The 55050-nt window shown below is 71.0% G+C and carries 57 protein-coding genes (1 of these 57 only partly in view); 23 read left to right on the plus strand and 34 right to left on the minus strand.

Going from position 1 to position 55050, the window contains the following annotated elements:
* Positions 1–28: 28 nt before the first annotated feature.
* On the minus strand, positions 29–454 hold the full coding sequence (locus ACFWBT_RS10320) for a hypothetical protein (RefSeq protein ID WP_385697953.1): 426 nt from the start codon (positions 452–454) through the stop codon (positions 29–31).
* A gap of 959 nt (positions 455–1413) precedes the next feature.
* Here ACFWBT_RS10320 and ACFWBT_RS10325 point away from each other — a divergent pair.
* Positions 1414–2082 (plus strand): class I SAM-dependent DNA methyltransferase, encoded by a 669-nt coding sequence (locus tag ACFWBT_RS10325; protein WP_385697954.1) that lies wholly within the window; start codon positions 1414–1416, stop codon positions 2080–2082.
* Between the two features lie 54 nt (positions 2083–2136).
* Here the strand turns inward: ACFWBT_RS10325 and ACFWBT_RS10330 are convergent, their stop codons facing one another.
* Positions 2137–2988, minus strand: coding sequence for an SDR family oxidoreductase (locus ACFWBT_RS10330; protein WP_385697955.1), 852 nt, complete (start codon positions 2986–2988; stop codon positions 2137–2139).
* 106 nt (positions 2989–3094) lie between these two features.
* Here ACFWBT_RS10330 and ACFWBT_RS10335 point away from each other — a divergent pair, with 106 nt between their 5' ends.
* From ACFWBT_RS10335 to ACFWBT_RS10345, 3 genes are all read left to right on the plus strand, one after another.
* Positions 3095–3982 (plus strand): sigma-70 family RNA polymerase sigma factor, encoded by an 888-nt coding sequence (locus ACFWBT_RS10335; protein ID WP_385697956.1) that lies wholly within the window; start codon positions 3095–3097, stop codon positions 3980–3982.
* A 424-nt stretch (positions 3983–4406) separates the two neighbouring features.
* Complete coding sequence (locus ACFWBT_RS10340; RefSeq protein ID WP_385697958.1) at positions 4407–5258, plus strand: nitroreductase/quinone reductase family protein; 852 nt, start codon at positions 4407–4409, stop codon at positions 5256–5258.
* Complete coding sequence (locus ACFWBT_RS10345) at positions 5255–5926, plus strand: SDR family NAD(P)-dependent oxidoreductase (RefSeq protein ID WP_385697960.1); 672 nt, start codon at positions 5255–5257, stop codon at positions 5924–5926. The genes ACFWBT_RS10340 and ACFWBT_RS10345 overlap by 4 nt, the downstream gene beginning before the upstream one ends.
* Before the next feature lie 116 nt (positions 5927–6042).
* On the opposite strand, the gene ACFWBT_RS10350 is transcribed toward ACFWBT_RS10345, so the two are convergent.
* From ACFWBT_RS10350 to ACFWBT_RS10365, 4 genes are all read right to left on the minus strand, one after another.
* Complete coding sequence (locus ACFWBT_RS10350) at positions 6043–8280, minus strand: HelD family protein (protein ID WP_385697962.1); 2238 nt, start codon at positions 8278–8280, stop codon at positions 6043–6045.
* A gap of 91 nt (positions 8281–8371) precedes the next feature.
* Complete coding sequence (locus ACFWBT_RS10355) at positions 8372–9001, minus strand: TetR/AcrR family transcriptional regulator (protein ID WP_385697963.1); 630 nt, start codon at positions 8999–9001, stop codon at positions 8372–8374.
* 112 nt (positions 9002–9113) lie between these two features.
* Positions 9114–11456: a phosphotransferase family protein gene (locus tag ACFWBT_RS10360; protein ID WP_385697964.1), complete on the minus strand. Its 2343-nt coding sequence runs from the start codon at positions 11454–11456 to the stop codon at positions 9114–9116.
* A 141-nt stretch (positions 11457–11597) separates the two neighbouring features.
* Complete coding sequence (locus ACFWBT_RS10365; protein WP_385697965.1) at positions 11598–12458, minus strand: winged helix-turn-helix domain-containing protein; 861 nt, start codon at positions 12456–12458, stop codon at positions 11598–11600.
* Positions 12459–12631: 173 nt separating this feature from the next.
* On the opposite strand from ACFWBT_RS10365, the gene ACFWBT_RS10370 reads away from it, so the two are divergent.
* A complete protein-coding gene (locus ACFWBT_RS10370) occupies positions 12632–12829 on the plus strand; it encodes a hypothetical protein (RefSeq protein WP_385697967.1) in 198 nt (65 codons plus the stop codon).
* On the opposite strand, the gene ACFWBT_RS10375 is transcribed toward ACFWBT_RS10370, so the two are convergent.
* Complete coding sequence (locus ACFWBT_RS10375) at positions 12813–13610, minus strand: HAD family hydrolase (protein WP_385697969.1); 798 nt, start codon at positions 13608–13610, stop codon at positions 12813–12815. The genes ACFWBT_RS10370 and ACFWBT_RS10375 overlap by 17 nt on opposite strands.
* Positions 13559–14440 carry a GntR family transcriptional regulator gene (locus ACFWBT_RS10380; protein WP_385697970.1) on the minus strand — a complete coding sequence of 294 codons (882 nt, stop codon included), beginning with the start codon at positions 14438–14440 and terminating at the stop codon, positions 13559–13561. The genes ACFWBT_RS10375 and ACFWBT_RS10380 overlap by 52 nt, the downstream gene beginning before the upstream one ends.
* 175 nt (positions 14441–14615) lie before the next feature.
* On the opposite strand from ACFWBT_RS10380, the gene ACFWBT_RS10385 reads away from it, so the two are divergent.
* The gene (locus ACFWBT_RS10385; protein WP_385697972.1) at positions 14616–14804 is read left to right on the plus strand and encodes a hypothetical protein; all 189 of its coding nucleotides are present in this window, start codon (positions 14616–14618) and stop codon (positions 14802–14804) included.
* 27 nt (positions 14805–14831) lie between these two features.
* Here ACFWBT_RS10385 and ACFWBT_RS10390 read toward each other — a convergent pair whose 3' ends face one another.
* Positions 14832–15755 (minus strand): winged helix-turn-helix domain-containing protein, encoded by a 924-nt coding sequence (locus tag ACFWBT_RS10390; protein WP_385698037.1) that lies wholly within the window; start codon positions 15753–15755, stop codon positions 14832–14834.
* A 214-nt stretch (positions 15756–15969) separates the two neighbouring features.
* Between ACFWBT_RS10390 and ACFWBT_RS10395 the strand changes: the two genes are divergently transcribed.
* Positions 15970–16155, plus strand: coding sequence for a hypothetical protein (locus tag ACFWBT_RS10395; RefSeq protein ID WP_385697973.1), 186 nt, complete (start codon positions 15970–15972; stop codon positions 16153–16155).
* A gap of 169 nt (positions 16156–16324) precedes the next feature.
* Here the strand turns inward: ACFWBT_RS10395 and ACFWBT_RS10400 are convergent, their stop codons facing one another.
* The 3 genes from ACFWBT_RS10400 to ACFWBT_RS10410 all read right to left on the minus strand — a co-directional run bounded on the left by ACFWBT_RS10400 (position 16325) and on the right by ACFWBT_RS10410 (position 19609).
* Positions 16325–17593, minus strand: coding sequence for a GNAT family N-acetyltransferase (locus tag ACFWBT_RS10400; protein WP_385697975.1), 1269 nt, complete (start codon positions 17591–17593; stop codon positions 16325–16327).
* A gap of 57 nt (positions 17594–17650) precedes the next feature.
* Positions 17651–18808 (minus strand): asparaginase, encoded by a 1158-nt coding sequence (locus tag ACFWBT_RS10405; RefSeq protein ID WP_385697977.1) that lies wholly within the window; start codon positions 18806–18808, stop codon positions 17651–17653.
* Between the two features lie 144 nt (positions 18809–18952).
* The gene (locus ACFWBT_RS10410; protein ID WP_385697979.1) at positions 18953–19609 is read right to left on the minus strand and encodes an AmfC protein; all 657 of its coding nucleotides are present in this window, start codon (positions 19607–19609) and stop codon (positions 18953–18955) included.
* 195 nt (positions 19610–19804) lie between these two features.
* Here ACFWBT_RS10410 and dtd point away from each other — a divergent pair, with 195 nt between their 5' ends.
* The gene (gene dtd / locus ACFWBT_RS10415; protein WP_355759840.1) at positions 19805–20230 is read left to right on the plus strand and encodes a D-aminoacyl-tRNA deacylase; all 426 of its coding nucleotides are present in this window, start codon (positions 19805–19807) and stop codon (positions 20228–20230) included.
* Positions 20231–20289: 59 nt separating this feature from the next.
* Here dtd and ACFWBT_RS10420 read toward each other — a convergent pair whose 3' ends face one another.
* The 6 genes from ACFWBT_RS10420 to ACFWBT_RS10445 form a co-directional block, all read right to left on the minus strand.
* Positions 20290–21255, minus strand: a complete 966-nt coding sequence (locus ACFWBT_RS10420) for a YgfZ/GcvT domain-containing protein (RefSeq protein WP_385697981.1) — start codon at positions 21253–21255, stop codon at positions 20290–20292.
* A 125-nt stretch (positions 21256–21380) separates the two neighbouring features.
* Positions 21381–21806, minus strand: a complete 426-nt coding sequence (locus ACFWBT_RS10425; RefSeq protein ID WP_266760165.1) for a Fur family transcriptional regulator — start codon at positions 21804–21806, stop codon at positions 21381–21383.
* Between the two features lie 55 nt (positions 21807–21861).
* The gene (locus tag ACFWBT_RS10430; RefSeq protein ID WP_266760167.1) at positions 21862–22437 is read right to left on the minus strand and encodes an FABP family protein; all 576 of its coding nucleotides are present in this window, start codon (positions 22435–22437) and stop codon (positions 21862–21864) included.
* A gap of 262 nt (positions 22438–22699) precedes the next feature.
* Positions 22700–23683, minus strand: coding sequence for a hypothetical protein (locus ACFWBT_RS10435; RefSeq protein WP_385697984.1), 984 nt, complete (start codon positions 23681–23683; stop codon positions 22700–22702).
* Positions 23680–24591, minus strand: a complete 912-nt coding sequence (locus tag ACFWBT_RS10440) for a hypothetical protein (RefSeq protein ID WP_385697986.1) — start codon at positions 24589–24591, stop codon at positions 23680–23682. Before ACFWBT_RS10440 ends, ACFWBT_RS10435 begins: the two co-directional genes overlap by 4 nt.
* The gene (locus ACFWBT_RS10445) at positions 24588–25322 is read right to left on the minus strand and encodes a hypothetical protein (RefSeq protein WP_385697987.1); all 735 of its coding nucleotides are present in this window, start codon (positions 25320–25322) and stop codon (positions 24588–24590) included. The genes ACFWBT_RS10440 and ACFWBT_RS10445 overlap by 4 nt, the downstream gene beginning before the upstream one ends.
* A gap of 315 nt (positions 25323–25637) precedes the next feature.
* On the opposite strand from ACFWBT_RS10445, the gene ACFWBT_RS10450 reads away from it, so the two are divergent.
* Positions 25638–26000: a DsrE family protein gene (locus ACFWBT_RS10450; RefSeq protein ID WP_385697989.1), complete on the plus strand. Its 363-nt coding sequence runs from the start codon at positions 25638–25640 to the stop codon at positions 25998–26000.
* An 87-nt stretch (positions 26001–26087) separates the two neighbouring features.
* Here ACFWBT_RS10450 and ACFWBT_RS10455 read toward each other — a convergent pair whose 3' ends face one another.
* The 9 genes from ACFWBT_RS10455 to ACFWBT_RS10495 all read right to left on the minus strand — a co-directional run bounded on the left by ACFWBT_RS10455 (position 26088) and on the right by ACFWBT_RS10495 (position 32129).
* On the minus strand, positions 26088–26483 hold the full coding sequence (locus ACFWBT_RS10455; protein ID WP_385697991.1) for a VOC family protein: 396 nt from the start codon (positions 26481–26483) through the stop codon (positions 26088–26090).
* An 84-nt stretch (positions 26484–26567) separates the two neighbouring features.
* Positions 26568–26831, minus strand: coding sequence for a DUF3099 domain-containing protein (locus ACFWBT_RS10460; protein ID WP_385697993.1), 264 nt, complete (start codon positions 26829–26831; stop codon positions 26568–26570).
* A gap of 180 nt (positions 26832–27011) precedes the next feature.
* A complete protein-coding gene (locus ACFWBT_RS10465; RefSeq protein WP_054232391.1) occupies positions 27012–27299 on the minus strand; it encodes a DUF1416 domain-containing protein in 288 nt (95 codons plus the stop codon).
* 30 nt (positions 27300–27329) lie between these two features.
* Positions 27330–28175 carry a sulfurtransferase gene (locus ACFWBT_RS10470; protein ID WP_385697996.1) on the minus strand — a complete coding sequence of 282 codons (846 nt, stop codon included), beginning with the start codon at positions 28173–28175 and terminating at the stop codon, positions 27330–27332.
* A 147-nt stretch (positions 28176–28322) separates the two neighbouring features.
* On the minus strand, positions 28323–28403 hold the full coding sequence (locus ACFWBT_RS10475; RefSeq protein ID WP_350310325.1) for a putative leader peptide: 81 nt from the start codon (positions 28401–28403) through the stop codon (positions 28323–28325).
* A gap of 343 nt (positions 28404–28746) precedes the next feature.
* On the minus strand, positions 28747–29490 hold the full coding sequence (locus tag ACFWBT_RS10480; RefSeq protein ID WP_385697998.1) for a DUF2993 domain-containing protein: 744 nt from the start codon (positions 29488–29490) through the stop codon (positions 28747–28749).
* Between the two features lie 170 nt (positions 29491–29660).
* Positions 29661–30917 carry a hypothetical protein gene (locus tag ACFWBT_RS10485; protein WP_385698000.1) on the minus strand — a complete coding sequence of 419 codons (1257 nt, stop codon included), beginning with the start codon at positions 30915–30917 and terminating at the stop codon, positions 29661–29663.
* Between the two features lie 8 nt (positions 30918–30925).
* Positions 30926–31180 (minus strand): MoaD/ThiS family protein, encoded by a 255-nt coding sequence (locus ACFWBT_RS10490; protein WP_081218128.1) that lies wholly within the window; start codon positions 31178–31180, stop codon positions 30926–30928.
* Positions 31181–31247: 67 nt separating this feature from the next.
* A complete protein-coding gene (locus tag ACFWBT_RS10495) occupies positions 31248–32129 on the minus strand; it encodes an alpha/beta hydrolase family protein (protein ID WP_385698001.1) in 882 nt (293 codons plus the stop codon).
* Between the two features lie 253 nt (positions 32130–32382).
* Between ACFWBT_RS10495 and ACFWBT_RS10500 the strand changes: the two genes are divergently transcribed.
* The 6 genes from ACFWBT_RS10500 to ACFWBT_RS10525 all read left to right on the plus strand — a co-directional run bounded on the left by ACFWBT_RS10500 (position 32383) and on the right by ACFWBT_RS10525 (position 38336).
* Entirely contained in the window at positions 32383–33201 is an 819-nt protein-coding gene (locus tag ACFWBT_RS10500; RefSeq protein WP_385698003.1) for a response regulator transcription factor, read from the plus strand.
* Positions 33202–33224: 23 nt separating this feature from the next.
* On the plus strand, positions 33225–34247 hold the full coding sequence (locus ACFWBT_RS10505) for a LacI family DNA-binding transcriptional regulator (protein WP_356756828.1): 1023 nt from the start codon (positions 33225–33227) through the stop codon (positions 34245–34247).
* 416 nt (positions 34248–34663) lie between these two features.
* Positions 34664–35866 (plus strand): S1C family serine protease, encoded by a 1203-nt coding sequence (locus ACFWBT_RS10510; RefSeq protein WP_385698005.1) that lies wholly within the window; start codon positions 34664–34666, stop codon positions 35864–35866.
* Positions 35867–35880: 14 nt separating this feature from the next.
* Entirely contained in the window at positions 35881–36066 is a 186-nt protein-coding gene (locus ACFWBT_RS10515) for a hypothetical protein (RefSeq protein WP_385698006.1), read from the plus strand.
* A gap of 78 nt (positions 36067–36144) precedes the next feature.
* Positions 36145–36876: a response regulator transcription factor gene (locus ACFWBT_RS10520; RefSeq protein ID WP_037622391.1), complete on the plus strand. Its 732-nt coding sequence runs from the start codon at positions 36145–36147 to the stop codon at positions 36874–36876.
* On the plus strand, positions 36876–38336 hold the full coding sequence (locus tag ACFWBT_RS10525) for an ATP-binding protein (protein WP_385698008.1): 1461 nt from the start codon (positions 36876–36878) through the stop codon (positions 38334–38336). The genes ACFWBT_RS10520 and ACFWBT_RS10525 overlap by 1 nt, the downstream gene beginning before the upstream one ends.
* A 176-nt stretch (positions 38337–38512) precedes the next feature.
* Here the strand turns inward: ACFWBT_RS10525 and ACFWBT_RS10530 are convergent, their stop codons facing one another.
* A complete protein-coding gene (locus ACFWBT_RS10530) occupies positions 38513–39736 on the minus strand; it encodes a DUF2993 domain-containing protein (protein ID WP_385698010.1) in 1224 nt (407 codons plus the stop codon).
* A 100-nt stretch (positions 39737–39836) separates the two neighbouring features.
* On the minus strand, positions 39837–41636 hold the full coding sequence (locus ACFWBT_RS10535) for a bifunctional metallophosphatase/5'-nucleotidase (RefSeq protein ID WP_385698011.1): 1800 nt from the start codon (positions 41634–41636) through the stop codon (positions 39837–39839).
* A gap of 470 nt (positions 41637–42106) precedes the next feature.
* On the opposite strand from ACFWBT_RS10535, the gene mshD reads away from it, so the two are divergent.
* Positions 42107–43033: a mycothiol synthase gene (gene mshD / locus ACFWBT_RS10540; RefSeq protein ID WP_385698013.1), complete on the plus strand. Its 927-nt coding sequence runs from the start codon at positions 42107–42109 to the stop codon at positions 43031–43033.
* A gap of 36 nt (positions 43034–43069) precedes the next feature.
* On the opposite strand, the gene ACFWBT_RS10545 is transcribed toward mshD, so the two are convergent.
* From ACFWBT_RS10545 to ACFWBT_RS10565, 5 genes are all read right to left on the minus strand, one after another.
* Positions 43070–43744 carry an ABC transporter gene (locus tag ACFWBT_RS10545; protein WP_385698014.1) on the minus strand — a complete coding sequence of 225 codons (675 nt, stop codon included), beginning with the start codon at positions 43742–43744 and terminating at the stop codon, positions 43070–43072.
* 233 nt (positions 43745–43977) lie between these two features.
* Positions 43978–45549, minus strand: a complete 1572-nt coding sequence (locus ACFWBT_RS10550; protein WP_385698015.1) for an ABC transporter permease — start codon at positions 45547–45549, stop codon at positions 43978–43980.
* Positions 45546–46406, minus strand: coding sequence for an ABC transporter ATP-binding protein (locus tag ACFWBT_RS10555; protein WP_385698017.1), 861 nt, complete (start codon positions 46404–46406; stop codon positions 45546–45548). Before ACFWBT_RS10555 ends, ACFWBT_RS10550 begins: the two co-directional genes overlap by 4 nt.
* The gene (locus ACFWBT_RS10560) at positions 46403–47278 is read right to left on the minus strand and encodes a zf-HC2 domain-containing protein (RefSeq protein WP_385698039.1); all 876 of its coding nucleotides are present in this window, start codon (positions 47276–47278) and stop codon (positions 46403–46405) included. Before ACFWBT_RS10560 ends, ACFWBT_RS10555 begins: the two co-directional genes overlap by 4 nt.
* Positions 47279–47310: 32 nt before the next feature.
* Entirely contained in the window at positions 47311–47853 is a 543-nt protein-coding gene (locus ACFWBT_RS10565) for an RNA polymerase sigma factor (protein WP_266760215.1), read from the minus strand.
* Positions 47854–48042: 189 nt separating this feature from the next.
* Here ACFWBT_RS10565 and ACFWBT_RS10570 point away from each other — a divergent pair, with 189 nt between their 5' ends.
* The 7 genes from ACFWBT_RS10570 to ACFWBT_RS10600 form a co-directional block, all read left to right on the plus strand.
* Positions 48043–48429: a GntR family transcriptional regulator gene (locus ACFWBT_RS10570; RefSeq protein WP_351536997.1), complete on the plus strand. Its 387-nt coding sequence runs from the start codon at positions 48043–48045 to the stop codon at positions 48427–48429.
* On the plus strand, positions 48426–49349 hold the full coding sequence (locus ACFWBT_RS10575; protein ID WP_385698019.1) for an ABC transporter ATP-binding protein: 924 nt from the start codon (positions 48426–48428) through the stop codon (positions 49347–49349). Before ACFWBT_RS10570 ends, ACFWBT_RS10575 begins: the two co-directional genes overlap by 4 nt.
* Positions 49346–50299 (plus strand): hypothetical protein, encoded by a 954-nt coding sequence (locus tag ACFWBT_RS10580; RefSeq protein WP_385698021.1) that lies wholly within the window; start codon positions 49346–49348, stop codon positions 50297–50299. The genes ACFWBT_RS10575 and ACFWBT_RS10580 overlap by 4 nt, the downstream gene beginning before the upstream one ends.
* Positions 50296–51270, plus strand: coding sequence for a hypothetical protein (locus ACFWBT_RS10585; RefSeq protein WP_385698023.1), 975 nt, complete (start codon positions 50296–50298; stop codon positions 51268–51270). Before ACFWBT_RS10580 ends, ACFWBT_RS10585 begins: the two co-directional genes overlap by 4 nt.
* Positions 51271–51585: 315 nt before the next feature.
* The gene (locus ACFWBT_RS10590; RefSeq protein WP_385698024.1) at positions 51586–53817 is read left to right on the plus strand and encodes an RNA degradosome polyphosphate kinase; all 2232 of its coding nucleotides are present in this window, start codon (positions 51586–51588) and stop codon (positions 53815–53817) included.
* Complete coding sequence (locus ACFWBT_RS10595; RefSeq protein WP_385698026.1) at positions 53798–54865, plus strand: CHAD domain-containing protein; 1068 nt, start codon at positions 53798–53800, stop codon at positions 54863–54865. Before ACFWBT_RS10590 ends, ACFWBT_RS10595 begins: the two co-directional genes overlap by 20 nt.
* Before the next feature lie 10 nt (positions 54866–54875).
* Positions 54876–55050 carry the start of an NUDIX hydrolase gene (locus tag ACFWBT_RS10600; protein WP_385698028.1) on the plus strand. Its footprint extends 239 nt past the window's final position, so only the first 175 of its 414 coding nucleotides appear in the window; the start codon lies at positions 54876–54878; the stop codon falls past the right edge of the window.

Raw genomic sequence — 55050 nt, forward strand, 5'->3', positions numbered from 1 at the left:
ACCCAGTCGTTCCGCCCGGCAGGCACACTCAATCCACCGTCCGTGAAGCGGCCGCTTCGATGCCTGATGCCCGCAACTTCCGCGCCAGGAGCTCCATCTCGGGCAGGGTCCCTGAGTACTGCCCGGTCAAGACCTGCTCCAGCACGGCCCGGACGCCGTCCAAGCCGATGCCGAGTTCCGCCCGCAGCACCCGCATGATGGCGGCGTTCCTCATCGGCGGGGCTACCCGCAACCTTGCCCGCCCGTGCTCGGAGAGCAGTCGGCCACGCAGTTCCTCCGGCAGGTCACCGCCACACACAGCCACGGCAAACCCGCAGGCCGGACACGTCGACTCAACATCCCACCGCAGTGCCTCGCCCACCAGCGCCTGAACACCGCACCACTCCGCCTCGGCACCGCACCCCTGGCACACAGCGGAGTACCTGATGGACTCAACCAAGATCGGCTTTCCCATAATCCCACCCCTCAAGAGGAGAGGCTAGACGGCAGGCGGGGAACGTCTTTCCGGGGCGCCAACATGTCCCCCTGACACCAGAGCCAGCGGTCCAGGCCGCGCTGGTCCATGCGCTGACACTATCTCTCGTGAACATTCCGAGGCCCAGTGATCACCAACTGACGCCCAAACCGGCAGCCAAACGCTGCTGCTGAACATGAACAAAGCCACCGGGGTGTGCTTGCGCCAACTGGCAGCGGTACGGAACTTCAGGCGCAACGGCTGCGAGAGAACTTCGGTCACATCGCCGGCGAAGTCCAGAGCCAGCAATAGCCCGGCCTCTTCCAGGCTTTCGAAACCGTGCAGACGCCCCGTACTGACCATGTACTCCAGCCCGGGACGATGGCGCTGATCCCTCCTCCACGTGAAGCCCCTCAGCGGCCCCAGCCTGGTGACCGGAGCCGCTGCCAGCTCGGCCACCGGACAGGTCACTTCGCCCCCGGCGTGACGCCAGGTCGCCGTCCACTGTCGCGTCCAGCCCTCGGACAGATCGAGCCCATCCCGCCCAGCATCGAGCGAGACAGGGACGAGCAGGTCTTCCCACCAGCACGAATGCGACCACAAGGGCCTGTACCCCGCACCGTCGGCCGCCTCGGCGTGTACGCTGCCGGATCCCTGAATCTCCGCCATTCCCTCAGACAAGCGAAGCCCTGCGTACGGCGTAGGCGATCTCCGGTACTGGTGACAACAAGACCGCAAACAATCTCAGGGTGACAAGAAAGATGCACATTCAGTGACAGCAATCCTGCTCACGCCGTCTCGGAGTGCAAGGCCGGGGCAGCTGCCAGGTGACAACTTCCATGCTCAGTCACAACCTCCCGTCGCGACCTCCCGTCGCGACCAGTGGTGCTGTGTCCGTCCGCTCGACCGAGTCGTTCGAATCCTCTGTCCCGGCGAACCCGTCGTCCTATGGTTGGCTGATGCGCGCACGCCCTGTTGACCGCCCGGCCGATCTCGACGTGGTCCGTGAGTCCTATGACCGGGTCGCCGACAACTACGCCCACATGGTGGTGACGACGGGGTTCGGCGACATCCGCAGGCATCCATGGCTCAAGGCGTCGATCGACGCTTTCGCTGACACGGTGAGCGAGCTCGGGCCCGTCCTCGACGTCGGCTGCGGGCCCGGAACGGTGACCGCCTACCTCGCCGAACGCGGACTCGACGTGTCCGGAGTCGACCTCTCACCCCGCATGATCGAAAACGCGCGCCGCCTTCATCCGCAATGCCGCTTCAGCGTCGCTTCCGCCACCGACCTCAGCCTCGGAGAAGCGTCCCTCGGCGGCGTACTCGGATGGTGGTCGCTGTTCAACCTCCCTCGCGACATCCTTCCTCAGGTCCTCGCCCTGTTCGCGCGTGCTCTGAAGCCGGGCGGACACTTCATCACCGCGACGCACGTCGGCGACGAGGACGCGGTACGCACCGAGGCCTACGGAGGCGTACCCGTTCGCTGGACGACGCACAAATGGCGGCCGGAACAGCTCGTGGACCTGATCGAGCGGGCCGGACTGCGCCCGATCGCCGAACTTCGGCTCCCCGCGGACGAGCAGAGCGGGCCGGGGCTGGTCGTCATGGCCCAGCGCCCCGCCTGAGAACCGGGCGCCGGAGCCGGCACGAGGTGTCGTGCCAGGACAGCGTGAGCGCCCCTACCCCGCGTCGCGGACCCCCGCCGACGCGAGCGGGGCCCCCTGGCCCACCCGCTCCGCCAGGAAGTCCTCCCACGTCCGCTTCCCTGTCCGCGCCCCTGCCCGCGCGAGGTTGTCGCCCGCCCGGTACGCGCGTCCCGCCTTGCCCGGGATCCGGACCGGCAGTGTCGGACGGCGCCGCTTGCCGCGGGCCCCGGCGTAGCCGTCGGCGAGTTCGGTGAGGGTGTAGACCTCGGGTCCGGCGAGGTCGGGGACCAGGCCGGACGGGCTGCCGAGCGTGAGTTCCGTGATGCGGGCCGCCACATCGCGCGCGTCGACCGGCTGAAGCCGCAGGCCGCCCGGCGCCGGGAACACCGGCAGCTTCGCCATCGCGGCCACCGTCTTCAGGACCAACTCGTTGAACTGGGCCGCCCGCAGCGTCGTCCACGGCAGCCCCGACCCGGCGATCGCGCGCTCGGCGTCCAGCTTGGACCTGAGCCAGGCCAGCGGGACACGGTCCGCGCCGATGACGGAGATGTAGACGAAGTGCCGTACGTCCGCGCCCTGGGCGGCCCGCACGAGGTTGCGGGTCGCGAGGTCATCGCCCTTGGGACCGCCCGCGAGATGCAGGACGGTTCCGACGCCGGTCAGAGCGGCCTCGATGCCCTCGCCATCGAGGAGGTCGACGGCCACGTGCGCGACACCGTCGACGGTCCCCCGGCCGTGCCGGCTCAGGACGCGCACGTCCTGACCGGCCTCGCGCAACAGCGGGACGACGAGGCTTCCGAGAGTGCCCGTACCGCCGGTGACCAGGATCGTCGACGGGGTGGACGGAGTGGACCGGTCGGACGGGTTCACCGAGTTGGTCGTCATGGCTGCTCCCAAGGTGGTGGGGGCCTGGGGTGCGAAAACCCCGACCCCGTCAGCGGGTTCCGATGTTCTACTTCACTGACACCACGGGTGAGGGGAATGTGACACGGTGACCGAGAGCGCGTGGCCGGCCGAGCTTTTCGAGGAGCAGCGGCCGCATCTGCGGGCGGTCGCCCACCGGATGCTCGGCTCGGTGAGCGAGGCCGATGAGGCCGTCCAGGAAGCGTGGCTGCGGGCCGCCCGGGCGGACATCGACGCCGTCGGCAACCTCGCCGGCTGGCTGACCACGATCGTGGCGCGGGTATGTCTGAACCTGCTCCGTACGCGGGAACGCCGGCGTGAGGAGCCGCTCGACCCACGGATCGCCGACCGGCCCGTCGGTCCCGGGAGCGGCGGTGACCCCGAAGAGGAGGCGGTGCTCGCCGACTCGGTCGGAGTGGCGCTGCTGGTCGTCCTCGACACCCTCACCCCGGCCGAGCGGCTCGCCTTCGTGCTGCACGACCTGTTCACCGTGCCGTTCGACGAGATCGGCCCGCTGCTCGAACGGTCTCCCGCGGCGGTACGACAGCTCGCGAGCCGCGCCCGTCGCCGCGTGAAGGGCGCCTCTCCCCTGCCGGAGGCCGATCTGGCCCGTCGGCGTCGAGTGGTCGACGCGTTCCTGGCCGCCACCCGCGGCGGAGACTTCGAGGCACTGGTCGCCCTCCTGCATCCCGATGTCGTCCTGCACGCCGACCGGTCCGTCATCCCGACCCCCGAACCGGTCGTGGTCGGCGGCGCGGCCACGGTCGCCGAGAGCGCGATGGCCGCCACCGGCCGTGCCCGCTTCACCGGCCCCGCTCTTCTGGACGGCACGGTCGGGCTCGTCATGGCACCCTTCGGCCGGCTCAGCCTCGTCCTCACCTTCGCCGTCACGGACGACGGCCTCATCACCGAGATCAAGGTCATCGCCGAACCGGACGACCTGCGCCGTATCGAAGTCGCGGCCATCGACGCCTGAAACACGGGAACACCGTCACCGTCGCGGATTCGGCCGTCCTCACGGAAATCGGTATTGCCTTGCGCAGCGGAGAGGCATTACGGTGACGTTCATGACTGCCGGGTCGGCCTTGTGCCGTGAGCGAATTGGGTACCCGGCCTCCGAGTGAGGCCGGGGCGGGCCAGAGCGCCGCCCCCCGTTCTCTTCCTTCGTACGAGTTCTCTTCTCGTACGCCTTTCCCTGTGCGCCTTCTGCGCGCGCTGCCGGTGTGCGCCCCCTGCGAGCCCGTACGGACCCCACGCCCGTAGGCGTTCTCCTCTGCGTACCCCTCGTACGGGACACGGGCCCGCGCACGCGCTCGCGCCATCCACCGAGCACCTGACACACCGCGGACAGCATTCACCCCGCGGTAATTCACCCTGCCCGAAAACAGAAAAGGAAGAGAATGCCCAACCCGTTCAATGAGCAGGTCATCGAGGAATTCCGCGCCAATGGCGGGCGCGTCGGCGGCTATTTCGAGGGAGCGCGGCTGATTCTGCTGACGACCCTCGGGGCACGGACGGGGACCCCGCACACGACCCCCGTCGGCTACTACCCCGACGGCGGCGAGAGGGTGCTCGTCATCGCGTCGGCCGGTGGCGCGCCCCGGCATCCCGACTGGTTCCGCAACCTCGTCGCGCATCCGCGGGTGACCGTCGAGGACGGCGTCTTCAGATACGAGGCGGAGGCCGTCGTGCTCGAACGCGCCGAGCGCGACCGCGTCTTCGCCCGTGCGGTGGAGGCCGACCCGGGGTGGGCGGAGTACCAGGCGAAGACCGACCGCGTCATCCCCGTCGTCGCCCTGCGCGCGCTCCCCAAGGACGGTCCGCCGAACATCAACGCCGGCTCCATGGCCGAGGCGCTGAAGGTCGTCCACGACGCCTTCCGGCGCGAACTCGCCCTGATCCGCAAGGAGGTGACGGAACAGGGCACGGCGTCCCTCGGCGCCCAGCTCCGCGTCAACTGCCTCACTCTCTGCCAGGGCCTGCACAACCACCACACCGGCGAGGAGCTGGGCATCTTCCCGATGCTCGCCGGCCACCGCCCCGAAGCGGCGCCCGTCCTCGACCGGCTGCGTCACGAGCACGAACGGATCGCCGAACTCCTCGACGAGCTGCGCCGGGTCGTCACCGAGGACGCGGACCCCGGCCGCGTACTCTCCGAGGTGGACCGCCTCACGAGCGACCTCGAAGCCCATCTGACGCATGAGGAAGAGCAGTTGATCCCACTCCTGGACCCCGCCGGCGCGACCCGGTGATCGCGCTCGTCACCGGCGCCAACCGCGGTATCGGCCACGAGGTCGCCCGCCTGCTGGCCGACGCGGGCCACACCGTGTATCTGACGGCCCGGTCCGCGGAGGCCGCCGCCGACGCGGCCGGGGCCATCGGACTGCCCGATGTCCGCCCGCTCCGCCTCGATGTCACCTCCGAGGCGGACATCGCCGCGGCGGCCCGGGCCATCGACGCCCTCGACGTACTGATCAACAACGCGGCGATCACGTACGACACCTGGCAGCGCGCCACGACCGCCGACCTGGACGTCGTACGCCAGGCGGCAGAGACCAATCTGTACGGGCCCTGGCGGCTGACCCAGGCGCTCCTCCCGCTGCTGCGCGCGAGCGAGCACCCGCGGATCGTGAACGTCTCCAGCGAGGCCGCGTCCCTCGCCGGCATGAGCGGCGGAACCCCGGCCTACTCGGCGTCGAAGGTCGCTCTCAACGCCCTGACCAGGATGTTCGCCGCCGAACTGCGTTCCGACGGGATTCTGGTGAACGCGGTCTGTCCGGGCTGGGTCGCGACCGACATGGGCGGGCCGGGCGGCCGACCCGTCGAGGAGGGGGCCGCGAGCGTCGTCTGGGCGGCCACCCTTCCGGACGACGGCCCCACCGGGGGCTTCTTCCGCGACGGCCGCCCCCTGTCCTGGTGAACCGCCGGGGTCACGAGGGCAGGGATCACCAGGGCCGGGGCACGGGGACGGCGGTCACCAGGACTGGGGGCCACGAGAGCGGCGGTCACCAGGGCGGGGAGCCACGAGAGCGGCGGTCACCAGGGCAGGGGTCGTGCGTGGATCACGTCCAGGCGTGACACCGCCCGGGTCAGCACCACGTAGAGCCGGTGCAGCCCGCGGGACTCCGCCTCCGCGATCGCGGCCGGTTCCACGGCCACGACATGGTCGTACTCCAGCCCCTTGGCGAGGCTCGCGGGCAACACCGCGATCCGGGCGCCCGGTTCATCGGCTCCGGCCGCGCCGATCCCCGCGGCGCCGAGCGCCTCCCGCACCCGTACGACATCCGTGTCGGCGGTGATGACGCCGATGGACCCCTCGTGTTCGAGCGCCTGCCGCACGGCCGCGACGGTCTCGGCCGAGGGGTCGGAGGTCGGCCGGATCGTCAACTCGCCGTCCCTGCGGAGGGATCGCGCCGGAGGAACGCCCACTCCGAGGCGCTCCAGCACCCGGTTGGCGAGTTCGACGATGACCTCGGGCACCCGGAATCCGGTCGTCAGGGGGACGACGTCGGCGTCCGGTTTACCGAGATGGACCAGGACTTCGTCCCATTCCCGGGCCGCCCAGGGAGTCGTGCCCTGCGCCAGGTCGCCGAGCACGGTCAGCGAACCGAAAGAGGCCCGCCGCGCGATCGCCCGGCACTCCATCGGCGACAGATCCTGCGCTTCGTCGATCACCAAGTGGCCGTATCCCTCGGGGTGTTCGATGAGCCCGGCGATCTCGTCGAGGAGGACGAGATCGGCGGCCGACCAGCGCGCCGACTTCCACGAACGCGGCGGCTTCGCCCACAGGACCGCCTTCCGCTCGTCGGCGTCGAGAATCCCCTCGGCCGTGCGCTCCAGCGCGTCCGCGTCGGCCAGGAGCCGGGTGAGCAGTTCCTCGGGACGCACCCGGGGCCACACCGCGTCGACGTACGCGCCGACCGGCCTGGCCCGCGAGATCCGCTGCGCCCAGGCGTTCGTCTGCGGCCCGGCCCGCAGCTCGGCCCGCTCCCGCACGTACCGCACGACCCGGGTCCGTACCCGCTCCCGTCCGACGGCGTACGGCGGTTCCTCCGCGCGTACGTCGTCCACGATGCGGCGCAGCACGCCGACGGGGACGCGCCAGCGGTACGTCCCGTCCGGCACGGCGACGGGTTCGGCCGGTGCGCCGATGTGCCCGTACAGCGCCCGGCGCAGCACCTCCGCCATCCGGGCGTCGTGCTTGACGACCATGGCACGCTCGTCGTCCTCGCCGGTCACCGGGTGGCCGGCGATCTCCTCCGCGATCGTCGACTGCCGTACCCCCGTCTCCCCGAGAGCGGGCAGCACCTCCGCGATGTACGACAGGAACGTCCGGTTGGGGCCGAGGATCAGCAGGCCACCGCGGCGGATGCGCTGCGGGTGCGTGTAGAGGAGGTAGGCGGCCCGGTGCAGGCCGACGGCCGTCTTGCCGGTGCCCGGGGCGCCCTGCACACAGACCGAGGCCGCGAGATCACCTCGTACCAGATCGTCCTGCTCGGGCTGGATGGTGGCGGCGATGTCACGCATCGGTCCGACACGGGGGCGCTCGATCTCCCCGGCGAGGATCGAACCACTGTAGGCAGCCGAACCACCGTAGGCATCCGAACCGCCGTAGCCGACCGAACCCCCGGAAGCCCCGCCGCCGCGCCCACACTCCTCGCCGTCGCCCCAGCTCCCACCCTCGCCGTCGATGCTCCGCCCCTCGGCGCCGGGGGGCCCGGTCTGCTCCGCCCCCGTCCGGTCCGTCCGGTCCACCCCCGTCCGCTCCGCCCCGATGTGCTCGTCCTCCAGGCCCGTGAGGTCGCCAGAGTCACCCCGGCTGCCGGGGGCCCAGCCGAAGCGGCGGCGGACGGCCACGCCCTGGGGGTCGCGGACGCTCGCCTGGTAGAAGGCGCGCGAGACGGGGGCGCGCCAGTCGACGACGAGGGGCGGGGCGGCGGGGTGCTCCCTGATCCGCAGCCGCCCGATGTGATAGCTCTGCCCGGCATGGTCGCCGGCCGCCGCACGCACGTCCTCGAAGTCCAACCGGCCGAAGAACAGGGGCCCTTGGGGCAGCTCCCGCAACTCCTTCGCCTGGCTGCGCAGCACATACCCGAGCACCTCGGCGTCGGCGCCGGAGGCGGAGACGTCCTCACCGGTGACGACTTGCTCCTCGGCGCCGTCGACCATCGCGGCGAGAGCGGCGCGGCAGGTGTCGTGGAAGGCGCGCTCCCGGGAGAGGAAGCGGGCGAGCGGCGGTTCCGGGGCATGCCTCCGGAAGGGGTCGGGCGTCATTCCATCCAGGGTAGCGGAATAATGTTACCGAGTAACATTATTTACCCGGGCAGATCGGGTCGGGGTCGCGGACACCTGCCTCCCCCACCCGTCAGGCAAGCGCCGGAAACCCCGCCGCCAACTGCGCGAAGGCCCGCTCGGCCGCCGCCACGGCGTCGCGCCGCACGTCCGCCGCGCGCTCCCCCTCCGTGATCCGCCGCACGTTCTCCTCGGCGAGGACGCGGCGCACGGCGGTGATCTGTCCGGCGGCGAGCCGTGCGTCGAGCGTGTCGCCCAGCGGCTCGGCCAGGGCCTCGGCGAGCGCGGCCTCGGACCGCTCCAGATACCCGTACAGCCGCGCCACCAGCGACGGCGTCCCGTACAGCAGCCGCTGGAACGCGAGGACGGCGGGATGTTCGCTGAGCCCGGTGACGGGATCGTCGCACCGCAGCCCGTCGAGGAAGTGCTCGCGGAGCGCGTCGATCGCGGACCTCCCGGCCGCCCGCCCTTCCTCGACGACCCGCGCGGCCTCCGTCTCGTGGTCCGCGAACCGGTGCAGGACCAGGTCCTCCTTGGACGGGAAGTACCGGAAGAGCGTCGGCTTGGAGATCTCGGCGGCGGCCGCGACCTCGGCGACGGACACGGCGTCGAACCCCTTCTCGAGGAAGAGACCGATGGCGGTGTCGGAGACCGCCTGGTACATCCGTTGCTTCTTGCGTTCACGCAGTCCGGTCTCGCTCATGCTCCCGAGCGTACGCACCACCGGGGCCGCCGAAGTCCGGCCCGGACCTCGGCCGACGCAGCCGACATCCGGTGCGGCCCCGCCGACCCGCGCCGCCTCGCCTCCGGCGCCCTCACCGAAGCCGCGGCCGGACGGCTGCGGCCGACGATCCGCGCAGCGTCTCCGCCGGAACCAGTGAGGTGCGCGCGTCCCGCCACGGAAGCGCGGGGGCCGACGGGAAAGGCCGCACCGAGGGCCTGGGGGCCGGCTCGGACGTGCGCTTGGCGGTGCCCGCGAAACGAAGTCCGCCGTGCGCCCAGACCTCGGACCCCGACCACCGGCGGGCGGGGAGCCCGAGCGAGGCCGTGGCGGCCTTGAGGGTCATCGCGTAGGAATCGATCGCCCTGCGCACGTTGGGGGCGTCCAGACTCTCCCCGGTGACCAGGCGGTCGAGGTCCACATAGGCCGAACGGACGATCTCGATCCAGCGGTAGACGCGCCAGTCCTGCTGCCAGTCCTTGGTGTGCGTGCCGGGCAGTTCGCTCTCCCAGCGCCTGAACAGGCGGGCCCGGATTTCGGATCGTGTGGGTGTCAGGTGCATGTGCCGGACGAGGTCATAGAGAGGATCGCCGATCATCGCCATCTCCCAGTCGATGACGGTGAGGGCGAACCGGTCGGGCCGGCGCACGAGGTTCCAGGGATTCAGGTCACCGTGCAGCAGAGTCGATTTTCGTGGTGTCACCCGGTACCGGGACAGGATCTCCGCCAGCCGAGGGGCGTCCGGCAGGCCCAACGCCCGCGCCACCTGCTGCGACTCCTTGGGCAACTCACCCACCAGTCGGACCAGTTGATCCCTCAGCCAGCCGAAGAATTCCGCTTCCCCCGCTGTGGGGTCCAGTTCCGAGAAATCCACGTCCGTCAGCGCGGCGAGCTGCGCCACCAGGCCGTCCGCCTCGTGAGGCAGAAGGCCGTGCACCGGATGGCTGGGCGGCCGGCCGCCGTCGAGCGGACCCTCATAGGTGTGGATGGCGAACAGGTCCCCAGGAGGACTCTCCCCCAGCGCGAGCACCCGCGGAGCCGACACGGCGACCCCGGACCGTTCGATGGCTCGCAGGACGGCGTGCTCGCTGAGGAAGCAGGGCTCACGACGGCTCGCCGATGCCGTCTTGCGACGTACCACGACGTGGCAGTCGCCGCCGACCTGCACGATCGCCGCCGTGTTGAGGTGCGCGGTGCCCTTGAACACCCGGCCGGTGGGTGCCTCACCCTCGACGGTCAGAGCCTCCGCGACGGCCGCCGACGGGAAGCCGGGACCCACGGGAAGCCGCCTGTCCGGCTTCCACGAGATGGCTGACCGGCCCGCGCGTGCCTGCCGGGAGGCCTGCCATCTGGCGAGAACCCGCTCGACGTCGAGTTCGCCGGGGACTCTGCCGAGCCGGAGCGGCCCGGCCGCCGCGACCAGAGCCGCGTGCGCGAAGGCCGCCGCCTCGGTCAGCGCCTCCTGGCCGGACGGACCCTCCACCGACTTCGCGGCCCGAATCACGTCCGGGAACACCGACTGCGCCCGCTCGAAGTCGACGTAGTGACGCAGATCCCGGGCCAGGCCGCCGGTCGCCGCGGGCCTGGCCGACTGCATGGCCTTCGCCCAGGCGTGCGTCACGTCGTCCCACTGGAACTCCGGGTACCGCATCCGGACCAGGTGTGTGGCGAGGTCGTGCAGAGGGTCGCCGTAGGACGCGAGTTCCCAGTCGACGCAGATCAGCGGCGGGGAACCGTCGTGCGTCACCACCACATTGTCGCGATGAAGGTCCGCGTGCAGCAGGCTGTACGGACGCCGGGCCATGGCGGGCACGCGTTCGGCGAATCGGACCAAAGCATCCTCGGGCACACCCAGGGCCGCGAACAACCCGCCGTAGACAGCCCAATTGGGCTGACGGATCTGACGGTCCGCGAGACCGGCCAGCGTACGGAGAAATCCCTGGCCGTCCTTGTCGTTGCGCGGCCAGTCGGAGGGAAGCGGCGGCAACGCCTCCCTGCGCACCTGCGACATGCGCGCCAGCAGGTCCGCCAGGGCGCTGACGAGGAGCTGGTCGACCGGCTTGCCGCCAGGACACACGGCGGAGAGCAGGGCACCTTCCACATGGCGGTGAACGGCGGATCCCTCACGCCTGGCGAGACACACCGGCACCCGGGGCAGCACCCCGCTGACGGCATCCAGGATCTCGGATTCGTTCGGCCAGGTCCTGACCACGACCGACAGGGCCTCAGGTCTACGGATCCGCACCGTCACGGGAGAGCCGGCCTCAAGGCCCACATGAGGAGCCATGGCCTCGGTCAACGGCAATACATAGTTCCGGTTGTGATGGCCACCGCTCATCACCCCGGCCTGCTTCGCCAGCCGTACGAACGCGTCGTAGGCCTCATTGGCAACACGTCGCTCCCGGGAAACGAGCCCCGGAGCAGGAGGTGCGCCCACTGGCCGCTCCTGGAGGTGGAAGGTGAGCGCCACCTTAATGCTCGCGGGTACGGCTCACGAGCGGAGTCCAGCAATCCTTGGTCTCAATGAGGTACACAGCACTCGGTGGTGGAGCTGTTCGATGGATTCCGCCGACCGGAGTCACTCCGCGAGGTTGTCCCAGAGGGAGTCGTACCAGGATTGCCAGCTGTCGACGGAGGCGGCTTCCGGCCCGTCCGAGTGACCGCCCACCGTGTGCGTATAGCGGGCGTTGATCCCCATGACATCGAGGGCGTCGACATGCTCGCCGGATTGAAGCGCGATACGCCGCTCGATCACCCGATACGGCGCCTGGAACATCTCGGAGCGGTTGAGCAGATAGACCTTGAAGGTGGGCGTCAGCGGCACGTGCCGAATCCTCGGCTCTTCGAGCGTCGGCACGAGTCCCTCCGCCCCCAGATCCTGGAAGGTGGCACACAGCGAGGCGATGTGCCGACGGGTGATCTCGTGAAGCCGGTCCCGCAGACGGTGGTCCCGCGGGTCCTCCTTGCTACGCGGATACGGAAGAGAGACGTCCTCGGAGGGCAGCAGCACGCGCAGGGCGATCCGCTGCGGCGAGATCTCCCTGTTCACTATCCGTTCCACCTGCAGCCGTATGTGCGCGTCGATCGATTCGGACGTGAGCGTGAAGACATCGAGAACGACTTCCGATTGCTCGAACGCGCGACCGAAGAACCAGCCCAGCGTCCTGGCTTGACCCGGCGGCGCCTCACTCGCCGCCGAACCAGGATCCGGCCTCTTGATCACACGCGATCCACTGCCCTGCCGGGACTCGATCAGACCGTCCTGGATCAAGCTCTTCAGGGCCCGCTGTACCGTGTCCCGGGCGACTCCGAGCTCAAGGGTCAGCTCCCGCTGCGAAGGCAGTGACGTATGCAGTCCGTATGTCCCGTCGGCGATACGGGACCGCAGGGTGCTATAGACCCACCCGGCCCCTTTGCCAACGATCCGCTGCTCGCTCACATGGCGACGGTACCTCTTCCGGCCGATGAGCAAACCACTTCTGGTCAAGCAGACCGGCCAACTGGACTGCCAGTTAAAGGATCTCACCGCCAGGGAATACCCAATTTACGTCAACCGGCCCAATTGGACTGGCAGTTGACCGCCATGCGGTGATGACAGGGGGAGGGAACACGATGCTGTTCTGGCAACTGGTGGGCACAGCGATCCAATTCTGCGTGAATCAGCAGATCCAACAGCGGCTGGGGCTGCTGGGGCTGGCTCTTCTCGCCCTGGTCGCCGTGGGCGTACGGGTGCGCCACATACCCCTGGCCTGTTGGGCGGCGGCGGCCCTTCTGGTCGTGCTGCTGACCGCTGTCAGGCAGCCGCTCTGAGGTGCTCCAGCAGGGGCTCCAGGGAGCTGACGATGTGCTCGGGCTTGACGTCGGCGTCCAGCAGCGCGTTGAGCTTCCTCTCGTTACGCGCGTAGCCCACGAACGGTACGCCCGCCTTCTGCGCCGCCTCGAAGTCCGAAGGGGTGTCACCGAGCATCAGCGAGAGCGAAGGGGTGGCTCCCATCGCGTTCAGAGCCTGATGGAGGTAGTACGGATCCGGCTTCATGCGCTGGAGTTCCTGTGTACGACCGTAGATGTGGGGTGCGAAGCACTGACCGAGGCCGCGGGTTTCGAGGTAACTCGATGCCGCGCGGGCCGAGTTGTTCGTCGTGATGGCGAGTCGGGCACCCACGGCGGTCCACGTCCTGATGAGGGGGTCGGCGTACGGGGTGGGCCGCGCGGACGGAACCGCCTTCAACTCCTGCCCGGTGAGGAACTCCTCCAGCTCGGCCACCAGGTCGCTGTTGGGGTGGCGCCTGTCGACCGCGTGCATGGGGATGTGCGGGTCCAGCGCGCGTTGTTCCTGCTCGCTCAGCAGACCCTTCAGCCCGTGCCCTTCCAGCCACTTCACCAGTTCCAGCGCGATCAGCTCCGCCGAATGCCCGGCGAAGAGCCGGCAGATCGGCCCGTCGAAGTCGAAGAGCACGAACCGCGCACTCTTGATCATTTTCCGGAGGGGTTCGGTCTCTTCCGTCACCGAACCAGTTTGCTGCGCCGCATCAGAAGTCACTAGGAGAGTGTCAGGTCCGTCGTGATGGTTTCCCAGAGGGCATCGAACCACTTCTGCGATTCCTGCACGAAAGCTGCGTCCCGCCGGCCGGCCCGCGCCTCGAAGGAGAAGAGGAGGGACTCGGAGCCGAGGGCGTCGAACATGTCCAGGACCTCGCTGTTCACGGTTTCCTCGCGCCGCCTGGTGATCATGTAGTACGCGATCAGCGCTTCCGACTCGTTGAGCAGGTACAGCTTCACCGGTGGCGTGAACGGCAGCGCCCGGAAGGTCACCCGGACGTCGATGCCGTGGGACGAGCGCAGGATCTGGAGGTTGTGGCGCAGGACGTGCCCTTGGGCGTTGCGCTGCTCCAGCCAGCGCCTGTGGACCGGGTCGTCGTCGCCGCGGCCGTCGACGGAGATGGGGAACGCCAGGTTGATCTCCCGGCTGGGCAGCAGGATCCGAACGTCGATCGACTCGGGGCGGATGCGGCCCTCGTGGATCAGGCGGACCGGTTCACTCAACCCGAGCATCAGGGTCTCCGCCGTGAGGCAGGCCGCGTCGACGCGGACATGAGGCACCGAGAAGGCGTCCGCCAGCCGTGGCGCCAGCCCGACCATGGTCGGCTGGGGCCCTTCCCGCACGGGAGCGACATCCGCGATCCGCGGCGGGCTGCCCTTGCTGACGTTGCTGAGGAGGCCGTCCTCCTGGAGCGCGCGCAGTGCCTGGCGGACGGCCCCGCGCTCGACACCGAACTCGTCCGCCAACTCTGCCTGGGTGGGCAGGCGGTCGCCTGCCTTCAGCTCGCCGGCACGGATGCGATCCCGAAGGGTGTCGGCGATCTGCTGGGGCGAGAGTCTTCTGCTGCCGTTCACTGCCACGTTCTCCCGAGTCACGACCAAACGCTACAACTCCCACCCATCCAGAGGGAGTTGTTTGAAAGTTGTTTATGACCAGTAGCCAAGTGGGGACAACTTAAGCATAGTTGGTAACCAACTTGGCCAAGTTGGCGGAAGTTTTGCCTCCCCCTCGCGGCCGGTCTCCCGCCGGCCTCCTTTCCCTGAAGGAGGAACCACCATGCCCGCCATCGCCCTCCTCGCCGCCGTCTTCGTCGTCGGCTTCGAGCAGCTCGTCCAGTGGCAGTACGGTCCGATGGGTATCGTCGGACTGCTGCTGCTCACCATCGGAATCAAGGCCAAGAGCCCCACGTGCAGCTCCATCGGGGCGGTCGTTCTCGCCCTGATGGTCGCCGGACCCGCCCTGTGAGCCGAGAAGTTCCGCATCCAGGAGGCCTCAGCTCGTGAGCAGCAGCTCCGAGCTGATGGTCTCCCACAGTGCGTTGAACCACAGGTGGGACTGCTCCACGAACGTCGTGTCCCGCAGCCCCGCGCCCTCAACACCCGCGCCCTGAACGAAGCGGAAGAGCATGGACCGGGTGCCCTGCACGTCGTACATCTGCAGATGTTCATGGTCGATCTCCTCCTCACGCCGGGCGAGCGTGTAGTACGCGAAGAGGGCCTCGGCGTCGTTGAGCAGGTACAACTTCACGGGTGGGGTGAACGGCAGCGCGCGGAACGTGATGTTCACGTCGATGCCGTGCGTGGCCCTCAGCGCCAGCAGGTTGTGCCGCAGCACCTGTCCCTGGGCGTTGCGGTTGGCCAGCCAGCCGCGCTGGAGCCGGCCGTCGGAGCCCGCGTCGACCGGCGCCGGGAAGGCGAGGTCGATGTCACTGCTCGGGAGCAGCACCCGGACATTCACTCTGGCTGGTTTTATCCGCCCGGCGTGAATCTGCCGCAGGGGCTCGCTCATGGCGAGGGTCAGCGAGATCGATGTGAGGCAGAGGGCGTCTATCGCCACACGAGGAGCGGCGAAGGCGGCCGCTATGCGCGGGCCGAGTGCCACCGTCGTGGGCAGAGGTGCGGCCGCGGGCCCGGTCAGAGCCCCTTCCGGATGGTCCGCGACCGTCGCCGGGCTCCCCTTGGACACATTGACGAGCAGGTGCTCCGACTGCAGGATGCGCAGCGCCTGACGCACCGCGCCGCGCTCGACGCCGAACTCGTCGGCCAGCTGGGCCTGGGTCGGCATGCGCTGGCCGGCCCGCAGCTGACCGGACCTGATCCGGCTGCGCAGCTCGTCGGCCACCTCGCGGTGTGACCTCGGCGGCCGTGGTGACCTGTTCCGCCCGTTGACGGCGGCATGCTCCGGCTCCACAACCAGAACCCTACAACTTCCCGCCATCTTTGGGCAGTTGCTGGATAGGTGGTTATGAGCCCCCCCAACACGGAGATAACTAAGAATGAGTTGGTAACCAACTTGCACAACATGGTCAAACTTCCGGAGGGTTGGCCGCCGAAGCCCCGCCTGCACGGCAGGTGGTCGGCGGACGGTCCTCAGCGGGGGTCCGCCTCCCCGTCCCGAAGGAGGGACCGTCATGCCGCTCGTCGCCCTCGCCGTCGCCGCCCTTGCCATCGGATTCGAGCAACTCATCCAGTGGGAGTACGGGCCGATGGGCATCATCGCGTTCGTCGCGCTGTCCGTCGGGCTCAAGGCCAAGAACACCATGATCAGCGGCATCGGGGCCGTGATCCTCGTGATGCTGCTCGCCCAGTCCGGCTGACCGGACGCCACCGTCCGCCAGTCCGGCCGACCGGGCTCCCCTCCGGAGGGGAGCCGGGAGCCCGGTCGGTCCGCACCACCGCACCAACCCGCACCACCACAACTGAATCGCTACGGATCAGAACTCGGCACCCGCGTGGAAGGAGAACCACCCGACCGGCAGCAGCAGTTCAGAAGATGTCCGGGCACCACGGTCGCCTGGACGTCCGCAGCAGGGCGTCGGCAACGGAGGCGGCGCCCTCTTGCCGTTCCCGGACCCGGCCCAGTGCCACCAGCCGTACCGCGGACTCGTCACCGAGCCACAACGTCGCCAAGTCCGCCACAGACAGGGTGAGTTGGGCCTCCTCGCCGGTGGATGAGCAGGTCGCCGTACCGTCCGGGCCGGCCTGGAGCCGATAGCGGCCGCCGGCCAACCCGATCCCGTCCGTCACCTCCAGCACGAGCGTCCCGGCAGCCCCGTACGTCCGTGCCTCCAGAGCCCGTACGACGTCCAGGATCCGCACCCAGAGCCAGTCCGACTGGGTGGTGATGCGGGCGGCGCGCGGGTCCGGCAGGAAATGCGGCAGCAGGTCGTCGGGGGCGCGTCGGCCGGTCTTGACCCGGGCGATCCAGTCGATCGAGCAGAGGTACCGCCACAGGGCGCGCTCGGCCGGCGGTGTCACCGCGAGCAGCCAGTTCACCTCGGCCGTGTTCTGGGGTTGGCTGGTGTCGCCCCAGTTGTCGTCCGACTCGTAGGAGACCAGGCCCTCGACCTCGCCGGACGCCGATCGGTACGCGGCGTAGAACGGCTCCTTCCAGGGGTCGTCGCCGAGGTTCAGCAGGCCGGTGTTGACCTGCCACCAGCGGTCGTCGCGGCTGACCGCGCCGGGCCGGCCGCGCCGGAACCGTTCGTGCAGGTCGGGCCCCGTCTTGCGGACGTCCTCGGCGTCCACCAGGTCGATACGGCCGCCGTCGGCCGGGCCCGCCCAGCGGGGGTCCAGACCGGTGCGCGGCACGTCGATGGTCCACTCGGCGTTGGTGGTGACGGGGCCGAAGCCGTAGCGGCCGTAGATCGGGTACTCGGCGGCGATGAGCGTCGCGACGACATCGCCCCGCTCCTTCGCCGCCGCCAGGTCGGCCGCCATCATGCGGGTGAGGAGGCCCCGGCGGCGGTGCGTGGGCGAGACGGTCACGTTCGAGATCGCGTCCGCGGGGACGGCCGCTCCGCCGACCGCGGTGAGCTCCTGCGGGAACGACCTGAAGGTCGCGACACAGCGGTCGCCGTCGAACGCGCCCAGCGTCCTCGGCAGGAGGAGCCCCGACGCCCGCGCCTCGGCCTCCTGCTCCGACACGGTCGGCGTCCGCAGGAACCCCGTTTTCAGGGCGCGCAGCCAGTCGGGGATGTCGGCGGTGGTGATCGGTCGTACGTCGATCGGGTCGATGGCGTCGTGCGGGGTCATGGGGCCACGCTAGGTGTACGCCGACGGGGGTGTCGCGGGGATTTCCGCGCGTCCTCCTCAGAACGCCGCCCGGATCTCCCCCACCTCGCGGCCGCCGCCCAGCAGAGGTGCGCTGCCGATCCTGGTCACCACCGGTGCTTCCACGCCCAGCAGGCCCAGCGCGCGGGCCAGGACGGGGCCCAGTGCCCGGCCCCCACCGTCGTCGATCTTGAAGGCGAGGGCGCGGCCGTCGGGGAGGGCGACCGCTTGGACGGCCTCGGCGCCCATCTTGGAGAGGGCGCCCGGGACCTCGCGCATCAGCCAGGTGTCGGGACGCCGGGTGCCTGCCACGTACTCGGGGTGGGTGCGCATGGCGTCGGCGACGCGGCGTTCGGCGGAGCCGGGGCCCGCGAGGACGAAGGAGCGGAAGGCGCGGGCGAGGCCGGTGAGGGTGATGGCCATCAGGGGCGCCCCGCACCCGTCCGTGCCGACCGCGGCGACCCGCTCCCCGGCGGCCTCCTCGACCACGGAGTGGATCAGCTGCTGGAGGGGGTGCCCGGGATCGAGGTACGACTCGGTGGGCCAGCCGCGCAGCGCGCACACCGCGAGCATCGCCGTGTGCTTGCCGGAGCAGTTCATGGTGACCCGGTCGCGGACGGCACCGGAGGCGAGGTAGGTCTCGGCCTCGACGGGGTCCAGCGGCAGGTCCGGCGGGCACTGGAGCTGCTCGGCGAGCAGTCCGTGCTCGACGAGCATCTTCTGGACCAGGTCGCGGTGGAAGATCTCCCCGGAGTGGCTCGCGGCGGCGAGGGCGAGGCGCTCCCCGGCCAGGTCCAGGCCCGCGCGCAGGACGCCCGCGGCCTGCATGGGCTTGTTCGACGAGCGGGGGAAGACCGGCGCCGTCACGTCGCCGAGCGCCAGCTCGACCGTCCCGTCGGCGGCGAGCACGACCAGGCTGCCGCGATGGCGGCCCTCGACGAAACCGGACCGCACGACCTCGGCGAGGACCGGGAGCCCGCCGGGTGCGGCTGGCGTGCCGGGTACAGCGTGAGTACCGGGTGCGGCGGGCGTGCCGGGTGCGGCGGGCGTGCCGGGTGCGGGGGGCGTTCCCGTCCCCACCGTGCCGCCCGTCGTGCCGGGCGCACTCGGCGTGACGGGTATGCCGGAGGTATCGGGTATGCCGGAGGTGTGGTCGGGAGCGGGGGAACCCTCGGGCGTGCTGGGAGTGACGGACATCGGCGGTGGCCTTCCGGAACGGGGACCCGCTCGGAAGGCGTCGGCCGGGTCGTGTCCCGGACCGAGCCCCCACCCGCGTGGAGCGGGCGCGCGCCTCGTGGATTCCGGCGCGCCCTCGGCCCCGGGATCGCCGGGGCCGCCACGTCACATGAGCAGGTCGTCTACTTGTGCTTCGCCTTCACGGTACCTGCGGGCGATCTCGGCGCTGCAGTCGTCGGCCGTGCGCTGAAGCTGCTGGCGCTGCCGGGAGACCTGCTGCTCATAGCGGACGAGGCGTCCCAGTCCCGCGACCAGCTCCTCGTCCGTCCGGGCGTCCAGGTCCGACAGCTCCACCTCGGCGAGCATGTCGGCGGCCAGTGCCCGGTACTCCTCGCCGTGCGGCGTGCCCACCGTCACATGGCGGGCCGAGGACCGGTACCGGGCCGGCGCGTCCGTCAGGATCTCGGAGAGCCGCTCGACGACGGACGGCTTCCCGCCGTCCACCGGCGACCGGGGCCCGGAGACCGCGCCGGGCACCCGCCGCTCCCCGCGGCGCGCGAGCTCCGCGCGCAGGATGTCGATACGCCCCTGGAGCAGCCGCCGGACATAGCTGAGGTCGGCCTCGTCCCGCTGGGCGTCGCGGCGCAGCGTCCGCAGTTCGGGCAGCCGGAGCGCGGCGATGTCGGGCCGGGTCGGGCCGGCAGCCCGCGGGCTGCCGTCGGTGCGCTGCACCGGCGGCCGGGCCGTCATCCTCCCCGCCCGTTCACTCGTGCGGGTCAATGACACGGCCCCGGGCTGCTGCCCGGCCCTCGATGTGCCCATGTGTTTCTACCGTCCCCTCGACCGGCGCGGTCCACCCAGCGGGTGCACCGCAACACCCCGCATGGTGCCACCCCCGATGGTCGCTATGTGACCGAGTGCCCCCGATCGGCCCCAGATGGGGGGTTGGTTACCCCTGGAAATCACGCGAAGGGCCCGCAGCGCGTGACACCGTTGTGACACGGCATCATGGTCCGCATGCGTGCGGTGGTGCAGAGGGTGGACGGCGCGAGCGTCGTCGTGGACGGCGAGACGGTCGGCGAGATCAGCGGCGAGGGACTGTGTGTCCTGGTCGGGGTCACGCACGAGGACACCAAGGAGAAGGCGGCCCAACTCGCTCGCAAACTCTGGTCCGTTCGGATGCTGGCCGACGAGCGGTCCTGCTCCGACATCGACGCGCCGCTGCTCGTCATCAGCCAGTTCACGCTGTACGGCGACGCCCGCAAGGGCCGCCGCCCCACCTGGAACGCCGCCGCCCCCGGCGATGTGGCCGAGCCCCTCGTCGACGAGGTCGTCGCCCAACTCCGCGCTCTGGGTGCCACGGTGGCCACGGGCCGCTTCGGCGCCCAGATGCGGGTCTCACTGACGAACGACGGCCCGTTCACCGTCCTCCTGGAGATGTGAGCCCTCCCGAGGACGTGAGCCCTCCCGAGGCGACGTGGTCCCTCCCGGAGATGTGAGCCCTACGGCTCGACCACGACCTCCTGTGCCGCCGCCGTCGAGTCCGCCATCAGGGCGGCGTCCAGCGGCACGTTGCGCTTCACGAGGGCCAGGGCGATCGGGCCCAGTTCGTGATGGCGTACGGACGTCGTGATGAAGCCGATCTTGCGGCCGTCGGGGTCCTCGGACGCGAGGCGCAGCTCGGTCCCGTGCGGGGGCAGATGGACCTCGCTGCCGTCGAGGTGGAGGAAGACCAGCCGGCGCGGGGGCTTGCCCAGGTTCTGGACGCGGGCGACCGTCTCCTGGCCGCGGTAGCAGCCCTTCTGGAGGTGCACCGCGGTGCCGATCCAGCCCAGTTCGTGCGGGATGGTGCGGTGGTCGGTCTCGAAGCCGAGGCGGGGCCGGTGCTGCTCGACGCGCAGGGCCTCGTGGGCGAGAAGTCCGGCCGCGGGGCCGGCCTTGGCGGCGTACGCGTCCAGGTCCGCGCGCGGGAGGAAGAGATCACGGCCGTACGGCGTCTCGCGGACGACGACGCCCTCGGGGACCTCGGCGATCGAACCGGCCGGGAGCTCGACGACCGCGAAGTCGGCGGTGCGGTCGGCGACTTCGACGCGGTAGAAGAACTTCATCGACTCCAGGTAGGCGATCAGCGCCTCCTGGGTGTCGGGTTCCGTGTGCATCCACACCGTCGTGCCGTCGTCCACGAGGTACAGCGCGTGCTCGATGTGGCCGTTCGCGGAGAGGATCAGTGCCTCGGTGGCGCGGCCCGCCGGGAGGTCGGTGACGTGCTGGGTGAGCAGCAGGTGCAGCCAGACCAGCCGGTCGTCGCCGGTGACGGTGACGACTCCGCGGTGCGAGAGGTCCACGAAGCCGATGCCGTCGGCAAGGGCGCGCTGCTCACGGAACAGGTCGCCGTAGTGGGCGGCGACGCCTTCGTCCACGCCCTCGGCGGGAACGGCGCCGGGCAGGGACAGGAGGGAGCTCTTCATGGACATACACACTACGACCGCGGGGTCGCCGATTTTATTTCTGGGACGACGAACACATGATCACCCGATCCGACCCGATCCGACCGTTTCTCCACGATCGCGCCTTCACGATCGCCTCTTCACGATCACTTCTTCCGGGCCGCGCAGTCCTTGCAGCGGCCGAAGATGGCGAAGTGCTTCATGTCCGTCTCGAAGCCGAAGGTGTCCCGGAGCTTCGCGGTGAACTCGGCGGCGACCGAGACGTCGGCCTCGATGACGTTCGTGCAGTCGCGGCAGACTAGGTGGATGTGGTGGTGCCGGTCGGCCAGGTGGTAGGTCGGCGCGCCGTGCCCCAGATGGGCATGGCTGACCAGCCCGAGCTCCTCCAGGAGCTCCAGGGTCCGGTACACGGTGGAAATGTTGACCCCCGACGCCGTCTTCCTCACTTCCACGAGGATGTCGTCGGGGGTCGCGTGCTCCAGGGTGTCCACTGCTTCGAGGACAAGCTGGCGCTGCGGCGTCAGCCGGTAGCCGCGCTGCCTGAGGTCGCTCTTCCAGTCGGTGCTCACCACACTGGAAGTCTAGGACCATTCCCGTCCTTGCCGACCTGATGAACTACACGGCGGCCTACTTGAAGAAGGCGATCCCGTCGTCCGGCATGTCGTCGGGCAGGGCCTTGGCCCAGCGCTCGACGTCTTCCGGGGTGACGACCTTCTTCAGGTGTCCGGACATGTAGGGGCGCAGCTCGACCTCGGGGGTCTGCTTCTCGCCGACCCACATGAGGTCGCTGTTCACATAGCCGTAGAGGCGCTTGCCGCCGCTGTAGGGACCGGCCGCGGCCGTCCGGGCCACGGCGTCGGTGACCAGGTCGATCTGCGGCTTCTTGTCGGCCAGCTCGCCGTACCAGATCTCGACGACGCCGTCGTCGCGGGTCATCACGACCTCGACCTTGCGGTCGGAGTCGATGCGCCAGAAACCGGCCTCCGACTCCAGCGGCCGGACCTTCTCGCCGTCCGCGTCGAGCACCCAGCTGTGCGAGCGGTACTCCAGGAAGTCCCGCCCGTCATGGGTGAAGCTGACCTCCTGCCCGAAGTTGCACTTCTCGGAGCCGGGGAAGTCGTGGACACCGACTCCGGCCCAGTCGCCGAGCAGGAAGACAAGGGGGACCAGGTCCTTGTGGAGGTCCGACGGGATTTCGATCATGAGCTGAGCAGTTCCTTGATGGGGGTCAGCGCTGGCCCTGGTACAGCTTCTTCACGGCCAGTCCGGCGAAGGCGAGCACGCCGACGCAGACCAGGACCAGCAGGGTTTCGAAGAAGATCTCCACGGGGTGCTCCTCGGTGAGCGGAACGGGGTCCCCGCCCGGGCGCAGCCGAGACTGGGGAGGTACACAAAGCCGGGCCCCAGCTTACGCGGCTGGGGCCCGGCACTCTCTTTCAGGTACACCCTGTCGGGGCGTCCGGCCTCAGCCGAGGAGCTGGCTCTGCAGGACCACCGTCTGCTGGAAGGGGAGCGCCTTCGCGAGACCCTTGCGGGACTGCACGACCAGCGCGATGGTGTCGCCGGCCGACAGGTAGGCCTCGCGGACCTGTTCGGCGCCGTACGGCTTGCTCTCCGTGTACGCGTGCCGGGTGATGTCGTCGACCTGGGCCCGCTCCGGGAACTCCTCGTCCCGCTCGGTCGCGACGGCGCCGCTCACCGCGTACTGCACGGATTCGTAGCTCACCAGCTTGCTGGCGAGCAGGTCCTCCGCGACGGCGGCGGTGTTGAACTGGAGCAGGTAGATCCGGGTGTGCGTGCCGTCGGCGGTGGTCCAGCCGCGCGCGGCGATGTGCCGCACGGCGTTGTCGGTCAGGCAATGGCCCACGGTGTCCCGGTCCGACTTCGCGGCGAACTGCGCCAGGAAGGTCTTCCGGGGCAGCCAGCCGTCCTCGCCCCGCAGCGCGGCGTCGGGTTCGGCACCCTCCGGAGCCGGAAGCAGGAGCTTGCGCAGGTCGGCGGAGTGGACGCCGGCCTTGTTGGACTCGGCGTACGGGCCCGGACTGCCGGACGGCAGCGGCGGCTTCGTGATCGTCGGGTAGTCCCAGCGCCCGTCGTCCCGCGTCGCGAGGCCGGGTACGTCGGTCCGCTCCATACGGGTGATGCCGTACGCGACGGACGAGCCGACCGCCGCGAAGACCACGGTGGCGGCGGTCCAGCGCAGCACCGCGCGCAGGACCCGGCGGTTCTTCCCGACCTTGGCCGGGGCGGCCTGCGGCCCTACGGCCGACGGCGACACCTCGGGCATCGGCGGCAGCACGGCCTCCACCCCGGCGCTCCGCGGCTCGGCCGGCGGCTCGACGCGCTCGGCCGGTGCCGTCTCCTGGACAGGCGCCGTCTCCTGGACCGGCGTCGGGTCCTGGGCCGGCACCGATGCCGTCTCCTCGACCGGTGTCGTCTGCTCGGTCATACCGCCTCCCCCGGCTCCTCGATGCGGTCGAGCTGCTCGCGGAAGAGTTGCGCGACCCCCTTGGCGTTCAACGGCTTGGCCGCGTAGGCGGTCGCGCTGACCAGCACGTCGCCCTGGTAGCCCGAGCAGATCATCATGTCGAGCTTCTCCTTCTTGTCCTTGGGCGGAAGGAAGCACTTGGCGTTCTTGTGGCCTTCGATCTTCGGACCGGCACGGAAGATCTTGAAAGCGTTCAGGAACTCGTTTTGGAACTCGGACCTGTTCCGGATCGCCGCTTTGTCCTCCATCTGGACCAGCTCGATGCTCACCGTGAAGGCAGTGTCGGCGTAGAGCGTGGAGTCGCTCGCGTTCGACGTGCTCAGGTAGCTGCGCATCGCCATGCCCTTGGTGTGCTGCTTGTCGATCTGCTTCTCGATCTGCCGCCGCTGGGAACGGGGCAGGTCGCGGATCGACTCCTTGCGCAAAGCGGTGGCCTCGCCCCCGCTGAGCGCGGCGTCGGAACCGAACTCGGCGATGTCCGGACCACGGCTCCAGCTGTCGTCGTACGGCACGAGCACGGCGGCCAGCGACGAGGCGCCCTTCGACTCCTTGACCTCGTGCTTCTCACCCCTGGGAAGCTTCCAGACGGGCGCGCCCGCGTCACGGTCGGCGTCCTGGACGGTCACCACGGTGTAGGCACTGCCCGCGACGACGGCCCCGACCAGCAGCACGGCACCGGCCACGGCGGCGATACGGCCACGACGAATGGGCTTCTTACGGGGAGTGGGTCCGGAGGTGATCTCTTCGGAGGCCCCCGACTCGGGGAGAGCCGGGTCCGGGGCGGACGCCTCGGCGGGAGCCGGGTCCGGGGTGATCGGCGCCGGGGCGGACTCGACGTCGTCCCGTGGGTTCTCGGATTGCTCGTTCACAGCCGCTCCATCTGCCGCTTGGCGAGGTCCATGATCCTGGCCTTGGAAATCGGCTTGGTGTCGTAGACCCAGATCTCCATGTCGATGTCACCGCGCCAGGCGTGCGCCTCGGCCTCGTAGACCGGCAGGTAGCCGGGCTTCGTGGCGGGCTTGTCGTGGACGTACGCCATACCGTCCCCGGTGCCGGGGACGGTCCAACTGCGCGTCCTCTCCTCCTCGTTCGCCCAGTAGTGGCCGTCCCCGGCCGAGTCGGCGGCGGCGAGACCCTCCTCCTGGCGGTACTGCACGAGGCGGACCTCGACGGTGTACGTGTGACCCACGCTCCAGGCCGCGACGGCCGCGCGACGGAACTCGTCGCCGACCAGCTCGCTGTAGGCGCCGGCGGGCTTCTTGAACGTCTCCGAGTACTCGCCGATGTCCATCCAGCCGTCGTGGCCGATCCAGTCGGCCTCCCGGGCACCCTTCGGCCGCGGGAGCAGCAGCTTGCGCAGGTCGCCGTTCGTCTTCACCCGGTGGTCCTGGGCGGCGGACAGCGGCTCGGGGCCCGCGCCCTTGGCCTGGGCCACCACCGGCTGCGACAGCGGGGGAAGCTTGGTGGGCTCGCGGTCGGCCTGGACGAGGAATCCGGTGCAGGTGCCGGCGACGAGACCGAGCACCGCGGCGGTGGCTACGAGCAGGGCGGTACGGCCGCGCCGGCGTGGCCGCGGTGCGGACGCTTCCTCCGGCTTCACGGGCGGCACGGTCTCCGCGGATGCCGTGCCCGGCGCCGTGCCCGGCGCCGGGGCAGGCGCCGGGGCAGGCGCCGGGGCGGAAGATTCCTCGGCCGACGCGGGCCGCGCCGGCTCACGAGGTGTCGTACCGGGGTCGACAATCGGCGCACCCTCGGGCACGCTCCGTCTTTCCGGTGTTTCGGGTCCTTCGGGTACTACCAAGACGTCCCCCCACGAACGTGAAGCACGGACTCCGTATCCGCGCGCACAGGAGACCCATGGCCCGCGCATGGGGTTGCCCTGGCGATGATCACGAATCGGAATACCATGGCGGCCATGGCGAACAAGCTCGTGATCAAGGTGACGGCGGGGGCCGATGCCCCGGAGCGCTGCTCACAGGCGTTCACCGTCGCGGCGGTGGCCGTGGCCAGTGGCATCGAGGTCTCCCTCTGGCTGACCGGCGAGTCCGCGTGGTTCGCGCTGCCGGGCCGCGCCGCGGAGTTCGAGCTGCCGCACGCGGCGCCGCTGCCCGATCTGATCGACTCGATCCTGGCGGCCGGACGCATCACCCTGTGCACCCAGTGCGCGGCCCGGCGCGACATCACGGAGAAGGACGTCCTGGAGGGCGTACGGATCGCGGGTGCGCAGGTGTTCGTGCAGGAGGCGATGGCGGACGGGACGCAGGCGCTCGTCTACTGACGGCGCCCGCCGCTGCTCACGGCCCGCCCCTGCTCACGGCTCGCCTCCGCTCACGGCTCCGCGCCCCTGCTCGCGGCGTCCGCGCCTCTACTGGCCTCGTCCCCGCCGCCCGCGCGTGTCCACCCAGAGGCAGAAGGGGTGGCCCGCCGGGTCGAAGAGCACCCGTACGTCCTCCTGGGGCTGGTGGTCGGCGAGCCGGGCGCCCTGGCCGACGGCGTGAGCGGTCTCCTCGGCCAGATCGTCGACCTCGATGTCGAGGTGGAGCATCATCCGCTGGTCGCCGGGGCCCGCGGGCCAGACCGGCGGTGTGTAGTGCGGCTCGGTCTCGAAGGCGAGCGCGATCCCGGCGAACGGCGGGCCGATGAGCACCCAGTCGGGCTCCTCGGCGCGCACCTCGTAGCCGAGCAGCCGCCGGTAGAAGTCGGCCAGTTCATGGGCGTCTGGCGCGTCGAGCACCACCGTGGACAACCTCGTACGCGACATAGACGCTTTTCCGCTCCTACCGCTGCCGCCGTTTCACCGCTGCCGCCGGATCACTGCCGCCGACGGTTCACTGCTGTCGCTGGCTCACTGCTGCCGCCGTTTCTTGCCGTCCAGCTCGTCCCACCACTCGTCGGACTTGGCGTCGCCGGACGGGTCGTCCCACCATCTGTCCTCGGGTCCCCGCCGGTTGGCCATCATCGCGGCCACCGGCGGGATCACCATGGCCACCACGCACATTCCGACGGCCACGGGAACCGACCACAGCCGTACGACGCTCCAGGCGAGGACGAACAGCCCGATGCACGTCCCCATCATGGCGAAGTACAGGTGACGCCTGCGCGCGTACATACCACCAGCGTAGGCCCGGACAACCCGTCCGGCGCAGCGTCGGCGGACCCCTGAGGAGCGCGGGCGGGCGAGGCCAGGACGAGCCGAAGGGCCGCACCCCGATCCGGTAAGCGTCCAACCCCCGGGGGTGCGGCCCTTCGGCCGTTCAGTCGACTGCCGTCACGGACGGCGGTCTGCCGTTCAGACGGCGATCGCGACCTCGGCGAGGCCGCCCGTCTGGGCGACGACCGTGCGGTCGGCGGTGCCACCCGGGACCAGGGCCCGCACGGTCCACGTGCCCTCTGCCGCGTAGAAGCGGAACTGGCCCGTCGCGGAGGTGGGGACCTCCGCGGTGAACTCGCCGGTCGAGTCCAGCAGACGGACGTAGCCCGTCACCGGCTCGCCGTCACGGGTCACCTGACCCTGGATCGTGGTCTCACCGGGCTTGATCGTCGAGGCGTCGGGGCCGCCGGCCTTCGCTCCACACATATTTCGATTCCGTCCTTCAGGCCTTGAGGGTTACTTGTTGGCGCCGAGCTCGATCGGCACGCCGACGAGGGAGCCGTACTCGGTCCAGGAGCCGTCGTAGTTCTTGACGTTCTGCACACCGAGGAGCTCGTGCAGCACGAACCAGGTGAGCGCGGAACGCTCACCGATGCGGCAGTACGCGATCGTGTCCTTGGCGAGGTCGACCTGCTCGGCGGCGTAGAGCTCCTTGAGCTCGTCGTCCGACTTGAAGGTGCCGTCGTCGTTGGCGTTCTTCGACCACGGGATGTTGCGGGCGCTCGGGACGTGGCCCGGACGCTGCGACTGCTCCTGCGGCAGGTGCGCCGGGGCGAGCAGCTTGCCGCTGAACTCGTCGGGCGAACGGACGTCGACCAGGTTCTGCGAACCGATCGCGGCGACGACGTCGTCACGGAAGGCGCGGATCGAGGTGTTCTGGGCCTTGGCCTTGTAGGCGGTGGCGGCGCGCTCGGGGATCTGCGAGCCGTCGACCAGGTCGCGGGAGTCGAGCTCCCACTTCTTGCGGCCGCCGTCGAGCAGCTTCACGTTCTCGTGGCCGTAGAGCTTGAAGTACCAGTAGGCGTAGGACGCGAACCAGTTGTTGTTGCCGCCGTAGAGGACGACCAGCGTGTCGTTGCTGATGCCCTTCGACGAGAGGAGCTTCTCGAAGCCCTCCTGGTCGATGAAGTCACGGCGGACCGGGTCCTGGAGGTCCTTGGTCCAGTCGATCCGGATGGCGTTCTTGATGTGGTTCTTCTCGTACGCCGACGTGTCCTCGTCGACCTCGACGACGGCCACGTTCGGGTCGTCCAGGTGATCCTGGACCCACTCGGCGTCTACCAGGACGTCGCTGCGGCTCATGCTCGTTCTCCTCCGGGGCAGTTGCGGCGGGGTGGTGCGATGGAGAGGGTGCGCGGTCATGCGGGCCGGTGAGGGCTGCGCGGCGCAATCGTGGCCCTGACGAGAGAGGTCCAAGGGCCCGGCTCGCGGAAGACGGGAAGCTTCCGCTCAGAAGGTGCGACAGAGCATGGCGGCGACGCGGCACAGGTCTACTGCCCGCCGCTTCGTGAGATCCGCCTGTCGCTTCATGGGTCCGATCGTAGGGACGGACAGGCGGGCATGTCACCGGTGTGTCGTATATTGAGACGCGATCGTCCGCATAGTGGTACGAGTACGCCGTCGGGGCCCGGCCCGCACGGGTTCCGGGGGCCCGTATCGGTCGCCACATCAACAGCGCATCTGCGGTACGGACGGCACCGTCTCGCCTTTCGGACAGCCGCCCTCCGAGGAGGCTTCCACCGGAGCCGCCCGGTGGGGCCGGGCCGGCTGCCGGATCGGCCCCGGCAGGGCCGGCTGCCAGGGAAGTCCGGCAGGCCCGACGACCGGGGCCGGCCCGGTGGAGCCTGCCGCCCGGCCGGTCCGGTAGGGCCTTCTACCCGACCAGCCGGACGTCCGAACCCTTCACCGAGATCTCGACGCCGCCCGAGGCCGCCTCGACCTTGTCGAGCTTGATGCCGCCGGGCAGTTCATCGATCTTCTGCTGGAAGTCGGTGATCGAGCGGATCTTGCCCTCGGCGAGCTGGACGCCCAGCTTGGGCAGGGAGTCGGCGTGCACCTTCACCGTGTCGCCGGAGACCGCGACGGAGCTGAGCACCGAGAGCGTCCGGGACGACTTGGCGCCGGGGATCGTCACCGCGACGGCGACCTTGACCTTGCCGTCACCGCCGTAGGAGAGGCCGGTGACCTGGGTCTTGATGCCGAACCCGACGTCCACGGGCTCGGACTTCGCGGCCTTGAGCAGCTCGGCGTACGTGATCGACGCGGTGCCCGTGGCGCTGTTGGCGGTGGCGGAGCTGTAGTCGCCGCTGAAGGCGACGCCGTGCATCTCGGCGTTGAGGTCGTCGATGCGGATCGTGCCGCCGGCGGAGTCCGTGCCGCCCGTCGACGCCTCGTAGTTCTTGATGCCGATCGTCACGTCGTCGAGCTCGCCGCCGACGACCTGGGTGAGGAAGGGGAAGCCCCCGATGGACACGTCGGGGGTGTTCGCGAGGCCCTCGGTGCTCCTGATCCGGTCCGCCGCCTCGTCCTCCGCGAACCCGACCGCCACCCGGTCGGCGAGCACGAACAGACCGCCGAGGATGACGAAGAGAATCAGGGTTATTCGCAGTGCGCGCATGCTCGGTGTTCCCCCACCTTTGACGGCCCCGTCCGGACAGCCGAGTGGCCGCCGAGCGTGAGCCTAACCCCGAAGGGCCCCCGCGACGGGGGCCCTTCGGAGTGCTTGTCGATCAGCTGTGACGATTCGGCGCGGCCTGATGACCGGATCCGGACGGCCGCAACGGCCGATCAGCCCAGCGCGCGGCCCAGCAGGTACACCGCCGGAGCGGCGGCGGCCAGCGGCAGCGCCACACCCGCGGTGAAGTGGACGAACCGGGACGGGTAGTCGTAGCTCGCCACCCGGTGCCCGATCAGCGCACAGGCACCCGCGCCGAGGCCCAGGAAGGCGCCCTGCGTGCCCAGGTCCGTCATCCCGCCGACCGCGATGCCGGCGCCCGCGGCGGCCAGCAGCGCGACGACCACGGAGGCGACCGTGGGCAGCGGCAGCGCGCGGGCCAGGATCGCCGCGGCGACCGCGGCGGCGCCCACCGTCACGGCGTCCGGCTCGGCCGCCAGATGCCCGGTCGCGATGATCGACAGCGCCGCGGAGACGACGGTCGCCATCAGGCCGTACATCCGGGTGTCCGGGTCGGCGTGGCTGCGCAGTTGCAGCACGAGGGTCAGCAGCACCCACACACCGAGGGTGCCGAGGATCGCGGCCGGCGCGTTCTCCCGGCCCGCGACGAGCAGCGCGACGTCCGCGGTCAGCGCACCGGCGAACGCCAGCGCGATGCCCTGCCGGGCGGGCCACATCCCGTTCAGCCGGAACCATCCCGCCGCGGTGACGGCCTGGAGCAGGACGAGCGGGACGACGAGCGCGTACTCCCCGATCGCCGCCGCCCCGGAGAGCAGCAGCGCGAGCACCGCCGTCAGCGCGGCCGGCTGCATCCCGGGCTCGATGATCGGCGACCGTCCCTCGGCGCGGGCGCGCTGGGCGTCGGTGATCCGGGCGTTGCCCGTGACGGTCGCGGGACCGTACCCACCGCCGGCCTCGCTCGGGCTCTCGCGGAGCGTCCCGCCGGGGCGGGAGGGGTCGGCACCGGCGGTGCCGGGTGCCTCGTGGGCGGCCTGCGCGTGCTCCGGGGTCCAGGGCTGCGCCGGGGCCGCGGGCGGCAGGGGGTCTGCCGCGGCGCCGCCGTACCCCTGGGGCTCGCCGTAGGGCTGGTAGCCCTGCGGGGGGAAATACGCGGTGTCCGCCGCGGAGACCGGAGTCTGCGCCTGCGTCTCCCAGGTCTGCCCCTCCCACTGCTGGGTGTGCTGCTGCCACTCGGGCTGCTGCTGGGGCTGTTGCTGCCGGGACTGCGGCTGCTGTTGCTGCGGCGGCTGCTGCCGGGACTGCGGCTGCTGTTGCTGCGGCGGCTGCTGCCGGGACTGCGGCTGCTGTTGCTGCGGCGGCTGATACGGGTCGTACCCCTCGTACTGACCCTCGTACGGCTGGTTGCTCATCGTCTCGCTCACCCTCCTGCGAACGGCGGGAGCACCTCGACCGTGCCGCCCTCGGCCAGCCGTACCGTCTCATGCCCTCGGGTACCCACGGGATCACCGTCGATGAGGAACGAGCATCGCCGCAGGACGCGGACGAGTTCGCCGGGGTGTCGTTCGCGGGCAGCGTCGAGTGCCTCGGCGAGCGTGCCCGCCTCGTACGGCTCCTCGGCGACGCCTGCCGCGGCCTTGGCGGCGGCCCAGTAACGCACCGTGCCCTTTGCCATCTCGTCCCTCAATCAGCGATCCGGTGTCTGTGTCGTCCGCGCGCGTGTCCGCGTGAACCCCGTCAGGCTAGCCCGCGTGTGCGAGAGCCCAGTCACCGATACGGGCGAGCAGGTCGTCCGCGGCAGCGTTCTCGGCGTGCCCCATGCCGTGCTCCAGCCACAGGTCGGCGTGGCCGCCGGAGGCCTCGGCCAGCATCCGCGGGTGGTCCACGGGGAAGTAGCCGTCCCGGTCGCCGTGGACGATGAGGAGCGGGGTCGGCGCGATGTGCGGAACGCACTCGACCGGGGACTCCGGCACCGGGTCCCAGTCGCGGTGGTGGATACGGATTCCGAGGCCGAGACGGCCCACGACCCGGCCCTCCGGGCGGGTTACCAGCCAGTGCACCCGCCGCATAGGGGCCGTGCCCCGGTAGTACCAGCGGGCCGGTGCGCTGACCGAAACCACCGCGTCCGTTCGCGCCTCCGTGCGCCCCTCGTGCTCCCGGCCGGGCACCGGCTCACGACCGGGCTCCGGGCCCTTCCCCCCGTACAGCGCCGCGTGCCGCAGCACCACCGAGCCGCCCATCGAGAAGCCGACCGTCACGATCCGGGTGTGCCCGAGTTCACGCGCCCAGGCGACCGCCGCCGCCAGATCGTGGATCTCGCGGTCGCCGACCGTGGAACGGCCGCCCGATCCGCCGTGACCACGGAAGGAAAAGGTGACCACCGCCGCACGGCGGCCCAGGACGCCGGCCGCGCGGCGCACGTGCGGGCGGTCCAGATCGCCGGTGAATCCGTGCGCGACGATGAACGCGAGGTCACCTGACGGCCCCGTTCCGGGGTCGTAGGCGGCATCGATCGTCACCCCGTCGACCGTGCGCAGAAACCTCCGCGAAGGGACGCGCGACGCTGTCTCAAGGCGTGGACTATTGAAAGATCGCGTCACTTGACCTGCCGGACCTGAGCTCATGTGGGCTATTCTGCTGGGCATGAGGACTCGGGCAGAGTAGCCCCCGGGTCCTTTTGTGCTTTCGGAAGCGTTGTATACGAAGCGGGAAACCGCAGGTGTACGGGGTTCCGGACGTGCAGCGGATCCCAGGGGCGCGGGAACCGCACGTACAGAGCAGTGCCGCAAACGTCCTCGCAGGGACCGAGGAGGAACCAGACGTTATGGGCGAGCGAACCGTGCACGTAGGCAGTACGACCCAAGTGGGTGAGGCGCGATGAGTTCTCTCTTGCTCCTGACCAATGCCCTTCAGCCGTCGACGGAGGTGCTTCCCGCTCTCGGCCTGCTGCTGCACAACGTGCGCGTGGCTCCGGCGGAAGGCCCAGCTCTCGTCGACACCCCCGGTGCCGACGTCATCCTGATCGACGGACGACGTGATCTCCCGCAGGTCCGCAGCCTGTGCCAGCTGCTGCGTTCCACGGGCCCCGGCTGTCCGCTCATCCTCGTCGTGACGGAGGGCGGCCTCGCGGCCGTCACCGCCGACTGGGGCATCGACGACGTACTTCTCGACACCGCCGGTCCGGCCGAGGTCGAGGCGCGCCTGCGGCTCGCGATGGGCCGCCAGCAGATCGTCAACGACGACTCCCCGATGGAGATCCGCAACGGCGACCTCTCCGTGGACGAGGCGACGTACAGCGCCAAGCTCAAGGGCCGGGTCCTCGACCTGACCTTCAAGGAGTTCGAGCTCCTGAAGTACCTCGCGCAGCACCCGGGCCGCGTCTTCACCCGCGCCCAGCTGCTGCAGGAGGTCTGGGGCTACGACTACTTCGGCGGTACGCGGACGGTCGACGTCCACGTACGACGGCTGCGCGCGAAGCTCGGGCCCGAGCACGAGTCGCTGATCGGGACCGTCCGGAACGTCGGTTATCGATTCGTTACCCCCGAGAAAGTGGACCGCGCCGCGGACGAGGCGAAGGCCAAGGCGGCCCAGCCAAAGCCGGATGATGTGGACGAGACGGCGCACCTGGACGCCTCCGCCCCGGCACAGGCCCCGGCGGAGCCGCAGGAAGCCTCCGTACGCCCTGCCCAGAGGTAGGTCCATCCGCGTAGACTCCGCGCGTGGCCAAGGTGACTAGGGATGATGTAGCGCGACTGGCGGGTACGTCCACCGCCGTCGTCAGCTATGTCATCAACAACGGACCCCGGCCGGTCGCCCCGGCCACGCGCGAGCGCGTTCTCGCCGCGATCAAGGAGCTGGGGTACCGGCCCGACCGGGTCGCCCAGGCCATGGCCTCGCGGAAGACGGAGCTCATAGGACTGATCGTGCCGGACGCGCGCCAGCCCTTCTTCGGGGAGATGGCGCACGCCGTCGAACAGGCCGCCGCCGAGCGCGGGAAAATGGTCCTGGTCGGCAACTCCGACTACATCGCCGAGCGCGAGGTCCACTATCTGCGCGCCTTCCTCGGCATGCGGGTCTCCGGACTGATCCTCGTCAGCCACGCGCTGAACGACCACGCGGCCGCCGAGATCGACGCGTGGGACGCCCGCGTGGTGCTCCTCCACGAGCGCCCCGAGGCGATCGACGACGTCGCCGTCGTCACCGACGACATAGGGGGCGCCCAGCTCGCCACCCGGCACCTTCTGGAGCACGGGTACGCGTACGTGGCCTGTCTCGGCGGTACGGCCGAGACGCCCGCCGTCGGCGACCCCGTCTCCGACCACGTCGAGGGCTGGCGGCGCGCCATGCAGGAGGCCGGCAAGCCGACCGAGGGACGCCTCTTCGAGGCCCCGTACAACCGGTACGACGCCTACAAGGTCGGCCTGGAACTGCTCGCCGGGCCGCACCGGCCGCCGGCCATCTTCTGCTCCACGGACGACCAGGCGATCGGTGTCCTGCGCGCCGCGCGCGAGCTGCGCATCGACGTGCCGGGGCAGCTGGCCGTCGCCGGGTTCGACGACGTCAAGGAAGCGGCCCTCACGGACCCCCCTCTGACAACGATCGCATCGGACCGCTCCGCGATGGCCCGCGCGGCCGTGGACCTCGTCCTGGACGACGGGCTGCGGGTGGCCGGCTCCCGGCGTGAGCGGCTGAAGCTGTTCCCCTCGCGGCTGGTGGTACGCCAGTCCTGCGGCTGCGCGTAGACCCCGCGGGCCGACGAGGCCACACGCACCGACGCAGCACCCCCCACGCATACGCAAGCGGAGATCCCCGCGCCCCTGACGGGACGCGGGGATCTCCGGCGGAGAGCTGGACCATCCACGGCGCGGAGGAGCTCGTCGTCTCGCCGGGCAAGTGCTCGCCCCCGGCCTTCCGTGACATCACCCGGCCGCAACCCCCTGTTCGCCGAGCCCGTCCGGAACCCGCAGTGAGGGGCCGCGAGCACGCCGGGAGCGGGGCGTGGGCACCACGGGGAAGCGGCGCGTGGGCACCACCGGAGCGGGCCGTGGGCACCACCGGGAGCTCACAGGAAGCGCCTTTATATCGGGCATACGAGGTTCTGTCGGGCTTCTCAGGGACCACTCAGGGAGCTCTCATGATCGGGGGACAGTCTTTTTTCATGACCGAGAGCTTCCGCCGCAGCGGCGAGTACCCCCAGGGCGACGACCACGGGTCCGCGTACCCCCAGCAGCAGTCGCACCCCTCCACCCCCGTGAACCCCGAGTGGCCTCCCCCGCCGGCGTACGACCCGGTCACGCCGGTCCACGTCGAGCCGGGCACCACCGTGTGGCCGAGCTCCGGTCACGCCGGCGGCGGGAACGGCGGCCACGGCGCCGGCCCGTACGCCGGTTACCCCGAGCCCGACGCCGCCGGCTCCACCGCGGTGTTCGCCTCGGTCCCCGGCGGGCAGGAGCCCCCCGCCCCCGCCAAGCGGCGCACCAAGGGCCCGTTCGCCCTGCTCGCCGCCGTCGCGATCGTCGCGGCGGCGATCGGCGGCGGCACCGCGTACGGCTTCCAGGAGCTGACCGGCAACGACACCGTCGCCTCCAGCAGCACCAGCACCAGCGTGGTGCCGACCAGCCAGAAGGGCACGGTCTCCGGCGTCGCGAAGGCGGTCAGCCCGAGCATCGTCGAGATCAGCGCGACCTCGAACGCGGGCTCGTCCACCGGTTCGGGCGTGATCATCACGACCGGCGGCGAGATCATCACCAACAACCACGTCATCTCGGGCGCCTCCGAGATCAAGGTGCAGCTGAACAACGGAAAGTCGTACACGGCGAAGGTCGTCGGCACCGACAGCAAGAAGGACCTCGCGCTGATCAAGCTGGAGAGCGCGCCGTCCGGTTTGAAGACCGCGACGCTCGGCGACTCCGACGGCGTCCAGGTCGGTGACCAGGTCGTCGCGATCGGCTCCCCCGAGGGCCTGACCGGCACCGTCACCAGCGGCATCGTCTCCGCGCTCGACCGTGACGTGACCGTCTCCACCGACGAGAGCCAGGGCCGGCAGCAACAGCAGGATGGCGGCAGCGGCCAGTGGCCGTTCGAGTTCGGCGGCCGGGAGTTCAACGGCGACACCGGCTCCTCCACGACGACGTACAAGGCCCTGCAGACCGACGCCTCGCTCAACCCGGGCAACTCCGGCGGCGCCCTGATCGACATGAACGGCAACATCGTCGGCATCAACTCCGCGATGTACTCGGCCGCTTCGGACTCCTCGTCGTCCTCGTCGAGCGCGGGCAGCGTCGGCCTCGGCTTCGCCATCCCGATCAACACCGTCAAGTCCGACCTGGCCGCGCTGCGGGCCGGCGGTTCCGACAGCTGACCCCGGAGGTCGCCATGATGATCCAGCACGTCGCGCACACCGCCTCGGACAGCGACGGCGACCCGGCCGGACTCCGCCTCGCCCTCACGGTCGCCCGCGAGCTGCACGCGCCCGCGCGGCGGGCCCCGGAACTGGTCCCCGCCGTCTCCCGGCCCGCCGCGCACCGGGCCTCCGCCCACCGCCGTACCGTACGAAGCTGATCCATTCCGGGACAGCCAGCAACGTGCGAGGCTGAAAGCACCCGATCACGACCCATCCCACTCGAGGAACCCACACCCATGAGCTCCGCCGAAGGCGACCGTGACACCCAGCGCATCCTGATCGTCGACGACGAGCCGGCCGTGCGCGACGCACTCAAGCGCAGCCTCGCCTTCGAGGGGTACGACACCGAGGTCGCGGTCGACGGCGCGGACGCCCTGGAGAAGGCGACGGCCTACCAGCCCGACCTGGTCGTCCTCGACATCCAGATGCCCCGCATGGACGGTCTCACGGCGGCCCGCCGGATGCGCGGCGCGGGCACGACCACGCCCATCCTCATGCTGACGGCCCGTGACACGGTCGGTGACCGGGTCACGGGGCTGGACGCCGGGGCGGACGACTATCTCGTCAAGCCCTTCGAGCTCGACGAACTCTTCGCCCGCATCCGGGCGTTGCTGCGGCGCAGCTCGTACGCGGCGTCGGCGGGCGCCGTCGTCGAGGACGACGCGCTGACCTTCGGCGACCTGCGCATGGACCTGTCGACGCGCGAGGTCACCCGTGCGGGGCGCCCGGTGGAGCTCACCCGCACCGAGTTCACGCTGCTGGAGATGTTCCTGGCCCACCCGCGCCAGGTCCTCACCCGCGAGCAGATCCTGAAGGCCGTCTGGGGCTTCGACTTCGAGCCGTCGTCGAACTCGCTCGACGTGTACGTCATGTACCTGCGCCGCAAGACGGAGGCGGGCGGCGAGCCGCGCCTGGTCCACACGGTGCGGGGTGTGGGGTACGTGTTGCGGTCCGGTGGCGCGGAGTGATGCGCAGGTTCAGATCACTGCCCCTGCGATCCCGGCTCGCCCTGCTGGTGGCAGCGGCGGTGGCGTTCGCGGTGGCGGCGGTTTCGGTGACGTGCTGGTTCATCGTCCAGGGCAAGCTGTACGACGAGATCAACAACGATCTCAAGTCGCAGAGGTCTCCGGTCCCCTACGTGGCGGTCCAGAGCGCCCTGGACAGCTGCGGTGAGGAGCCGACAGGCAGCGGCGGCTTCCGCGGACACACCGAGTACTACACACAGGTGGTCAAGGCAGACGGCAGCGCCTGCGCCTTCAGCGCTTCCGCGGGCCTGGTGAAGGTCACCGGCAGCGACAAGGACCTGGCCAAGAACCCGAAGCTCGGAGAGGCGACGTTCCGGAACGGGACCGACAGCAAGGGCAACGCCGTACGGGTGATGACCATGCCTCTCGTCCTGGACAACGTCCCCGGCAGTACCGGCGGCCCGTCCTTGGCCGAGGACCATGCCCTCCTCATCGCCTTCCCTCTCAAGGGCACTCAGTCCACCCTCAATGAACTGGCGCTCCTTCTTCTCTTCGTCGGCGGCATCGGAGTCATCGGCGCCGGAGCGGCGGGCCTCGCCGTAGCCCGCGCCGGGCTTCGCCCGGTCGACAAGCTCACCGACGCCGTCGAGCACGTCGCCCGGACCGAGGACCTCACCATCCGCATCCCCGTGGACGAGGAGAGCGACGACGAGATCGCCCGGCTCTCCCGTTCCTTCAACTCGATGACCGCGTCCCTCGCCACCTCCCGCGAGGTGCAGCAACAGCTCATCGCCGACGCCGGGCACGAACTGCGGACGCCGCTCACCTCGCTCCGTACGAACATCGAGCTCCTCACCCGCAGCGAGGAGATCGGCCGCCCGATCCCCCCGGCGGACCGCAAGGCGCTGCTCGCCTCGGTGACCGCGCAGATGACCGAGCTGGCGGCGCTGATCGGCGACCTTCAGACGTTGTCGCGTTCGGACGCGGGACACCCGGCCGACCGTGTGGAGATCGTGGCGCTCCAGGACACCGTGGAGGCGGCCCTGCGCAGGGCCCGGCTGCGCGGACCGGAACTGACGATCACTGCCGATCTGGAGCCCTGGTACGTCCGGGCGGAGCCCTCCGCGCTGGAGCGGGCGATCGTGAACATCCTCGACAACGCGGTGAAGTTCAGCCCCGGCGGCGGCACGGTCGACGTCCGGCTGAAGGACGGCGAGCTGACCGTGCGCGACCACGGCCCCGGCATCCCCACCGACGAACTCCCGCACGTCTTCGACCGCTTCTGGCGTTCCCCCGACGCGCGGGCCCTCCCCGGCTCGGGCCTCGGCCTGTCCATCGTGGCCCGCACCGTCCAGCAGTCCGGCGGCGAGGTGTCGCTGCGCCCCGCGGACGGCGGCGGCACGATCGCGGTCGTACGGCTTCCGGGAGCTCCGACGGCTCCGCCCGGGATGCCGTCGCCGTAGCGGCCGCTCCCACGAACGAGCCCCCACCCGACTCCGGGTCGGGGCTCGTTCGTCTCAGGGGCTCGTTCGTCTCAGGGGCCCGTTCATCTCAGGGGCCCGCTCGTCTCACGTGTCAGGTCAGGGTCGAGGCCGGTACCGAGGCGATTGCCGGGGTGATGGACTTCATGAGCTCCCGTTCAGTGCCCGAGCCGCAGGTCCGCGCCCGACACCTCGACCCGTATCCCGTCCCGCTCCACCCGTACGTCCCGCAGCCGAACCGCCCCGTCCGCCGGACGCGGCAGCCGGAATCCCAGCGAGAGCCGGTCGGCGAGAACGGGGCGGGTGAGACGGGTCAGGTCCTTGAGCAGGGTCGGGTCGAAGCCCAGCCGCCGAAGGAGCTCCGGGTGGGCCACCGCCGCGTCGAGAAGGTTCAGCCGCATCGCCCGGTGGACGAAGGCGGGCGCTCCCGTCAGCGACGCGAGCTTCGTGTCGTCGCGCAGCGCCTCGCGCACCGCCGCGTCGGGCACGCCGAGCCTGCGGACGATCGACGGGACGGAGAGGAGGGCCCGCGCCTTCGCGGTCTCCTCGCCGAGCCGGGCGGCCGTGGCCCGGGTGAGGTGGAGGCCCTCCGAGGCGCGCACGCCGGGGCGGTAGGTCGCCAAGTCGCCGATGTCCAGGCGCATTCCGCCGATGCGGGTGGAGATGCCGCGGGCGCCGTCACGCCGGATGCGCGCGTCGGCCCTGAGCGACAGATCGTGTCCGGCGACGGGCAGGGTGCCGCGCGCCCGCACCCGGTCGCGGCCGTGTCCGGTGAACGTCACCTGCGACGCGCCCAGTTCACGGTTCAGGTCGTCGAAGGAGAGCAGCACCTCACCGTGCAGCCGGGGGATACGGGCGCCGCGCACGCTGGTCGGGCCGTCGCCGTCGAGTCGTACGTCCGTCGCCGTGGCCGACACCTTCGCCAGGGAGACCCGGTCGGCGGCCACGTCGGGCACGGTCACCTTCACGGAGTCCAGCCGGCCGCGGGCGAGCTGGGTGAGGAAGGGGAAGCCCCCTATCTCGACCTCGGGCGCGGCGGTCAGACGCAGCTGGTCCTTGACCCGGTCCGCCGCCCGGTGTTCGGCGTACAGCAGCGCCCAGCGGTCGGCGAGAGCGAGGAACGCGGCGAGGGACAGGGCGAACGCGGTCGCCTTCACCGCGAACGGAAGGCCGGCGAGGCGTTTGCGGCGGCGCCTGCCGCCACGACGGTGGTTGGGCGGGGACCAGCCGTCGTCCGGTTCCTCCGTCGGCTCTCGCGACGGCTCGTCCGGCGGCCGGTCCTCGTGGAAGAAATCCTCCAACGGCCCTCCGTCATCGAGGGCGCCCAGTTCTTCGTACGGGTTCGGACAGGGATGCGTTGTTATGCGGTGGGGGGTACGCATCGTCTCATCCGACCATGCGCACCGCCCCTGCCCGCAACCGCTACCGCCCGTATGCGATCAACTTCACGGTCCGCTTCCGCGTCCCGGCCCGCTGAAGCGGCTACTTGACGACGGTGATCCGGTTCGCCGCCGGCACCGGGTACGGCGTGGTGGCCGCGGAGTTGGCCGTCAGGTAGGTCTCCAGGGCCGCCAGGTCGTCGCTGCCGACACGGACGTTCGCGCCCTTGCCGAGCTCGGCGAAGCCGTCGCCGCCGCCCGCGAGGAAGGAGTTCATCGCGACGCGGTAGGTGGCGGCCGGATCGATCGCCGCGCCGTTGAGCTTGACCGAGTCGGCGACGACACGCGCCGCGCCGGTCTTGGTCAGGTCGAGCGTGTACGTGAGGCCCTTGGAGATCTGGAGGATCTTCGGGGCGGCCTCGTTGGAGCCGCTGACCTGCTGCTGGAGTGCGGTGACGACCTGGGCGCCGGTGAGGTCGACCAGGTTGACGGTGTTGGCGAAGGGCTGGACCGTGTACGCCTCCCCGAAGGTCACCACCCCGTCGCCCTCACCGCCGCTCGCCGCGTACGTGAGCCCGGCGCGGATACCGCCCGGGTTCATCACCGCGAGGTCGGCCTCGGCGTCGACCGACTTGGCGTACGCGAGCTGCGCGTCGGCGATCAGGTCGCCCATCGGGGACTCGGTCCCCGTGTTGCCGATCTCGCCCGCGATGTAGCCGATGGGACGCGAGGCGACCGGCGCGGAGAGCGTCTTCCACTTGGTGATGAGCGACGTCATGTCGGCGGCCTTCGCGACATCACGGGTGACCACGTGGTTCGCGGACTTCACCGCCGTACGGGCGATGTCGCCGGTCCAGCGGTCGTACGTCAGCGTGGTGTCCGTGTAGAGCCGGCCGAAGGAGGACGCCGAGGTGACCATGCGGGGCTTGCCCGCCGGGTCGGGGATGGTGCACGCGTACGCCTGGTGGGTGTGGCCGGTGACCAGCGCGTCCACGGCCGGCGTGACGTTCTTGGCGATGTCCACGATCGGCCCGGAGATGCCGTCACCGGCGCCGGGGCTGTCGCAGTCGTAGTTGTACGCCGTCGACGCGGGCGACCCGCCCTCGTGGATCAGCGCGACGATCGACTTCACGCCCTGGCGCTGGAGCTCCTTGGCGTACTTGTTGATCGTCTCGACCTCGTCGCCGAACTTCAGGCCCTTGACGCCCTCGGCGGAGACGATGTTCGGCGTGCCCTCCAGCGTGACGCCGATGAAGCCGACCTTGACGCCGTTCTTCTTCCACACCCAGTAGGGCTTGAGGATCGGCTTCTTGGTCTTCTCGTCGGTGACGTTCGCCGCGAGGTAGGGGAAGTCGGCGCCGCGGAACTTCTTGCCGCCGCCGTAACAGCCGTCCGTCGGGTGGCAGCCGCCCTTCTGGAGCCGGGCCAGCTCCTTGGCGCCCTCGTCGAACTCGTGGTTGCCGACCGAAGTGACATCGAGGTCGAGGCCGTTGAGCGCCTCGATGGTGGGCTCGTCGTGGAAGAGGCCGGAGATCAGCGGGGAGGCGCCGACCATGTCACCGGCGGCCGCGGTGATCGAGTACTTGTTGTCCTTGCGGGCGTTGCGCAGATGCGTGGCCAGGTACTCGACACCACCGGCGTCGATGGTCTTCGTCGTGCCGTCCGCCGCCAGCTCCGTGACCCGCCCGGAGGAACCGGTCGGCGGCTCCAGGTTGCCGTGCAGGTCGTTGAAGGACAGCAGTTGGACGTCCTGGTAGCGGCCGCTGCCGTGGTGGTGCAGCGGAGTCGCCTTGTCCTGGTGCGCGCTCGCGGGCATCGCCGCGGCCAGCGCACCGACGGTGGCGAGGCCGGCGGCTGCCGCGAGGAGGCGATGCGTGCGTCTGTGCCGGAACGTGGGCGGCATTGGTTCCCCCTGGAGAACGGTGAGAAGCGAGAGCGGTGTGACGTGCGCGAGCCGAGCGTGCGTCGAGCGGGTGGTGCGTGCGGTGCGGGCTGTCGGGCCCCGCGGGTGACGCCTGCTCTGCGGGACTCGCGCGTGGTGCGGGCTGTGCGAACTGCCGGCCCCGCACGCGGTGCGTGATGTACGGGCCCGGCAGGTGGTGCGGGTTGCGCGGGCTGTGCGTACCGCCGGTCCCGCACATGACGCGTGCCGTGCGAACCGTGCGGGCCGAGTGACAGCCGTGGCTTTTGCACGCACTTTAGAATCAACGCGCGTAGCGCAAAAGGGGGTTCGTGGTTACGGACTGATTGCCATCGCCTCACCGGAGACCGACGAGTACGTCACCACCCCCCGGCTTCTCCCGCTCCGCCACGATCCACATCCACCCCGCCCAACTCCTTGTCCCCCCATCACCGAGCCGTACCCTCGTATCCATGACCAGCGACGACGCGGCACCCTTCGCCCTCTCCCGCTCCATCGAGACCTACTCCGCGCTCACCCCGGATCAGGCCGAGGACGTGCTCCAGCTGCTCTCGGAGGCCGCCCGGACCGACGGGCAGCAGGCGGTGTCCGAGCAGGGGCGGCTCCAGCTGAAGGGCGGGAGCCGTGACGGCGTCCGGCATCTGCTGCTGACCCTCGGCGACGAACTGGTCGGCTACGCACAGCTGGAGGACACCGACCCGATCGAGGCCCCGGCCGCCGAGCTGGTCGTCCACCCGGCGCACCGCGGGCACGGGCACGGACGGGCGCTCGGTTCGGCCATGCTCCACGAGTCCGGGAAGCGGCTGCGGGTGTGGGCGCACGGCGGGCACTCCGCCGCCCGGCATCTGGCCCAGGTCCTCGGCCTCACCCTCTTCCGCGAACTGCGCCAGATGCGCCGCCCGTTGGAGAACCTCGACCTGCCCGAACCGAAGCTGCCGGAAGGGGTGACCGTCCGGACCTTCGTGCCGGGACAGGACGACGCCGCCTGGCTCGCCGTGAACGCCGCGGCCTTCGCCCACCACCCCGAGCAGGGCTCCCTCACCCAGCGCGATCTGGACGACCGGACGGCCGAGCCGTGGTTCGACCCGGCCGGCTTCTTCCTCGCCTTCCGTGGCGACGAACTCGTCGGCTTCCACTGGACCAAGGTCCACGCCGAGGAGGGGCTGGGCGAGGTGTACGTCCTCGGGGTGCGCCCCGGCTCCCAGGGCGGCGGCCTCGGCAAGGCGCTGACCACGATCGGCCTGCGCCACCTCGCCGCGCAGCGGATGCCCACCGCGATGCTCTACGTCGACGCCGACAACAAGGCCGCGGTCACCGTCTACGAGCGTCTCGGCTTCGTCACCCACGAGACGGACCTGATGTACCGAACGGAGTCCTGACCGCCCGCCGCGCGAGCGCCGCCCCGGGAGCCGAAGTCAGCGGTGCGCAAGGAGGGTTGTCCGGCGCCGCCGCAGGGGTTCGGTCAGGGAACACACCCCCGTCAGCGCCGCCACGACCAGCACGCCCGCCCAGCGCCGGTGCGCGTCGTCCCAGTCCGGGTCGGACGCGGCCACGAAGAGCGCCCAGCGGTCGGGGAGCAGCAGGGCGGCGGCGAAGGACGCGCCCACAAGTCCGGCGGACACCGCGATGCCCGGTTCGGTGGCTTCGGAGTGCCGCACGGCGAGGAGCGCGCCGGCCAGCGCGAGGACGACGAAGGCGGATGCCTCCAGGGTGATCGCGCCCACCGGGGGCCGGCCCTTGCCGGGTATGAGGAGCAGCGCGGTCGTCCACCACGCCGCCGTGAACGGCACGACGAGCCCCAGCCGCAGCCCGGTCCGCACCGGACGCCTGGTCGGCACCGCCGCCGTGGTGTGCCGGGCCGGATCGTCCAGCAGGAACGCCAGGCCCAGCCCGAAGGCGAGCGCGGCGGCCCGCAGCAGATTGAGGCAGAGCCACGGGTCGGCCGGAGCGGAGAGCATCCGCGGAGCGCCGGCCAGCAGCAGCCCGAGGGCGGCTCCCGTCATCAGGGACCTGTGGGGCAGCCCCCGCCACACGGGGCGGAGCAGGACGAGAGCCACGACGTACGCGGACGACCGCCCGGCGACGCGCACGGCACCCGTGGCCCCTGCGGGACCCGTAGAACCTGCGGGACCGGTAGAGCCTGCGGAACCCGGAGGACCTGCGGGACCGGTAGAGCCTGCGGGGCCGGTGGGTCCCGTGGAACCGGTGGGTCCCGTGGGTGAGGGGCGCGGCGTGGCTCCGGCATCGTTCCGGTCCCCCGCGGCGGATGCCCACACTTCCGAGGCAACGCCGCCGTCCTCCCCTCTCTCCCCCGCGCTTCCCGCTACTCCTCGCACGATCCGCTCTCCTTGTCCGCCGCCGTCCCCTTGCCTCCGGCCGGCACTCCGAGCAGCTCGGCCACCCGGGCCGTGGACGTCTTCGCGGACGTCAGCTCCGTCCAGTGGGCCTTCACCTTGGCGGCGACGCCGTAGTGCGGCTGCTGGAGCAACTCGCGGACCACCGTGGTCTGCTGGGCCGACATGGAGACGGGTTCCGTGGGGGTCAGCGCGATGGCGGAGCCCTCGATGCTGTCGTCGAGCCGGACGCTGCGGAGGGACTTCATCGGGTCCGGCTGTGTGCTGAGCGCCAGCCACATGGTGGTCACCACGCGGGCGTCGCACATCTCACCGGCGCGGTCCTGGTCGCCCGCGACCAGGACCGAGGCGACGCCGACGGCGAACTCGGGAAGGCGGTTGCCGCCCCAGCGCGTGCCGACCGTCACGGCGTCCGGCGTGGTGGACGCGGGGATCGCGGCGTCGCTCTGGAGGCCGTACCGGGCGTCCATCACCTGGCGCACGGTCAGCCGCCGGCCCCCGGCCGAACCCCCCGCACGGGACTGGACGCGGTCGACGGCCTCCGCCCAGTCGGCGGTGCGGCCGGACCACTCCGGGTAGGCGCAGTACGTGGACCGTCCGTGCCGGACGCAGGTCTGCACCTTCTCCGGGGTCGCGGACGCCTTGGTGCGGGCCGCGATCAGCGAGGCCGGCTCGTCGGGGGACTGTCCCACCACGCCGAAGGCCGTCGTCGCGAGGGCGACCACCGCCATCGACTGGACCAGGCGTGTCCGGCCCCCGCTCACCAGGACGGCGAGGCACAGCAGCAGGGCCGCGAGGCCCGTCAGATAGAGCGCGTGCCAGGCGGCCGGGCGGCCCAGCAGCTCGGAGGGGAAGGGGTCGGCGCCCGTGTCGGTGATGACCGGTCCGAGCCAGCGCACCCAGTGCGTTCCCTGCGTGGACGCGGAGACCATGGCGGTGAGGGCGTAGGCGCCGATCACGAAGGGCGGTGCGATGAACCCGACCGGGATCAGCCGGGCGAGCAGGACGCCGAGGACGCCGGACAGGAGGATCACCAAGGGACCCACGGCCAGTTCGGCGGGTGAGCCGTGGCCGACGGCACCCGGCTTCAGCGCCGACCAGGTGAACTGGAAGCCGACGACCAGTGCGGTGATCGCGACGAACGGCAGCACGGACAGCGCGTGCGCGACCGTACGCCGCCACGCCTCCATGGGCAGGACGTCGAAGTGCCGGTCGGTGGACTGCCGGCGGGAGCGCAGCACCGCGCGGTTGACGCCGACGAACAGGGCGATGCCGAGGAGTATGGGGGCTTCCTGGGTGGACCGGTCGACGTCCTGGAGGACCGGGAAGTCGTCCATGCCGTCGCGGCCGTTGAACAGTGTCCAGCCGGTGTAGCCGACGTACAGCGCGAGGAAGACCAGGATCGGGATCTGGAGCAGCAGTTCGCGTGCTTCGAAGCGGGCGAGGGCCAGCACCGCGCGCGCCCGGGATTCCCGGCCCCGCGCAGGTGGCTCCACCCCCGTGGGAGCCGCCTGGGTGATCGTGCCCGTGGTGGCGCTCATGCCGCCACCTCCGCGGACTCGCCGTCGAGAGTGAGCAAGTAGCCGTCCTCCAGGGTTGGTTCGAGCAGTTCCGCGCCCTCGGGCGGGTCGCCGACATTGCGGAAGGCGCCCGTTCCCGTACGCCATCCGGCTCTGGCGGCCGGATCGCGCTCCGTACTGCTCCACACCCGGCCGGCCGCTCGTTCGGTCAGCTCGGCGGGGGTGCCCTCGAAGCGGACGCGGCCGGCGGCCATGACGATCACCTGGTGGCAGAGCATGGCGACGTCCTCGGTCTGGTGGGTGGAGAGCAGGACGGTGCGGCCTTCTCCGGCCTGGGCGATCAGCTCCCGGAAGCGCATGCGCTGCTCGGGGTCGAGGCCGACGGTCGGTTCGTCGAGGACCAGGAAGCCGGGGTCTCCGACGAGCGCGGCGGCCAGCGCGACCCGCTGGCGCATACCGCCGGACAGCCGCTTGATGCGCTTGCCGCGCACGTCGGAAAGGGCGACGGCCTCCAGCACCCGGCGCACCTCACGGTGCCGGGCGGTGCGGTCCGTGAGCTCCTTGAGGATCGCCACGTAATCGACGAACTCGAAGGCCGAGAAGTCCTGGTGGAACCCTGGGGTCTGCGGCAGGTAGCCCAGTGAGCGCCGCACGTCCGTGCGTCCGGCGGTGGTGCCCGGGTCGTGCCCGAGGACGGTGAAGGAGCCCCGGTCGGCGGACACGGCGGTGGCGAGCACCCGCAACAGGGTGGTCTTTCCGGCGCCGTTGGGCCCGAGGAGTCCGGTGACTCCCTCACGGAGGCGGACGGAGACGTCGTCGAGGGCGAGCGTCCCCCCGAAGCGGAGGGTCAGCCCGGAGGCGGAGACGGTGGGGATCATGCGGCGTTCCTGTCGGTGAAGTCGGTGAGCGGGAGGCGCGACGCGTCGAACCGGTCCCGCGCGAGGTAGAGGAGTCCGGCGGCCAGCGCCGCGACGGCCCCGGCGACGCCCTGCCCGGCCACGGTGAACGGGGCGAGCGTGGCGTCGGGCTCCGTGGTCGCGCGGGCCGCGGCGAGCAGGGCGATCCAGCCGCCGCCGACCAGGGAAGGGGCGAGGACGGGACCGAGCCGGGAGGTGAGCGCGAGGCCGGTAGCGGTGAGGGCCAGGGCCGGCAGCAGCCAGGCCAGGGCGTGCAGGCCGTAGGTGGGGAGGGCGAGGGTCGCGAGGCCGTTGAGCCCCAGGCCCACGACGAGGACCGCGACCGTGCGGATCATCAGGAGCCGGAAGCCGTGCATCGGGGAGACGACCGCCATCTCGTAGGTCGGGTCGAGCGCCGGACCGTAGGACAGCGCGACCCCGGCGAGCGGAAGCAGCGGCGCGAGGGCCAGGAAGAGGGTGGGGGTGCTCGCGACCTGCACCGTGTTGGCCGCGGCCACGGTCATGACGAGGACGGCGGCGACCGCGCCCAGCCAGGAACGGCGCAGGACGGGGGCGGCGGCCAGCAGCCGTGCCGTGTGGTCGGCGACGCCGAGCCGGACGAGCAGCCACTCGACCGGGCCCGGACGCGGGGCGTCCAGCTCGGCGTCGAGCCGCTCCCAGCCGGCGTCGAGGGCCGCCGGGTCGCTGAACGCGGCCAGCGCCTCGCGGCACCGCGCGCACGCGGCGAGGTGGGTGTCGGCGGACCACAGGCGGGGCGGCGCCAAGTCGCCCCGCGTATAGGCCCGGAGGTCCTCCTCCGGCACATGCCAGGCCGTACGGCTGTCACCGCTCATGTCGCTGCCATCGCTTCCGCGACGGTCGTCGCTCATGCCAACGCCTCCCGCAACTGCTTGCGCGCGCGCAGTGCCCGCGTCTTGACCGTGCCCGGCGGAATACCGAGCAGGACGGCCGCTTCCCGGGTGCTGAGCCCGTCGATCACCGTGGCCTGGAGAACCGCCCGGAGTTCGGGCGAGAGTCTGGTCAGCGCGCCCGCCAGGTCGCCGTGCTCGACGCCTGCCAGCACGCGCTCCTCGGCCGAGGCCTCGTCGCGGTGCCGGAGCCGGGCCAGCGCGTTCCGGAGCCGGCCGCGCGCGCCGTCGCCGCGCATCGAGTCGACGAGCCGCCGCGAGCCGATGCGCCAGAGCCAGCCGGCCGGGTCGCCCTCCTCGCGGTAGCGGGCGGTGCCGCGCCAGACCGCGAGGAAGGTCTCCTGGACGACGTCGTCGACGATCCCGGCGTCGGCGCACCGGCCGCGCAGACGGGCGGTCAGCCATGGCGCGTACCGCCGGTACAGCTCTTCGAAGGCGCGACGGTCCCCGTCCGCTGCGATGGCCCGCAGCAGCTCTCCGTCGCTTCTCGTTTCCCTCACACCCCCTCATCGGACGAGCCCCACCGATCGGTTCACGCATCGGCCAAGAATTTCCGAACGCCGTTTCGTGCCTGGTGGGCGGCCGGATCCACCGTCGGCGCAACACCGTCCGGACGTCCCGCACTTGACGAAGACCGCCCCCTTGCACCACCCTTTCACTACTCAATTAGTGAAAGGGTGGTTGTCCGAGTGGTCGCGTACCGCATCGACCGGCGCAGCGGCGTCGCCACCTACGTCCAGATCGTCCAGCAGACCAAGCAGGCCCTGCGCCTCGGCCTCCTCGAACCGGGCGACAAGCTCCCCACGGCCCGCGAGGTCGTGGAAGCCACCGCCATCAATCCGAACACCGTCCTGAAGGCCTACCGCGAACTGGAGCGCGAGGGACTGGTCGAGGCCAGGCGCGGCCTCGGCACCTTCGTCCGCAGAACACTCGGCGCCGCCCCGGCGGACTCGCCCCTGCGCGAGGAGTTGGAGGCCTGGGCCCGGAGCGCCCGCTCGGCGGGCCTGGACCGCGAGGACGTGGCAGCACTGTTCGGCTCCGTACTGGACGCACACTTCCCGAAGGGGGACCAGTGAGTTCCACCAGCACCACCCGCCCCACCGTCGCCGTCGAGGCGCACGGGCTCACCATGCGCTACGGCCGGCGCTCCGCCGCGGCGCTGGACGACTGCTCGTTCCGCCTCCCGGCCGGGCGGATCAGTGCCCTCGTCGGCCCCAACGGCGCGGGCAAGTCGACGCTGCTGGCGGCGGCGGCCGGACTGCTGCGGCCCACCGCCGGCACACTCACCGTGCTGGGCGGCAGCCCGGCCGAGGCACGCGAGCGGATCGCCTACCTCTCCCAGAACAAGCCGTTGCACCCCCAGCTCACGATCGCCGAGACGCTGCGTCTGGGCGCCGAACTCAACCCGGCCCGCTGGGACGCCTCGTACGCCGCGGCGATCGTGGAACAGGGCTCGCTCGACCCCGGGGCCCGGGTCAGGGGCCTGTCCGGCGGACAGCGGACCCGCGTGGCCCTCGCCCTCGCGCTGGGCAAGCGGCCCGACCTGCTGCTGCTGGACGAACCGATGGCCGACCTGGACCCGCTGGCCCGCCACGAACTGCTGGGCACCCTGATGGCGGACGCCGCCGAGCGCGGGACCACGGTGCTGATGTCCTCGCACATCGTCGCCGAACTCGCCGACGCCTGCGATCACCTGCTGCTCATGGGCGGCGGACGCATCCGGCTCGGCGGCGGCCTGGACGACCTGCTCCTCGCGCACACGGTGGTGACCGGACGCGGCACCCCCGCCGACCTCGCACCGCACCTCGTCGTCGAGTCCCGCGCCACCGGCCGCGGTCTCACCGCCCTGATACGCAACGACGGACCGGTGGAGGATCACTGGGAGGCGGAGCCACCGTCCCTGGAGGAACTGCTCCTCGCCCATCTGCGCTCCCCCTCGACCCCGGCGCTGCTCACACCCGGCACGACCGCGACCCCCGCGGCGGTGACCCGATGAGCGCCACCACCCTCATGTCCCCCCTGCGCCGCGTTCTGCCCAGGCCGAGCGGCCTGGTCTGGACGGTCCTGCGGCTGCACCGCACCGCCCTGTGGATCTGGACCGCCTTCGTGGTGCTCACCGCCGGCCTGCTGCTGTGGCTGTACGGCCCGGGTGCCACGCACACACAGCACCTCCTCGACACCTTCGGCTACGCGGGCGTACAGGAGGACGCCTGGTCCGCCGGCATCATCGGCTCCCCCTTTTCCGGCGCCTACAACGACCTCTTCTACGACCCGGCCTCCCTGCTCAACATCGCCTCGTTCGCCGTCGCCGTCTTCGCGGGCGGCTCGCTGATCGCCCGCGAGCTGGAGAACGGCACCGCCCGGCTGGCCTGGACCCAGTCCGTCAGCCCGGCCCGCTGGCTCGCCGTCAAAATGGCGGTGCCCGCGCTGTTCATCACCGTGGGCACGGGCCTGCTGGTCGCGCTGTACCGGATGCTGTGGTCGGCACACAGCGACCTCCTGCTGGCCGGCATCGGACCGCGCGCCCTGTATTTCGCCCTCGGCCCGGGCACCGTCGCCCTGCCGCTCCTCGGCCTGGCCGTCGGCGTTCTCGCCGGTCTCGTGCTGCGCCGCACCCTGCCCGCCCTCGCCGTAGCCGGTATCGCCCAGTCCGCGGCGATCGCGTTCCGCGCCAACTCCTGGCCTTTCCAGGGCCGTTACCAGCAGCCCGAGCTGTCCGTACGGAGCCGGGCGATCACCTCCACCGGCGCGGAGATCCGCGACCCGGGCTGCTACAGGAGCCGGCCGTGTCTCGCCCGGCACGATGTCGTCGGCTTCACCCGCGAGTACCTCCCCTCCCCCGACTACTGGCCCCGCCAGCTCCTGGAGACCGGTGTCCTGCTGGCCGCCACCGCGATCGTGGTCGCCATCGCCTTCGGCGTCCTGAGGAGGACGTCCACCTCATGAGCACCCCGACCCCGCACCGCCCGGCCGGCCTCACCTGGACCGTGCTGCGCCTGCACCGCACGGCCCTGTACGCGTGGGGCGCCGCGCTGCTGGCCACCGCCGCCGTCCTGGCCTGGATGTACGTCATCGGCCCGGACGCCCGCGCGGCCGCGCGCTCCTGCGCCGCGCCCGGCGCCGGCCGGGCGGCCTGCGCACACCTCCAGGCGATCGACGCGGACGCGATCTACGCCAACGGTCTCGACCTGGTCGCCACCTGCGTCACGTATCTGATGGTGCCGGTCGCGGCCTGGGCGGGTGCCGCGCTGATCGGCCGCGAACTGGAGAGCGGTACCGCGCAGCTGGCCTGGACCCAGTCCGTCACCCCGGTGCGCTGGCTGGCCGCCAAGCTCGCCGTCCCGGCGGTCGTGCTCACCGCGGGCACCACACTGGCGGTCCTGCTCAACGTGTGGGCCCGCGGCGACGAGAACGGAGACCTGGCCGGCGACTGGTTCAGCCTCCACGTCTACGACTCCACCGGCCCGGTCGCCGTCGGGTACGTCCTCGCCGGTCTCGCCCTCGGCGCGCTCGCGGGCCTGGTCCTGCGCCGCGCCTTGCCCGCCGCCGGAGCCGCGTTCGCCGCGGCACTCGTCCTGCACGACGTGCTGTCCCGGTTCCGGATGAGCCTGTGGCCCGCCTCGACGGTCACCGGACAGGCGGCCCTCCACCTCCCGTCCGGCGCCCTGGCCCTCGAACACGGTGCCGTCACGAGGAACGGCGAGCGCCTGGGCAACGACCTGGCCTGCGTCGGCCTCGACCGTTCCACCGACATCAGCCGGTGCGTGGAGAGAACCGGACTGGCAGATTTCTGGGCCACCTATCAGCCCGAGTCGCACTTCTGGCCCCTCCAGCTCGTGGAGAGCGGCCTGCTCCTGGCCGTCGCGGGCCTCGCGACCGCCGCCGCGTTCACCCTGCTGCGCCGTCGCACTCCGTGACCCGCGGCGGCACGGCGGGCACGCGCCTCACGGGGGTGGGTGTGCACACGGTCCCCGGGCGTGCGGACGTCCGGGAGCCGCCCCCCGATAGCCCACACGTCATGTCCCCGTAACCATCGATTCAGGTGACCTTGCGACGCTCAGGGAATGCAGCCCGCCGCGCCCGAGCCTTCTCCCCCGCCGGAGAACGAGTCCTCACCGTCGACGGGGAGTGAGCGTACGCCAGCCATGCGGAACGGGAACTTCCGCATCGGCGCGCTGGCGCCCGCCCTCTCCGACGCGCCGGTCTCGCCTTCGGCACGGAAGAATGGGTCCATGAACCAGCGAAGCGCCCAGGCACCCGTGCAGCACCCGCAGCCCTCCGTCGGCTCCATCGCCGCGCATCGTCCGCACACCGTCGCGGCCAACGTCTCGGACCTGGAGCCAGATCTCGACGCCGACCTCGACGAGTACGAGGACCTGGTGCAGGACGGGATCATGCTGCCGCAAGGCCGGTTCCTGGACCGTGAGCGCAGCTGGCTGGCGTTCAACGAGCGTGTTCTGGAACTCGCGGAGGACCCGAACACGCCTCTTCTGGAGCGCGCCAACTTCCTGGCGATCTTCGCCAGCAACCTGGACGAGTTCTTCATGGTCCGGGTGGCCGGCCTGAAGCGCCGTATCGCCACCGGTGTCGCCACCAAGTCCGCGTCGGGCCTCCAGCCCCGCGAGGTCCTGGAGATGATCTGGGCCCGCTCCCGCGAGCTCATGGCCCGGCACGCCGCCTGCTACCAGGAGGACGTCGCCCCCGCGCTCGCGGAGGAGGGCGTCCACCTGGTCCGCTGGAGCGAGCTGACCGAGAAGGAGCAGGCCCGCCTGTTCACTCTCTTCCGGCACCAGATCTTCCCGGTGCTGACCCCGCTGGCGGTCGACCCCGCGCACCCCTTCCCGTACATCTCGGGCCTGTCCCTGAACCTCGCCGTCATCGTACGGAACCCGGTCAGCGGCCACCGCCACTTCGCGCGCGTCAAGGTCCCGCCGCTGCTCTCCCGCTTCCTGGAGGCCTCCCCGAACCGCTACGTCCCCATCGAGGACGTGATCGCGGCCCACCTGGAGGAGCTCTTCCCCGGCATGGAGGTGCTGGAGCACCACACCTTCCGCCTCACCCGGAACGAGGACCTGGAGGTCGAGGAGGACGACGCCGAGAACCTGCTCCAGGCCCTGGAGAAGGAGCTCATGCGGCGCCGCTTCGGCCCGCCGGTGCGCCTGGAGGTCGAGGAGTCCATCGACCGGTACGTCCTCGATCTCCTCGTACGCGAGCTGAAGATCTCCGAGGCCGAGGTGTACCCGCTGCCGGGTCCCCTGGACCTCACCGGCCTCTTCGGCATCGGCGCCCTGGACCGGCCCGAGCTGAAGTACGCCAAGTTCATCGCGGGCACCCACCGCGATCTCGCGGAGGTCGAGTCGGCGTCCCCGCCCGACATCTTCGCCGCGCTGCGCGAGCGCGACGTCCTGCTGCACCACCCGTACGACTCCTTCTCCACCTCGGTGCAGGCCTTCCTGGAGCAGGCAGCGGCCGACCCGGACGTGCTCGCCATCAAGCAGACGCTCTACCGCACCTCCGGCGACTCGCCGATCGTCGACGCGCTGATAGACGCGGCCGAGTCCGGCAAGCAGGTCCTCGTCCTGGTCGAGATCAAGGCCCGCTTCGACGAGCAGGCGAACATCAAGTGGGCCAGGAAGCTCGAGGAGTCCGGCTGCCACGTGGTGTACGGCCTCGTCGGGCTGAAGACCCACTGCAAGCTGTCGCTCGTGGTCCGGCAGGAGGGCGAAACCCTGCGCCGCTACTCCCACGTCGGCACCGGCAACTACCACCCGAAGACCGCCCGGCTGTACGAGGACCTGGGACTGCTCACCGCCGATCCGCAGGTCGGCGCCGACCTCTCCGACCTCTTCAACCGGCTCTCGGGCTACTCGCGCCGCGAGACCTACCGCCGTCTGCTCGTCGCTCCCAAGTCCCTGCGCGACGGCCTGATCGCGCGGATCAACAAGGAAGTCCAGCACCACAACGCCGGGCGTCCCGCCTTCGTCCGCATCAAGGTCAACTCGATGGTGGACGAGGCGCTCATCGACTCGCTGTACCGCGCCTCGCAGGCCGGGGTGCCGGTCGACATCTGGGTGCGCGGAATCTGCGCCGTCCGACCCGGCGTCACGGGCCTGTCCGAGAACATACGGGTCCGCTCCGTCCTCGGCCGCTTCCTGGAGCACTCCCGGGTCTTCACCTTCGGCAACGGCGGCGAACCGGAGGTGTGGATCGGCAGCGCCGACATGATGCACCGCAACCTCGACCGGCGGATCGAGGCCCTGGTCAGGGTCACCGACCCGGCCCACCGGGCAGCCCTCAACCGGCTGCTGGAGACCGGCATGTCCGACACCACGGCTTCCTGGCACCTCGGCCCCGACGGCGAGTGGACCCGACACGCGACCGACGCGGATGGCCAGCCCCTGCGGAACGTCCAGGAGATGCTCATAGACGCCCGGAGGCGCCGGCGTGGCACAGCAGCACCTTGATCCCCCCACCGACTCCGCGGCCGGGACAGGCCCCAGGGCAGCCCCGGCCCCCCTCGACGAGGGAGGTGCCCCCATCGGTGACGCCCTGGCGGGTTATCTGCGGGCCCAGGCCACGGAGTTCCTCCGCTCACTGCGCCAGCACCGGGAGACCGGTGCCGCGGCGAGCGGTGCCGGGGAGTCCGGCGCCGCGGCGCGTTCCCTGCGCCGCTCCGCCCGCCGCATCAGCGGCAGCCTGCACACCTTCCGGCCGCTGCTCGACGCGGACTGGTCGGAAGGGGTGCGGCCCGAACTCGCCTGGCTGTCGGGCACGCTCGCGCGCGAACACGCCTGTGCCGCACGCCTGGAGCGGCTGCTCGGCGCGCTGAACCGGCTGTCGGGCACGGCCGCGCTGCCCGTCCAGGCCGGACGGGCCCCGGCCCCCAAGGGCAATCTGACCGTCGGCGCCGCGAAGGCGGGCGCACTCCTCGACCGCCAGCTGACGCTCGCGCGGACCCGGGCCCACTCGGCGGCCCTCCAGGCGCTCGGTTCCTCCCGCTTCCACGCCGTCGCCGACAGCGTCGCTTTACTCGCCAGCGAGGTGCCGCTGGCCCCCTCCGCGGACTCGGCCGACCTGCGTCCGCTGGCCGCCGCGGCCCAGGACCGGCTGACCGACGCCGTCACCGCGCTGCCGCTGGTCGCCGCGGGCCACCCCTACAACGCGGAGGCCCTCGTGCACGGCCTCTCCGCCGACACCGCTCCCCAGCCGCAGGACGCGCCCTGGCACCAGGTCCGGCTGCTGCTGCGGCTGCACCGGTACGCCAGCGAGGTGCTGCACCACGGGGAGTGCCCCGTCGACGTACGCCTGCTCGGCGCCGGCCAGGCGCTCAACCGGCACCGGGACGCGGCGGAGGCGGCGTCCGCAGCGGCGTCGGCGGCCCGCACCCCGCGCATCGCGCCGGCGACGGCGTACGCGCTCGGTGTACTGCACGCCGACCAGCGGCACGAGGTGGAGGCGGCGCGGTTCGCGTTCCAGCAGACCTGGCAGAAGGAAGCCGTACGCACCCCTTGAGGGAGGCCTCATGGTTGACGACACCATCCAAGCGGCGGGCTGCGTCCTGTGGCGCCGCTCCCCGGTCGACTCCGCGCTGGAGATCTGCCTCGTCCACCGGCCCAAGTACGACGACTGGTCGCATCCCAAGGGCAAGCTGAAACGCGACGAGGACTCCCTCGCCGGCGCGCTCCGCGAGGTCGAGG

Origin of the sequence: Streptomyces sp. NPDC060027 (genome assembly GCF_042737005.1) — a bacterium.
Classification (GTDB): Bacteria; Actinomycetota; Actinomycetes; order Streptomycetales; family Streptomycetaceae; genus Streptomyces.

Bases quoted from the DNA above. Each gene is read 5' to 3' on its own strand.
- ACFWBT_RS10320 (WP_385697953.1), bottom strand. From the start codon at position 454: ATGGGAAAGCCGATCTTGGTTGAGTCCATCAGGTACTCCGCTGTGTGC.
- ACFWBT_RS10325 (WP_385697954.1), top strand. From the start codon at position 1,414: ATGCGCGCACGCCCTGTTGACCGCCCGGCCGATCTCGACGTGGTCCGT.
- ACFWBT_RS10330 (WP_385697955.1), bottom strand. From the start codon at position 2,988: ATGACGACCAACTCGGTGAACCCGTCCGACCGGTCCACTCCGTCCACC.
- ACFWBT_RS10340 (WP_385697958.1), top strand. From the start codon at position 4,407: ATGCCCAACCCGTTCAATGAGCAGGTCATCGAGGAATTCCGCGCCAAT.
- ACFWBT_RS10350 (WP_385697962.1), bottom strand. From the start codon at position 8,280: ATGACGCCCGACCCCTTCCGGAGGCATGCCCCGGAACCGCCGCTCGCC.
- ACFWBT_RS10355 (WP_385697963.1), bottom strand. From the start codon at position 9,001: ATGAGCGAGACCGGACTGCGTGAACGCAAGAAGCAACGGATGTACCAG.
- ACFWBT_RS10370 (WP_385697967.1), top strand. From the start codon at position 12,632: ATGCTGTTCTGGCAACTGGTGGGCACAGCGATCCAATTCTGCGTGAAT.
- ACFWBT_RS10385 (WP_385697972.1), top strand. From the start codon at position 14,616: ATGCCCGCCATCGCCCTCCTCGCCGCCGTCTTCGTCGTCGGCTTCGAG.
- ACFWBT_RS10395 (WP_385697973.1), top strand. From the start codon at position 15,970: ATGCCGCTCGTCGCCCTCGCCGTCGCCGCCCTTGCCATCGGATTCGAG.
- ACFWBT_RS10400 (WP_385697975.1), bottom strand. From the start codon at position 17,593: ATGACCCCGCACGACGCCATCGACCCGATCGACGTACGACCGATCACC.
- ACFWBT_RS10405 (WP_385697977.1), bottom strand. From the start codon at position 18,808: ATGTCCGTCACTCCCAGCACGCCCGAGGGTTCCCCCGCTCCCGACCAC.
- ACFWBT_RS10410 (WP_385697979.1), bottom strand. From the start codon at position 19,609: ATGGGCACATCGAGGGCCGGGCAGCAGCCCGGGGCCGTGTCATTGACC.
- dtd (WP_355759840.1), top strand. From the start codon at position 19,805: ATGCGTGCGGTGGTGCAGAGGGTGGACGGCGCGAGCGTCGTCGTGGAC.
- ACFWBT_RS10420 (WP_385697981.1), bottom strand. From the start codon at position 21,255: ATGAAGAGCTCCCTCCTGTCCCTGCCCGGCGCCGTTCCCGCCGAGGGC.
- ACFWBT_RS10430 (WP_266760167.1), bottom strand. From the start codon at position 22,437: ATGATCGAAATCCCGTCGGACCTCCACAAGGACCTGGTCCCCCTTGTC.
- ACFWBT_RS10435 (WP_385697984.1), bottom strand. From the start codon at position 23,683: ATGACCGAGCAGACGACACCGGTCGAGGAGACGGCATCGGTGCCGGCC.
- ACFWBT_RS10450 (WP_385697989.1), top strand. From the start codon at position 25,638: ATGGCGAACAAGCTCGTGATCAAGGTGACGGCGGGGGCCGATGCCCCG.
- ACFWBT_RS10455 (WP_385697991.1), bottom strand. From the start codon at position 26,483: ATGTCGCGTACGAGGTTGTCCACGGTGGTGCTCGACGCGCCAGACGCC.
- ACFWBT_RS10460 (WP_385697993.1), bottom strand. From the start codon at position 26,831: ATGTACGCGCGCAGGCGTCACCTGTACTTCGCCATGATGGGGACGTGC.
- ACFWBT_RS10465 (WP_054232391.1), bottom strand. From the start codon at position 27,299: ATGTGTGGAGCGAAGGCCGGCGGCCCCGACGCCTCGACGATCAAGCCC.
- ACFWBT_RS10470 (WP_385697996.1), bottom strand. From the start codon at position 28,175: ATGAGCCGCAGCGACGTCCTGGTAGACGCCGAGTGGGTCCAGGATCAC.
- ACFWBT_RS10475 (WP_350310325.1), bottom strand. From the start codon at position 28,403: ATGAAGCGACAGGCGGATCTCACGAAGCGGCGGGCAGTAGACCTGTGC.
- ACFWBT_RS10480 (WP_385697998.1), bottom strand. From the start codon at position 29,490: ATGCGCGCACTGCGAATAACCCTGATTCTCTTCGTCATCCTCGGCGGT.
- ACFWBT_RS10485 (WP_385698000.1), bottom strand. From the start codon at position 30,917: ATGAGCAACCAGCCGTACGAGGGTCAGTACGAGGGGTACGACCCGTAT.
- ACFWBT_RS10490 (WP_081218128.1), bottom strand. From the start codon at position 31,180: ATGGCAAAGGGCACGGTGCGTTACTGGGCCGCCGCCAAGGCCGCGGCA.
- ACFWBT_RS10495 (WP_385698001.1), bottom strand. From the start codon at position 32,129: ATGAGCTCAGGTCCGGCAGGTCAAGTGACGCGATCTTTCAATAGTCCA.
- ACFWBT_RS10500 (WP_385698003.1), top strand. From the start codon at position 32,383: ATGAGTTCTCTCTTGCTCCTGACCAATGCCCTTCAGCCGTCGACGGAG.
- ACFWBT_RS10510 (WP_385698005.1), top strand. From the start codon at position 34,664: ATGACCGAGAGCTTCCGCCGCAGCGGCGAGTACCCCCAGGGCGACGAC.
- ACFWBT_RS10515 (WP_385698006.1), top strand. From the start codon at position 35,881: ATGATGATCCAGCACGTCGCGCACACCGCCTCGGACAGCGACGGCGAC.
- ACFWBT_RS10520 (WP_037622391.1), top strand. From the start codon at position 36,145: ATGAGCTCCGCCGAAGGCGACCGTGACACCCAGCGCATCCTGATCGTC.
- ACFWBT_RS10525 (WP_385698008.1), top strand. From the start codon at position 36,876: ATGCGCAGGTTCAGATCACTGCCCCTGCGATCCCGGCTCGCCCTGCTG.
- ACFWBT_RS10530 (WP_385698010.1), bottom strand. From the start codon at position 39,736: ATGCGTACCCCCCACCGCATAACAACGCATCCCTGTCCGAACCCGTAC.
- ACFWBT_RS10535 (WP_385698011.1), bottom strand. From the start codon at position 41,636: ATGCCGCCCACGTTCCGGCACAGACGCACGCATCGCCTCCTCGCGGCA.
- mshD (WP_385698013.1), top strand. From the start codon at position 42,107: ATGACCAGCGACGACGCGGCACCCTTCGCCCTCTCCCGCTCCATCGAG.
- ACFWBT_RS10550 (WP_385698015.1), bottom strand. From the start codon at position 45,549: ATGAGCGCCACCACGGGCACGATCACCCAGGCGGCTCCCACGGGGGTG.
- ACFWBT_RS10555 (WP_385698017.1), bottom strand. From the start codon at position 46,406: ATGATCCCCACCGTCTCCGCCTCCGGGCTGACCCTCCGCTTCGGGGGG.
- ACFWBT_RS10560 (WP_385698039.1), bottom strand. From the start codon at position 47,278: ATGAGCGGTGACAGCCGTACGGCCTGGCATGTGCCGGAGGAGGACCTC.
- ACFWBT_RS10580 (WP_385698021.1), top strand. From the start codon at position 49,346: ATGAGCGCCACCACCCTCATGTCCCCCCTGCGCCGCGTTCTGCCCAGG.
- ACFWBT_RS10585 (WP_385698023.1), top strand. From the start codon at position 50,296: ATGAGCACCCCGACCCCGCACCGCCCGGCCGGCCTCACCTGGACCGTG.
- ACFWBT_RS10590 (WP_385698024.1), top strand. From the start codon at position 51,586: ATGAACCAGCGAAGCGCCCAGGCACCCGTGCAGCACCCGCAGCCCTCC.